Source organism: Microcoleus sp. MON2_D5 (genome assembly GCF_036701905.1).
In the GTDB taxonomy this organism is placed as follows: domain Bacteria; phylum Cyanobacteriota; class Cyanobacteriia; order Cyanobacteriales; family Microcoleaceae; genus Microcoleus.
This window is the reverse complement of sequence record NZ_JAUBRM010000008.1, coordinates 57,672-115,342: the sequence shown is the minus strand read 5'-3', so window position 1 is coordinate 115,342 and position 57,671 is coordinate 57,672. Positions and strand designations below refer to the sequence as shown.

General features: G+C 46.6%; 47 protein-coding genes and 2 pseudogenes (2 of these 49 cut by a window edge). 29 read left to right on the top strand and 20 right to left on the bottom strand.

Features of this window, described 5'->3' with window-relative positions:
• Positions 1–643, top strand: the 3' portion of a protein-coding gene (locus QUA47_RS04980) for a formylglycine-generating enzyme family protein (protein ID WP_333217568.1). Its footprint begins 296 nt before the window's first position; only the last 643 of its 939 coding nucleotides appear in the window; the start codon falls outside the window, past its left edge; it ends in the stop codon at positions 641–643.
• Between the two features lie 108 nt (positions 644–751).
• A complete protein-coding gene (gene folP, locus QUA47_RS04975; protein WP_333429917.1) occupies positions 752–1,621 on the top strand; it encodes a dihydropteroate synthase in 870 nt (289 codons plus the stop codon).
• Here folP and QUA47_RS04970 read toward each other — a convergent pair.
• The gene (locus tag QUA47_RS04970) at positions 1,612–2,454 is read right to left on the bottom strand and encodes a stomatin-like protein (RefSeq protein ID WP_333218116.1); all 843 of its coding nucleotides are present in this window, start codon (positions 2,452–2,454) and stop codon (positions 1,612–1,614) included. The two genes, folP and QUA47_RS04970, sit on opposite strands and share 10 nt — an antisense overlap.
• Positions 2,455–2,646: 192 nt before the next feature.
• Between QUA47_RS04970 and QUA47_RS04965 the strand changes: the two genes are divergently transcribed.
• Positions 2,647–3,417, top strand: coding sequence for a tetratricopeptide repeat protein (locus QUA47_RS04965; RefSeq protein ID WP_333429916.1), 771 nt, complete (start codon positions 2,647–2,649; stop codon positions 3,415–3,417).
• Positions 3,418–3,513: 96 nt separating this feature from the next.
• Here the strand turns inward: QUA47_RS04965 and aroB are convergent, their stop codons facing one another.
• The gene (gene aroB, locus QUA47_RS04960) at positions 3,514–4,608 is read right to left on the bottom strand and encodes a 3-dehydroquinate synthase (RefSeq protein ID WP_333429915.1); all 1,095 of its coding nucleotides are present in this window, start codon (positions 4,606–4,608) and stop codon (positions 3,514–3,516) included.
• A 77-nt stretch (positions 4,609–4,685) separates the two neighbouring features.
• On the opposite strand from aroB, the gene petL reads away from it, so the two are divergent.
• Positions 4,686–4,787, top strand: coding sequence for a cytochrome b6-f complex subunit PetL (petL, locus tag QUA47_RS04955; protein WP_006633742.1), 102 nt, complete (start codon positions 4,686–4,688; stop codon positions 4,785–4,787).
• Between the two features lie 726 nt (positions 4,788–5,513).
• Positions 5,514–10,974: pseudogene (locus tag QUA47_RS04950) on the top strand (trifunctional serine/threonine-protein kinase/ATP-binding protein/sensor histidine kinase).
• A 247-nt stretch (positions 10,975–11,221) separates the two neighbouring features.
• Here QUA47_RS04950 and QUA47_RS04945 read toward each other — a convergent pair.
• Entirely contained in the window at positions 11,222–11,335 is a 114-nt protein-coding gene (locus tag QUA47_RS04945) for a hypothetical protein (RefSeq protein WP_333429920.1), read from the bottom strand.
• Positions 11,336–11,598: 263 nt separating this feature from the next.
• On the opposite strand from QUA47_RS04945, the gene QUA47_RS04940 reads away from it, so the two are divergent.
• The 9 genes from QUA47_RS04940 (at position 11,599) to QUA47_RS04900 (ending at position 23,305) form a co-directional block, all read left to right on the top strand.
• Positions 11,599–12,189 (top strand): chromophore lyase CpcT/CpeT, encoded by a 591-nt coding sequence (locus QUA47_RS04940; RefSeq protein ID WP_190663621.1) that lies wholly within the window; start codon positions 11,599–11,601, stop codon positions 12,187–12,189.
• A 110-nt stretch (positions 12,190–12,299) separates the two neighbouring features.
• Positions 12,300–13,448 carry an NAD-dependent epimerase/dehydratase family protein gene (locus QUA47_RS04935; RefSeq protein WP_015175194.1) on the top strand — a complete coding sequence of 383 codons (1,149 nt, stop codon included), beginning with the start codon at positions 12,300–12,302 and terminating at the stop codon, positions 13,446–13,448.
• Between the two features lie 548 nt (positions 13,449–13,996).
• Positions 13,997–14,638, top strand: coding sequence for a DUF4291 domain-containing protein (locus QUA47_RS04930; protein WP_333429914.1), 642 nt, complete (start codon positions 13,997–13,999; stop codon positions 14,636–14,638).
• 10 nt (positions 14,639–14,648) lie between these two features.
• Positions 14,649–15,782, top strand: a complete 1,134-nt coding sequence (locus QUA47_RS04925) for a glycosyltransferase (RefSeq protein WP_333218123.1) — start codon at positions 14,649–14,651, stop codon at positions 15,780–15,782.
• A gap of 582 nt (positions 15,783–16,364) precedes the next feature.
• Positions 16,365–19,013 (top strand): GAF domain-containing protein, encoded by a 2,649-nt coding sequence (locus QUA47_RS04920; RefSeq protein WP_333429913.1) that lies wholly within the window; start codon positions 16,365–16,367, stop codon positions 19,011–19,013.
• Positions 19,014–19,164: 151 nt separating this feature from the next.
• Positions 19,165–20,307 carry a hybrid sensor histidine kinase/response regulator gene (locus QUA47_RS04915; protein WP_333429912.1) on the top strand — a complete coding sequence of 381 codons (1,143 nt, stop codon included), beginning with the start codon at positions 19,165–19,167 and terminating at the stop codon, positions 20,305–20,307.
• A gap of 154 nt (positions 20,308–20,461) precedes the next feature.
• Positions 20,462–21,292, top strand: coding sequence for a GUN4 domain-containing protein (locus QUA47_RS04910; RefSeq protein ID WP_333429911.1), 831 nt, complete (start codon positions 20,462–20,464; stop codon positions 21,290–21,292).
• 711 nt (positions 21,293–22,003) lie between these two features.
• A complete protein-coding gene (locus QUA47_RS04905; protein ID WP_333401871.1) occupies positions 22,004–22,594 on the top strand; it encodes a YdcF family protein in 591 nt (196 codons plus the stop codon).
• 165 nt (positions 22,595–22,759) lie between these two features.
• Positions 22,760–23,305, top strand: coding sequence for a GAF domain-containing protein (locus tag QUA47_RS04900; RefSeq protein WP_333429910.1), 546 nt, complete (start codon positions 22,760–22,762; stop codon positions 23,303–23,305).
• A 272-nt stretch (positions 23,306–23,577) separates the two neighbouring features.
• Here QUA47_RS04900 and QUA47_RS04895 read toward each other — a convergent pair whose 3' ends face one another.
• The 7 genes from QUA47_RS04895 to plsX form a co-directional block, all read right to left on the bottom strand.
• On the bottom strand, positions 23,578–24,111 hold the full coding sequence (locus tag QUA47_RS04895; protein WP_333401874.1) for a hypothetical protein: 534 nt from the start codon (positions 24,109–24,111) through the stop codon (positions 23,578–23,580).
• A 154-nt stretch (positions 24,112–24,265) separates the two neighbouring features.
• The gene (locus QUA47_RS04890) at positions 24,266–24,904 is read right to left on the bottom strand and encodes a 1-acylglycerol-3-phosphate O-acyltransferase (RefSeq protein ID WP_190663631.1); all 639 of its coding nucleotides are present in this window, start codon (positions 24,902–24,904) and stop codon (positions 24,266–24,268) included.
• Between the two features lie 242 nt (positions 24,905–25,146).
• Entirely contained in the window at positions 25,147–26,091 is a 945-nt protein-coding gene (locus QUA47_RS04885) for a phosphate ABC transporter substrate-binding protein (RefSeq protein ID WP_333429909.1), read from the bottom strand.
• A gap of 10 nt (positions 26,092–26,101) precedes the next feature.
• Positions 26,102–26,815: a PspA/IM30 family protein gene (locus tag QUA47_RS04880; protein WP_333429908.1), complete on the bottom strand. Its 714-nt coding sequence runs from the start codon at positions 26,813–26,815 to the stop codon at positions 26,102–26,104.
• 243 nt (positions 26,816–27,058) lie between these two features.
• The gene (gene fabD / locus QUA47_RS04875) at positions 27,059–27,940 is read right to left on the bottom strand and encodes an ACP S-malonyltransferase (RefSeq protein ID WP_333429907.1); all 882 of its coding nucleotides are present in this window, start codon (positions 27,938–27,940) and stop codon (positions 27,059–27,061) included.
• Between the two features lie 405 nt (positions 27,941–28,345).
• Positions 28,346–29,347, bottom strand: a complete 1,002-nt coding sequence (locus tag QUA47_RS04870) for a beta-ketoacyl-ACP synthase III (protein ID WP_190663635.1) — start codon at positions 29,345–29,347, stop codon at positions 28,346–28,348.
• A gap of 162 nt (positions 29,348–29,509) precedes the next feature.
• The gene (gene plsX, locus QUA47_RS04865) at positions 29,510–30,559 is read right to left on the bottom strand and encodes a phosphate acyltransferase PlsX (protein WP_190663641.1); all 1,050 of its coding nucleotides are present in this window, start codon (positions 30,557–30,559) and stop codon (positions 29,510–29,512) included.
• Between the two features lie 214 nt (positions 30,560–30,773).
• On the opposite strand from plsX, the gene QUA47_RS04860 reads away from it, so the two are divergent.
• From QUA47_RS04860 to QUA47_RS04835, 6 genes are all read left to right on the top strand, one after another.
• The gene (locus QUA47_RS04860; protein ID WP_333429906.1) at positions 30,774–32,108 is read left to right on the top strand and encodes a D-alanyl-D-alanine carboxypeptidase; all 1,335 of its coding nucleotides are present in this window, start codon (positions 30,774–30,776) and stop codon (positions 32,106–32,108) included.
• Positions 32,109–32,189: 81 nt separating this feature from the next.
• Complete coding sequence (rpsP, locus tag QUA47_RS04855; RefSeq protein ID WP_006633724.1) at positions 32,190–32,474, top strand: 30S ribosomal protein S16; 285 nt, start codon at positions 32,190–32,192, stop codon at positions 32,472–32,474.
• The gene (locus QUA47_RS04850; RefSeq protein ID WP_190663637.1) at positions 32,413–32,964 is read left to right on the top strand and encodes a KH domain-containing protein; all 552 of its coding nucleotides are present in this window, start codon (positions 32,413–32,415) and stop codon (positions 32,962–32,964) included. The genes rpsP and QUA47_RS04850 overlap by 62 nt, the downstream gene beginning before the upstream one ends.
• Positions 32,965–33,338: 374 nt before the next feature.
• Entirely contained in the window at positions 33,339–34,292 is a 954-nt protein-coding gene (locus tag QUA47_RS04845; RefSeq protein WP_006633722.1) for a PhoH family protein, read from the top strand.
• 180 nt (positions 34,293–34,472) lie between these two features.
• A complete protein-coding gene (locus tag QUA47_RS04840) occupies positions 34,473–34,880 on the top strand; it encodes a ChuX/HutX family heme-like substrate-binding protein (protein ID WP_333429905.1) in 408 nt (135 codons plus the stop codon).
• Positions 34,881–35,135: 255 nt separating this feature from the next.
• On the top strand, positions 35,136–35,915 hold the full coding sequence (locus QUA47_RS04835; RefSeq protein ID WP_333429904.1) for a DUF6816 family protein: 780 nt from the start codon (positions 35,136–35,138) through the stop codon (positions 35,913–35,915).
• A 1-nt stretch (position 35,916) separates the two neighbouring features.
• Here QUA47_RS04835 and QUA47_RS04830 read toward each other — a convergent pair whose 3' ends face one another.
• From QUA47_RS04830 to acpP, 3 genes are all read right to left on the bottom strand, one after another.
• Positions 35,917–36,288 carry a hypothetical protein gene (locus tag QUA47_RS04830; protein WP_333429903.1) on the bottom strand — a complete coding sequence of 124 codons (372 nt, stop codon included), beginning with the start codon at positions 36,286–36,288 and terminating at the stop codon, positions 35,917–35,919.
• A gap of 210 nt (positions 36,289–36,498) precedes the next feature.
• Entirely contained in the window at positions 36,499–37,752 is a 1,254-nt protein-coding gene (gene fabF / locus QUA47_RS04825; protein WP_333429902.1) for a beta-ketoacyl-ACP synthase II, read from the bottom strand.
• Positions 37,753–37,849: 97 nt separating this feature from the next.
• On the bottom strand, positions 37,850–38,104 hold the full coding sequence (acpP, locus tag QUA47_RS04820) for an acyl carrier protein (protein ID WP_006633716.1): 255 nt from the start codon (positions 38,102–38,104) through the stop codon (positions 37,850–37,852).
• A 386-nt stretch (positions 38,105–38,490) separates the two neighbouring features.
• Here acpP and QUA47_RS04815 point away from each other — a divergent pair, with 386 nt between their 5' ends.
• The 4 genes from QUA47_RS04815 (at position 38,491) to glmS (ending at position 44,457) form a co-directional block, all read left to right on the top strand.
• A complete protein-coding gene (locus tag QUA47_RS04815; protein WP_333429901.1) occupies positions 38,491–39,396 on the top strand; it encodes a CoB--CoM heterodisulfide reductase iron-sulfur subunit B family protein in 906 nt (301 codons plus the stop codon).
• Between the two features lie 619 nt (positions 39,397–40,015).
• Complete coding sequence (locus QUA47_RS04810; protein WP_333286929.1) at positions 40,016–41,227, top strand: chloride channel protein; 1,212 nt, start codon at positions 40,016–40,018, stop codon at positions 41,225–41,227.
• A 901-nt stretch (positions 41,228–42,128) separates the two neighbouring features.
• On the top strand, positions 42,129–42,374 hold the full coding sequence (gene psaC / locus QUA47_RS04805) for a photosystem I iron-sulfur center protein PsaC (protein ID WP_015175986.1): 246 nt from the start codon (positions 42,129–42,131) through the stop codon (positions 42,372–42,374).
• Positions 42,375–42,534: 160 nt separating this feature from the next.
• A complete protein-coding gene (gene glmS, locus QUA47_RS04800; RefSeq protein ID WP_333429900.1) occupies positions 42,535–44,457 on the top strand; it encodes a glutamine--fructose-6-phosphate transaminase (isomerizing) in 1,923 nt (640 codons plus the stop codon).
• A gap of 272 nt (positions 44,458–44,729) precedes the next feature.
• Here the strand turns inward: glmS and QUA47_RS04795 are convergent, their stop codons facing one another.
• Both QUA47_RS04795 and QUA47_RS04790 read right to left on the bottom strand, forming a co-directional pair.
• Positions 44,730–46,229: an O-antigen ligase family protein gene (locus QUA47_RS04795; RefSeq protein WP_333429899.1), complete on the bottom strand. Its 1,500-nt coding sequence runs from the start codon at positions 46,227–46,229 to the stop codon at positions 44,730–44,732.
• 43 nt (positions 46,230–46,272) lie between these two features.
• Positions 46,273–47,118: a YaaW family protein gene (locus QUA47_RS04790; RefSeq protein ID WP_190659331.1), complete on the bottom strand. Its 846-nt coding sequence runs from the start codon at positions 47,116–47,118 to the stop codon at positions 46,273–46,275.
• Between the two features lie 272 nt (positions 47,119–47,390).
• Between QUA47_RS04790 and QUA47_RS04785 the strand changes: the two genes are divergently transcribed.
• The 3 genes and pseudogenes from QUA47_RS04785 to QUA47_RS04775 all read left to right on the top strand — a co-directional run bounded on the left by QUA47_RS04785 (position 47,391) and on the right by QUA47_RS04775 (position 49,264).
• On the top strand, positions 47,391–48,458 hold the full coding sequence (locus tag QUA47_RS04785) for an FAD-dependent oxidoreductase (protein ID WP_333429898.1): 1,068 nt from the start codon (positions 47,391–47,393) through the stop codon (positions 48,456–48,458).
• Positions 48,459–48,497: 39 nt separating this feature from the next.
• Positions 48,498–49,064: pseudogene (locus QUA47_RS04780) on the top strand (Uma2 family endonuclease).
• A 50-nt stretch (positions 49,065–49,114) separates the two neighbouring features.
• Positions 49,115–49,264: a hypothetical protein gene (locus QUA47_RS04775; RefSeq protein WP_333429897.1), complete on the top strand. Its 150-nt coding sequence runs from the start codon at positions 49,115–49,117 to the stop codon at positions 49,262–49,264.
• Positions 49,265–49,392: 128 nt separating this feature from the next.
• Here the strand turns inward: QUA47_RS04775 and QUA47_RS04770 are convergent, their stop codons facing one another.
• From QUA47_RS04770 to QUA47_RS04760, 3 genes are all read right to left on the bottom strand, one after another.
• Positions 49,393–50,328 (bottom strand): polysaccharide deacetylase family protein, encoded by a 936-nt coding sequence (locus QUA47_RS04770; RefSeq protein WP_333429896.1) that lies wholly within the window; start codon positions 50,326–50,328, stop codon positions 49,393–49,395.
• A 498-nt stretch (positions 50,329–50,826) separates the two neighbouring features.
• Complete coding sequence (locus QUA47_RS04765; protein WP_333429895.1) at positions 50,827–52,416, bottom strand: bifunctional pantoate--beta-alanine ligase/(d)CMP kinase; 1,590 nt, start codon at positions 52,414–52,416, stop codon at positions 50,827–50,829.
• Between the two features lie 194 nt (positions 52,417–52,610).
• Positions 52,611–53,687, bottom strand: coding sequence for a septal ring lytic transglycosylase RlpA family protein (locus QUA47_RS04760; protein WP_333429894.1), 1,077 nt, complete (start codon positions 53,685–53,687; stop codon positions 52,611–52,613).
• A gap of 492 nt (positions 53,688–54,179) precedes the next feature.
• Between QUA47_RS04760 and purM the strand changes: the two genes are divergently transcribed.
• Positions 54,180–55,208: a phosphoribosylformylglycinamidine cyclo-ligase gene (purM, locus tag QUA47_RS04755; RefSeq protein WP_333429893.1), complete on the top strand. Its 1,029-nt coding sequence runs from the start codon at positions 54,180–54,182 to the stop codon at positions 55,206–55,208.
• Positions 55,209–56,491: 1,283 nt separating this feature from the next.
• Here the strand turns inward: purM and QUA47_RS04750 are convergent.
• A complete protein-coding gene (locus QUA47_RS04750) occupies positions 56,492–57,115 on the bottom strand; it encodes a DedA family protein (protein ID WP_333218170.1) in 624 nt (207 codons plus the stop codon).
• Between the two features lie 145 nt (positions 57,116–57,260).
• On the bottom strand, positions 57,261–57,431 hold the full coding sequence (locus QUA47_RS04745) for a hypothetical protein (RefSeq protein WP_190659319.1): 171 nt from the start codon (positions 57,429–57,431) through the stop codon (positions 57,261–57,263).
• Positions 57,432–57,464: 33 nt separating this feature from the next.
• Between QUA47_RS04745 and QUA47_RS04740 the strand changes: the two genes are divergently transcribed.
• Positions 57,465–57,671 carry the 5' portion of an STAS domain-containing protein gene (locus QUA47_RS04740; RefSeq protein WP_190659317.1) on the top strand. The gene runs 138 nt beyond the window's last position, so the window shows 207 of its 345 coding nt (coding positions 1–207); its start codon is at positions 57,465–57,467; its stop codon lies beyond the right edge, outside the window.

Genomic DNA, 57,671 nt, shown 5'->3' with positions numbered 1-57,671 from the left:
TGATGACAGCTTCATCAACAGTAACTTTTGGCATCCTGTTCATCCGGTACACCTTGCTCCCTTTCTCTTGGCGCGTTTTCCCTTGCGCTGGAGCGAAGCCAATGAGTTGATTTCCGTTGACGAGAGCAACTTCTTATACAGAGATTATTTGAACGGGCCGCCCATGCCTAATGCAGAGGTAGCATATCTATCTATCGAGGAAGTAGAAGCCTTGTTACAAGCCTCTGGACACGTTCTTCCCTCAGAATCGCAGTGGGAATATGCTTGCCGTGCAGGAAGTACAACACTGTTTTTCTGGGGGAACGATTTGTCAAACCTTTACTTAGTAGAAAATTTCAACAATAAAGCTGCCAACGATGCCGCCAGCAACCGCTTTGGCTTGGTGAACATGGGATTTCACGGCGACATCTGTGCAGACATTTGGCACGACAACTATGAAGGCGCTCCCTCAGATGGCTCACCTTGGCTTAGTGGGAAGAGTAGTAATGGCGAGCGCGTTGTGCGGGGTGGTGCAGCAGTTGTCTATCCTTGGCAGGGATGCTACGAATGGCTGAGTATGCTTTCTGCCGTTCGCTCTGGCTCCGGTGCTTGCGAAGAACTTGGTGTCAATGTGCGTCTGGCACATCTGCTGCCCATGCTCTAACTGATCGGAATAATAATTTGGATGATGTCAGTGCAAGCTTAAGAGCTCGCTACCCAAATCGCGAGGGGGACGCTCACACTACATAATTCCAATGCCAACGGATTTGATATGACAAATAACCTCAAAAAAATTACAATTAGAAATAAATCTTTCGAGTGGGGAAAACGTACTTATTTAATGGGCGTTTTGAATGTAACCCCTGACAGTTTCAGCGACGGCGGTGATTTCAACACCCTAGAATCGGCTTTAGCACAAGCGGAAAACATGGTAAAATCGGGGGTAGATATTATTGATATTGGCGGTCAATCTACTCGGCCTGGTGCAGTGGAAATATCCTCTTCAGAGGAGATCGATCGCGTTATACCTCTGCTACAAATACTGCGACAAAAAGCCGAGATTTTTGGCTCAGTTCCTATTTCTGTCGATACTACCAGAGCGCAGGTTGCCAAAGCTGCGGTTGAGGCGGGAGCTGATATAATTAACGATATTTCGGGAGCTACTTTTGACTCAGAAATGCTGTCAACCGTTGCTAAGTTAAAAGTGCCAATAATTTTGATGCACATTCGGGGAACTCCCCAGACGATGCAAAAACTCACAGATTATCGGGATTTAATTGGGGAAATTGGGGAATTTTTAGAGAGTCGAATTGCGGCGGCAGTTGCTGCGGGGATTGACAAATCTCAAATAATTCTCGACCCTGGTATTGGCTTTGCCAAGACTTACAGTCAAAACTTAGAAATCCTGCGATATCTGCGAAAATTCCGTGTTTTAAACTGTCCGATTTTAGTCGGAGTATCGCGAAAAAGCTTCATCGGTCACATTTTGAATCAGCCAGAAGCGAAACAAAGAATGTGGGGGACAGCGGCGGCTTGTACAGGTGCGATCGCAAATTCGGCAGATATCTTGCGCGTTCACGATGTCAGAGAAATGCGCGATGTCTCTCAGGTAGCCGACGCCATCTTCCGATATCAGTCTTGAGAAGTTGGAGTATCCATAAGTTTCATTTCCCCGCCGCCGCCAGCTTCCGAAGGGACATCAGGGATAGACTCCATCAAATTGTTGAGGGCCTCTGACATATTTCTCGGGTCCATAAACAGAATTTTGGCATTGTCGCTTTCGCCCAATTTTTGTTGAGCCTCTAAGTATTTTTCGGTTACTAAGTAATTCAAAACTTGCGTGCTATTCGGATGGGAGTCTAAAGCTTCAACTAAGAGCCTCATGTACTCCTTAGTACCGATCGCCTTATTGACCATTGCTTGCCACTCGCTCTTGGTAGCGCGCTCCAATTCCATAGCTTCTTGCACCCTTTTAGGAGGTGTAATGCTTTGAATTTCTACCCGAATTACTTTGACGCCCCACGTTTCAGTAGCTTCGTCCAACTTCTTGAGTAACTTTTTATTCATGTCATCTCGGGAAGCCAAGATGTCTTGCATTGGCAATCGACCAATTTCAGCGCGAAACGTCGTTAAAACTAAGTTGGCGATCGCATTTTCAATTTGATCGATTCCATAATAAGCTTTCTGTAAATTCACCACCCGCCAATACACAACGGCATCGACTTCGAGAGCCACATTATCTCCCGTGATTGCTGACTGAGGTTTAATGTCTAAAACTCTTTCACGGCTTGTGTCCACGCAGACGACTTTTTCGACCAGGGGACTGATAAAGTGGAATCCTGGCTTGAGGGTGCGCTTGTATTGACCCAAACGTTCCACTAAAGCTTCGTCGCCACCACTGACTATTTTGACGCTTGAGTTAACAGCGTAGCCGAGGACGAGCGCAAAGAGCATGGTAAGAATAGACTGCCCCATTTCTATTTTCCTGCTAAGGTTGACTGAGAATCGATCGGAATTCTACTCTAATTTAACTCAAACTCGGTCACACAGTGCTAAAATATCTCGACTGTTAATAACTAACTATTTCATCGGGTGGGCCCTGATCTGCTCCGACTCTTACGGCGCTAGTGAAACCCAGGATATCAACAACACGTTTCCACAAAAGACATGAAAAACGATCGAGAGTTTCGCTTGTTCAAACCTTTGAGGTGGATTGCCCCAAGCATTTTGGTGGGTGCAGGAATCTGGAATGCCACAGCGGCCCAACCGGCACAAGCCGATCCAATCGCCCTGCAACTTTCGCAAAACTTGCAGTCGCAGAACTTGCAGCCACCGCGCCGAGGCCCTGCTGTTCGGGAAGTAATGTCCTACGAAATGAAGGGAGACGAACTCAGGATTTGCAAGCAGGAAGGCAACTCCGAGAAAAAGTGCCAAGTTGTAGGTAAAGGCTACACGGTGGGCTTGAGAACTGCCAACGACCTTTACGGTCAAGGGAATCTTGTCAATGCCGAAGCTTTGTACCGGCAACTAATCGCTCGCTATCCCAAACAAGCGGATGCTTATTACAAGTTGGGAACTATGCTGTCGGGGCAAGGTAAAATGAGCGATGCGATCGTTCAATTCCAAAAAGCAATTGAAGTCAACCCACAGCACGCCAAAGCTCACAACGATTTAGGCGTGGCAATGGCAAGTCAGGGGCAGTTGCCAGAGGCAATTGTTCAGTGGAGACAAGCCGTTAAAATTAACGATCGATATCCCGATGCTTTAAACAATTTAGGAGTCGGTTTGTACCAGCAAGGAGGTCAGGAAAACCAAGCCGAGGCCGTAGCCAGCCTCACAAAAGCTAAGGAGTTATTTATCAAGCAAGGCAGAACTCAAGCCGCTAACAGAGTAGATAAAATTTTGGACGAAATTAATTCGCGGTCGAGCGGTTCCTAAACTCAACCGCCGATCGCACATTGAAAGAAAAAACATCTTTGGCGATCGGCGTTAATCAGCGTTCAGCGGCGGTTAAACAACCCCAAAAACGGGAATCTAAAGCATTTCCTTCAAAACTTGTAAAATCAAATCCCCATCCACCCGATCGCTCACAGCGGCCTCACCCAAGCGCACCGGCAGCACAAACCGCACCTTGCCATCCTGCACCTTTTTATCTAGTTGCAAAGTATGCAAAATTTCCTCAACATCGACATTCGCCGGCAATTTGGCAGGTAAACCCGCTTTTTCAATCAAAGCAGACTGGCGGCGATCGCACTCAGCGTCCCACATTCCCAACTCCACAGCCAATCGGCTTGATGCAGCCATGCCGATTGCCACTCCTTCCCCGTGATTGATCACCTTGTAATTGGTCAAACTTTCCACAGCATGACCGATAGTGTGTCCGTAATTTAAAATCGCCCGCAAACCCGATTCCTTCTCGTCTTTGCTTACCACCTCAGCCTTAGCTTGGCAAGACCTGCTCAAAATTTCAGCCAACCAATCCGCCTTCACATAGCGCATTTGATCCAAACGCTTGCAATTCTCCAACTTTTCAAACAATTCAACATCCCAAATCACCCCGTACTTAATCACTTCCGCCATCGCCGAACGAAACTCCCTCGCCGGCAGAGTTTTGAGTACATCCGGGTCAATTAACACCAAGCGCGGCTGGTGAAAAGCCCCGATTAAATTCTTCCCTAAAGGATGATTTACTCCCGTTTTGCCCCCAATAGAAGCATCAACCATCGCCAGCAGCGAAGTCGGAACCTGCACGACATTAATTCCCCGCAGCCAAGTCGCCGCAGCAAAACCCGTCATATCGCCCACAACCCCGCCGCCCAAAGCCACCATTGTCGAGGAACGTTCTAAACGGTTTGCCAAAGCCGCACCGTAAATTTTCTGCACCGAATTTAAAGTTTTGTACTGTTCTCCCGGTGGTAAAATGCAGCTACTGACTTCCAGACCGGACGATTCGAGGGCTGCTGTTGCTCTTTCGCCGTACTGCCGAAAAATCGACTGATTCGACACCAGCAGAACTTTTTTGCCCAAACTTAGATCGCCCATCATACTGCCGAGTTCGTCTAAACCGCCCGATCGCACGCAAATATTGTAAGATTGTGGCCCCAAGTCAACTTTAATTATGGATTGCATATTTATGTAATTTAGATATTAGATTTTAGATTATAGTTCTTATAGGTCTTTTTATTGATTGTTTTGGAGAAATTGCAATGACTCTTAGCGGAGCAATAACTTATTTTGGGATTTTTGGCGGCATGATCGGCTTGGCAACAGTGCTGATGTTTGGTCTGCGGGCTGTCAAACTCATCTAATTCGCCTGCTTTTTGACTTGGAACTCAGAGATTGAAACCTCTGGTAAAAGTATTGATCGTGCGAAGTCTTTGCGCCCCAAAAATCTCTGATTAAACTTAGAGATTTTGCGCGCAAATGCTTCGGTCGATAGAACGTGAGAGTAAAATTAGCTTAATTAGACTCTTGGCTGACTGACAATTTCTTGACGAACACTAATTAATCTAACCCGAAAGATACTTCTTGGCACACAGCAACAGACCCGAAAAATCTTGGAAAATGAAACGAAAGTAAGGCTGGTAGTTGTTGCGAATCAAAAGAGTAAGACTCCGATAGTCAAATATGTTACTAAATATACCGAAACCTATTCGTTGCAACAAGTTATAGGTTAAAACTCTCACCCTGGCATCTGAATTAATTGGAAGATGCAACTATGTTTGCTATAATACAGCGATCGCTCAAATTAAATAACAACAAAGCTACCCTACCAGGAAGTCAAACCAGAGTAGGTACGGGGAGTAGTCGCCAGTTTATCCATCCTCAGCCACCGTCGCGTAAGTTCTGTTTAAATATCTGCACCTACTTACACCAGGTCACAACTATTGCAAAACGGGCATTTTAACAAGCGCTCTGATAATATTTGGCAAGTAATTAGCTACGATCGAGCTTTTTTAGAAATTTATCCCAAACCAGTAAATCCTGATACTTGGGCAGCAATACAAAATAACTTAAGATTAGCTTAAAAAATTATGAATGCGATCGCCAACTTACCAGATTATCAAATCACAGAGCAATTATACACAGGTACGCGCACCCTTGTCTATCGAGGCATCCGTACCAGTGACCAACAACCCGTCGTCATCAAATTACTGCGAAATGAATACCCAAACTTTAACGAACTCGTTCAATTTCGCAACCAATATACCATTGCCAAAAATCTAGACTTTCCTAGTATTATCAAACCATTAACCCTAGAAGTATATGGCAATGGCTATGCCTTAGTCATGGAAGACTTTGGTGGATTTTCCCTATCTGATTATCTCCAAACAGCCACGGCTAAAAATTCCCAATATCAATATTTACCTTTAGGTGAATTTCTCAGGATATCTATTAAAATAACAGAAATTCTGCACTATTTATACCAAAATAGAGTCATACACAAAGACATAAAACCCGCTAATATCCTGATTGATTCCGCAACGGGAAAAATTAAATTAATTGATTTTAGTATTGCTTCTCTCCTACCAAGAGAAACCCAAGACATTCAGAATACTAATGATTTAGAAGGCACCTTAGCCTATCTTTCTCCTGAACAAACGGGTCGAATGAATCGAGGCATAGATTATCGTAGTGACTTTTATTCTCTGGGAAGGACATTGTATGAATTATTGACAGGAATATTACCATTTAGATCGGAGGATGTAATGGAATTGGTACATTGCCACCTGGCGAAACAGCCGATACCCATCCATCAAATTTATTCAGAAATTCCCATAGTTTTGTCAGAAATTGTCAGTAAGCTGATCGCAAAAAATGCCGAAAATCGTTATCAGAGTGCCTTGGGAATTAAGCACGATTTAGAAATCTGTCTAGCTCAACTACAAACTACAGGCACAATAGAACCTTTTGAAATAGGAAAGCGAGATATTAGCGATCGCTTCCTAATTCCTGAAAAACTCTACGGCAGAGAAGCGGAAGTTAATCAACTATTAAATGCCTTCGATCGGGTCGCAAACGGCACAACAGAAATGATGCTAGTTGCGGGTTTTTCTGGTATTGGAAAAACCGCCGTTGTTAATGAAGTACATAAACCAATTGTTCGTCAACGCGGCTATTTTGTTAAAGGCAAATACGACCAATTTCAACGAAATATTCCCTTTTCAGCATTTGTGCAAGCTTTTCGCAATTTAATAGGGCAACTCTTATCAGAATCAGATGAACAATTACAAACATGGAAAACCAATATTCTCGAAGCAGTGGGAGACAACGGACAAGTATTAATTGACGTAATTCCTGAGTTAGAAAACATCATCGGTAAACAGCCACCAGCCATAGAATTATCAGGAACTGCCGCTCAAAATCGCTTTAATTTACTCTTTAAAAAATTTGTGCAAGTCTTCACCAGCAAAGAACATCCCTTAGTGATATTTTTAGATGACTTGCAATGGGCTGATTCTGCAGCACTGAATTTGCTCTCATTATTGATGCAACAAGATACAGGACATCTATTAATATTAGGCGCTTATCGAGATAATGAAGTGTCACCAGTACATCCATTTATCTTAACCGTAGATGAACTGCTCAAAACTGGGGCAACGGTAAATACGATTACATTACCACCGTTAAGAGAATCGGATATTAATCGATTGGTAGCAGATACGCTAAATTGCGAACTATCTCTTGCCCAGCCTTTGACAAAATTAGTCTATCAAAAAACCAAGGGAAATCCTTTCTTTGCAACTCAGTTCCTCAAAGCTTTACACGATGACAAGTTAATTACCTTTAATTGGGAGAGCCAGCATTGGCAGTGCGATATTTCCCAAATCAAAGCCTTGGCAATTACTGATGATGTTGTTGAATTCATGGCGTTGCAATTGCAGAAATTACCAATTCCAACTCAGGATGTCTTAAAGTGGGCTGCTTGTATTGGGGGCGCAGTTTGATTTGCATACTTTGGCAATAGTTTCACAAGAATCGGAAATAGAGACGGCAACTGTCTTGTGGAGAGCATTGCAGGAGGGTTTTATTTTACCGATTAGTAATGTTTATAAGTTTTATCAGATTGAAGGCACTGATAACTTAAGCTCAGAAGATGAAAATGCTAATAAACAAAATGCTAGATACAGATTTTTGCACGATCGCGTTCAACAAGCCGGCTATTCCCTCATTCCAAAAGACCAAAAACAGGCAACTCATCTCAAAATAGGTCAACTGCTCCAACAGAACTTATCAGAGATAGAAAAGGAGGAAAAGCTATTTGATATTGTCGGGCATTTGAATTTAGGAATTGGGTTAATTACTCAAGCGGGAGAACGGGAAGCCTTAGCCCGACGGAACTTAGCAGCCGCACAGAAAGCTAGAAATTCTACAGCCTATTCAGCCGCCAGAGGTTTCGTGAAAACAGCGCTCTCGTTGCTCGCGGAAAACTGTTGGCAAACTCAGTACGAATTAACCCTGAATCTTTATGTAGCTGCGGCGGAAACTGCCTACTTGAATGCCGATTTTGATGGCATGGAAGAAATGGCCGATATAGTTTTGCGATCGGCTCAAACTATACTAGACAAAGTAAAGATATTTGAGATTCAAATTAACGCACTGACAACTCAGAGTAAGGTATTAGAAGCGATCGCTGTCGGCAAAAATGTTCTGACACAATTAGGGGTTGAGTTCTCATCTGAACCTGACGAAGCCTTGACTGACAAAGCACTACAAACCCTTGCTAAGCAACTCGAAGGTAAAGAGATTTCAGAATTAGTTAGCCTTCCTCTGATGAGCAATCCTCATACAATTGCGGTTATGCAACTGTTAGCCATGTTGTTTACGCCCATTTTTCAAGGAAACCCTGCCTTGCTGCCTCTGCTTTCCTCCACAATGGTCAGTCTATCACTCCAATTTGGAAATACACCCGCATCAACTATCGGGTATGCAGGTTATGGCATGGTGCTGTCTGCTTTTTTGGGACAGGTAGAAAAAGGTTATTCCTTTGCGCGAGTGGCACTGAGTTTACTCGATCGGTTAAATGTGAGGCAATCCAAATCTTTAACTTTAGCTTTATTTGGCCTTTTTCTCCAGCATCGTAAAAAAGCAGTGAGGGCAACAATCCCTACTTTCAAAGAGGGCTATCTTGCTGGAATGGAAACTGGTGATTTTTTAAATGCTGGCTACAACATAGTTAATTATTTTAACAATAATTTATTTGCTGGAGTTGACCTGGAAGATTGGGAACCAGATATACAAAATTACTGTGCTGTCTTAGCGGCTATAAAGCAAGATTCTCCTCTAACTTACGTGAAGATGGTACGGCAGACGGTACAGAAATTGAGGGAAATTGTCGAGCAACCGGATTTATTAAGCGGCACTGCCTACGATGAAAAGCTGATGCTTTATAAGCACCAGCAGGATAACGAGCTTACTGTACTCGCTTTTGCCTATATCTATAAACTGATGCTTGCTTATTTCTTTGGAAACTACGCCCTCGCCCTAGACTACCTTACCCAAGCTAACTCCTATTTGATGGGAGTAGTAGGAATGATTAATACTCTAGTTTTCCATTTCTATGCTGGGTTAACCTACTTGGGTCTATTATCTATGCAATCGGAAATTGAGCAAGCTAACACTCTCGCTCTGGTGGAAACCCATCAAAATATTCTAGCTCAATGGGCGCACCATGCTCCCATGAATTGCCAACATAAAGTTGACTTGGTAGAGGCAGAAAAAGGCCGGGTTTTAGGCAAGAATTATGAAGCAGGAGATTTGTACGATCGCGCAATTGCCGGAGCCAAGAAAAACGAATATATCCAAGAAGAAGCCTTAGCTAATGAACTAGCAGCTAAATTTTATCTGGACTGGGGCAAAGAAAAAGTTGCTTCTGGGTATATGCAGGAAGCATACTACTGTTACTCTCGATGGGGCGCAAAGGCGAAAGTCGCCTATTTAGAACAACACTATCCTCAACTACTAGGGGCTATTCTACAACCGACTAAACCAGCTATGGCATCTGGAGGAACGATATCTCCTACCTTAATGAGAAGCGTAACTAGCAGCAGTAGCAGCAGCTTGGATTTATGGTTGGATTTTCCAGCAGTAATGAAAGCCGCACAGGCTATTTCACAGGAAATTGAATTAGAGAAACTGTTAGCCACTTTGATGCAAATTGCGATCGCCCATGCGGGAGCGCAAACTGGAATTTTAATTATTCCTCAACAGGAAAACTGGTTAGTAGTTGCTAAAGCCAATCAAAACCATATAGACAACTGGCAAATTGCTTTGGCTGAATGTCAAGAATTACCCCAAAGTTTGATTTATTCTGTAGCCCGAAGTCACAAAACAGCGGTTTTTGATAACTTGAGTGTTTCCACCCAATTTGCAGGCGATCGCTACATCATCACCCAGCAGCCTAAATCAGTTTTATGTATTCCAATTAGCAAGCAGGGAAAATCGATCGCGATTTTGTATTTGGAAAATAATCTAACAGTGGGAGCATTTACTAGCGATCGCGTCGAAACTCTCCAAATTCTTACTGCCCAAGCTGCTATCTCCATTGAAAATGCACGTTTGTATCAACAAGTAGAGAAATATTCTCAGACTTTGGAAGCGGAAGTAGAGCGAAAAACTCAACAGTTAAGCCAAAAAGCTTCCGTTCTAGAGCAAACATTGAAAAATTTACAACAAACCCAAGCACAATTAATTCAAAGTGAAAAAATGTCAGCCCTCGGTCAATTGGTAGCGGGAATAGCGCACGAAATTAACAATCCAGTTACTTTTATTCATAGTAATCTTGAGCCTACAGAAAATTATGTTAAAGATTTGCTGAGCTTGCTAGAGCTTTATCAGCAAGAATATCCTGAAAACAATTCAGTAATTAAAGCAAAAATTGAAGAAATTGATCTTGAATTCATCGGAGAAGATTTAAATAACATTCTGCAATCAATGAAAGCAGGCAGCGAACGGATCAAGCAAATTATCTTGAGTTTGCGGAATTTTTCGCGCTTAGATGAATCCGACATGAAAGCGGTAGATTTACACACCGGAATTGAAAGCACTTTACTAATTTTACAAAACCGCTTCCAAGAAAGTGATAATCAACCCAAAATAGAAGTTATTAAAGAGTATGGTAACCTTCCTGATGTCACCTGTTATGCGAGTGAGATGAATCAAGTATTTATGAGTATTATCATTAATGCTATTGATGCTCTCAAGCAAGTTAGTAAAATTAACAAAAATCCTTTCATTCGGATTCGGACTGAAGTTATAGAGAATGAGCAAGTAAGAATTGCGATCGCTGATAATGGTAGTGGGATTCCCGCCCATATTCAAGAACGCATATTCGAGCCATTTTTTACAACTAAACCTGTGGGAAGTGGCACAGGTTTAGGTTTATCTGTAAGCTATGCTATTATCAAAAAACATGGGGGTACATTAACCTGTGATTCGACCGTGAGCAGCGGAACAATTTTTGTAATTGAGATTCCGATAAACTATCTGGTATAACTTGAGGTAGAGAGGGACTCAAATATTGATGTCAAGAGGAAACTAGAATTGGCTTAAAAATGCACGGGGGGATTGTCGTAATTGGGAAACGGACGCTCGCATTGGGGACACCGAGTGGTAAAAAAAGGGTAAGTATCCAGCAATTCCAATTGTTCCTCTCACCTCCACAATCAAAAAATTTGGGTTAGAGTTCGTCGAGCGCAAAAATCAAGATTAGATATTCAAGGCGGCTAGATTAATGGCGTACTTATCGTCGCCGTTGCTTCATCTGTTTGTAAGGATAGCAGTCAATTACGCCATATATCATGTAACTCCCTTTGGAATCAGAGTCCAGCAGTTCTAGATAGACATGATTCGGCACTTCAAAATATATATAGGTTTTGCCACTATTGAAAACACCTCCCAATTAGAAGTTGTTTCGTCCTGACCCAGAGCTTTGATTGTACTAGATTCTACTGCTTGTAGTTTGATTAATTTGCTGATAATTGAGCGCACCTGAAAAAAACAGCATACCCAAATCCCGGACTTTTTAAAGAAGTCGGGACTCTAAAGCCCGATCGCACCTGAATTTCCCCTAAAATAATTTCTACTCCCTCAATCCAAAATCTAAAATCTAAAATCGAAATGACTCATTCCACCGATATCGTCACCCTCGCCCGCTGGATGGCCGCCGACTTCAGCAACCAAGCCCAAGCCTTTGAAAACCCGCCATTCTTCGCCCACATCCGCGTCTGCATGAGGCCTTTGCCCGTCGAACTTCTGGATGGGATCAGCTTGTACCTAGAACAAGCTTACGATATTGAACTGAATGTACCGTACCGAGTCCGAGTTTTGAAATTAGTCCCGGTGGACGATCGCATCGAGATCGAAAATTATGCCATAGAAAACGAAGAACAATTCTACGGCGCTTCCCGCGACCCGCAACGGCTGCAAGAAATCAAAAAAGCACAACTGACACTGCTTCCCGGCTGCACCTTTATTACGCAGTGGACGGGGCACAGCTTCAAAGGGTCTGTCGAACCCGGAAAAGGCTGCATGGTGGTCAGAAAGGGCAAAAAAACCTATCTAGACAGCGAATTCGAGATAGACCAAGACAAATTTATTAGCCACGATCGCGGACGTGACCCAGAAACCGACGCCCACGTCTGGGGAGCCCAGGCCGGCCCCTTTGAATTCACCCGCCGGGCCAGTTTCGCCGACGAAATTCCGGTTTAATCCAAAAAAACAGAGTACTTCCTGGGCGAACACGCTTGATTAAAGGTTCAGAATGCACCAATACCTGGTACATTAACCCAGTATTGGCAAGCAAGATTCACCGTTGATTTATGAAAGTCCTGGTTATTGGTGGCGATGGCTATTGCGGTTGGGCAACCGCACTCTACCTTTCTAACAAAGGTTACGAAGTTGGCATCCTCGACAGCTTCGTGCGGCGGCACTGGGATCTGGAACTGTGCAGCGACACCCTCACTCCCATCGCACCGATTCAGCAACGACTCCAGCGATGGCAAGATTTAACGGGCAAGTCGATCGACTTGTTCGTCGGTGACATCACCAACTACGATTTTCTCAGCAAAAGCATGAGAAAATTTGCACCAGAGGCGATCGTCCATTTCGGCGAACAGCGTTCCGCCCCCTTCTCGATGATCGATCGCGAACACGCAGTCCTCACTCAAGTCAATAACGTCGTCGGGACACTCAACCTGCTGTACGCCATCCGCGAAGACTTCCCCGACTGTCACCTAGTGAAATTGGGGACAATGGGCGAATACGGCACCCCGAATATTGACATTGAAGAAGGCTACATCACGATCGAACACAACGGCCGCAAGGATACACTACCCTATCCCAAACAACCAGGCAGTTTCTACCACCTGTCAAAAGTCCACGACTCCCACAACATCCATTTTGCTTGCAAAATCTGGGGTTTAAGAGCCACCGACTTAAATCAGGGCGTAGTCTACGGCGTGCTCACAGATGAAACTGGCATGGACGAACTGTTGATCAACCGTTTGGACTACGACGGAGTATTCGGGACAGCGTTGAACAGATTTTGCATCCAAGCTGCGATCGGTCATCCTCTGACAGTTTACGGAACTGGCGGACAAACCCGCAGCTTCTTAGACATTCGGGATACCGTGCGGTGCGTGGAATTGGCGATCGCCAACCCCGCCGAAGCCGGACAATTCCGCGTCTTCAACCAATTCACCGAACAATTCAGCGTCGGCGACTTAGCCTCCTTGGTGCAAAAAGCAGGCATGGCAATGGGATTAAAAGTAGAAATCAACAACATCGAAAATCCCAGAGTCGAGAAAGAAGAACATTATTTCAATGCCAAAAACACCAATTTGCTAGACCTCGGTTTGCAACCGCACTATCTCTCAGATTCCCTGCTCGATTCTCTGCTGAATTTTGCTACAAAATATCAGCACCGTGTCGATAAAAACCAGATTTTGCCGAAAGTTTCTTGGAAGTAAGTTCTGGTATCTACCTGCGGGGTAAGAGAGTTTTTAACGAACCGCGAAGGCGCGAAGGGCGCGAAGTAAGAGAAAAGAAGGGAAGAGAGGAGAAGGGTTCGCAAGTTCTGAATCGATTTCGCTGTATATTAAGATGAGCTATCTTTTTTATCTTTTGCTCTGTGTCCTCTGTGTCCTCTGCGGTTAATTAAAAAATTCCATAAGGTTTTTAATGCTGGCTTTTTGGCAATAAATGCCGTGGAAAGTCGAACGATCATTCTGTTGCTTTTGGTTATTATGCCCGGATTTTGGGTTCATGCAGTTTGTGCTTATTATTTAATACCGGAAATGGGCTGCACTAACGGCGAGTCATCAAAATTACCGCGCCCGTTAGCGAACCCCCATCTGCCACTGGAACAGAAATATCAATTGCCATAACAGCACAGGAAATTCACAGAATTAATTGCTTTGCCGAAGGTGTGGGATTGCTTTTAGGTGGGATAGTTGTATCGATCGGAATTCACGGAGTTTGTATGTTGCCCCCAGAAACATCACGAGAGTAATTAGTTGTGGTGAAGCTGCTAACAGAACCCTACTTAAACCAGGCAAGTAAATGGCCGAAAACAGGTCGTCACATTCTGGCACAATTTGATGAACATACGGTCGTAGTGTACCAAGCCTACCGTCCGGCGATCGGTCATTTTGCAGCGGAAAATGGTTATTTCGGCGGGGAATTCAGCCTGAATCGTATGAGTTGGATTAAGCCAAATTTTCTATGGATGATGTATCGATCGGCATGGGGTACTTCATCGGGTCAAGAAGTAATTCTTGCTATTTGGCTAAAGCGCTCGGCGTGGGACGAAATTTTAGCATCTGCTGTCCATTCTAATTTCGTTCCAGCAGTGTATGGAAGCGAAAAAGAATGGCAACAAGCTGTTAAAAATTCGGCTGTACGGCTGCAATGGGACCCGGATCATCACCCAAATGGATCGAAAATGGATCGGCGGGCAATTCAACTCGGTTTGCGCGGCAGTGTTTTAGCTAGTTACGCGCGAGAATGGATTGTGAAAATTGAGGATATTTCCCAATTCGTGCAGCAACAGCGTCAATATAACGGAGGCGATAGCACGCAATTACTGACTCCTTGTGAGACAGTGTATCCTGTCATCGACCCCGACATCTTCCAGAGGCTAGGATTATCGGCTCCCTAAGTAACTTACTATGAAAATTGCTCTGTTCACTGAAACATTTCTGCCGAAAATAGACGGCATTGTGACGCGCCTGATTCACACTGTAGATCACTTGCAGCGCGCGGGCGAACAAGTTCTGATATTTTCTCCAGATTACGGGATTAAAGAATACAAAGGCGCCCGAGTTTACGGTGTGGAGGGTTTGCCTTTGCCGATGTACCCGGAATTGAAAATGGCACTTCCTTCTCCGGCTGTCGGTCGCCAATTAGAGCAGTTTAAACCGGATATTATTCACGTTGTCAATCCCGCAATTTTGGGATTGGGGGGTATATATTACGGCAAAAAATTCAACATTCCGATTTTGGCTTCTTATCACACGCATTTGCCCAAATACCTGCACCACTACGGTTTCGGAGTCCTCGAACCTTTATTGTGGGAATTGCTCAAAGGAGCGCACAACCAAGCAGAATTGAATCTCTGCACTTCCACAGCAATGGTGGAGGAATTGAGAACCCACGGCATTGAGCGAGTAGATTTGTGGCAGCGGGGCGTAGATACTGAAATGTTTGTCCCGGAATTGGCAAGTCGAGAAATGCGATCGCGCCTTTCTCAAAATAACCCAGACAGTCCCCTGCTGCTGTACGTCGGCCGCCTCGGTGCAGAAAAAGAAATCGAACGCATCAAACCAGTCCTCGCAGCGATTCCCGATGCCCGCCTCGCCTTAGTGGGAGACGGCCCGCACCGGCAAACCCTGGAACAATATTTTGCCGGTACCCCCACCAATTTTGTCGGCTACCTCAAGGGGCAAGAACTCGCAACAGCTTACGCATCGGCCGACGCCTTCATTTTTCCCTCCCGCACCGAAACCCTGGGCTTAGTGCTCCTAGAAGCAATGGCTGCGGGGACGCCCGTAGTGGCGGCGCGCAGCGGCGGAATTCCCGATATCGTCACCGACGGCGTTAACGGATATTTATTTGACCCCGCCGACGAAGAAGGAGCACTCGCCGCCACCAAGCGTCTGTTTGCCAATCCCGAAGAACGGGAAACCCTGCGCCATAACGCTCGCCGAGAAGCCGAACGCTGGGGTTGGGCCGCCGCCGCCGCACAACTCCAGCGCTACTATCAATCAGTGGTATTTGCCGAGTCCATGCCCAGAGCGGCCTAAATGTCAGGATCTGTAGCACCTTTAAACATCACTGCCAGCTTAGCTTCGGTGTTCGATCGTCAGTTGGTAGTGAGGAAGGATGTTTTCAAAGACCGATCGAACTTTTTTGCTGCATAAATTACCGTCGTTATCCTGCTGTTGCGTTTACCATTAAACTATGAGTAAGCTCTGTAGGAATGCCTTGCGCGCTGCTTTCATAGCGCCCTTTACCTGACCGGATACGGTCGCCGAGTGCGCTAAAACAGTCACACCGCGCGCTGGGGCAGAGCACAGAGCCTCAAATCCACACTGCACTCTCGATCGAACTAAAGCCTGTCACCTAATTTTCAGGCTAGCAGTTTTGCGAACTCAAGTTCAGCTTGAATTGACGAACCCTCATCAGTATCGAGGTTGTAAAAAAGATCGATCGAGCATACATAACAAGCAAACTGAAGTTGCGTGCGACACTTTTGAACTCACGATTCATTAAAGCGACAAGCGAGTGGCGATGCGCTTGCAAACAAATTCAAGAGTTTGCACTGCCGCCGAATCTAGCGCCGCTCAACCTGCAGTCAGTTTACCCCTCTGAGCAAGCAGTTAATCATGACATTCTCCAATACTGGTAGCGTTCTGGCTACACTGACTCAAGTCAATTTTATGGGGGCATTGACCTCCCGCGTTAAGAGCCTGCCAGTTCCTGAATTAGTGTGCCTGCTCGACTTTATCACGGCTGAATTTCAGCAATTTATCCGGGCAATGGACCTGATTAACAATGAAGCACTCGAAAGTCTCTTAGAGCAACTTTTAGATGCCTTCACTGTCAAAATTGGTCAAATTCTGCAAGCAGACCGGACAACAATTTTTTTGGTTGACTGCAACAAAAAACAACTGTGGCACAAAACAGTCGATCTGCTTGGCGAAGATTTAGAAGTTCGTTTGCCTATGGATGCAGGCATTTTAGGCTACGTAGCAACAACCGGAAAATCGATCAATGTCGCCGAAGCTCGATCGCACGAGCATTTTAATTCCGAAGTAGACGAACCACCGGGCTACCAGATCGAGACCATGCTCTGTATGCCGATTTTTAGCAGCAAGAGCCAACACGAACCCGTAGCGGTGGTCAGACTCTTAAATAAAGCTGGCAATATCCCTTTTAGCGAAGAAGACGAACAGCAGTTCCAGGCTTTTGCAGATTCGATCGGGATTATTCTCGAAAGCTGTCAGTCTTTCTACGTCGTGGCCCGCAACCAGCGAGGGGTTGCTGCACTTTTGAGAGCCACCACGACTTTGGGTCAAAGTCTTGACTTGGAAACAACTTTGCGCTCTGTCATGGATCAAGCTCGCGACTTGATGCAAGCCGATCGCAGCACGCTATTTTTGTTAAATCGGGAAACCAACGAACTCTGGACAAAAGTCGCCAAGGCCGACGGCAAAACGATGGTAGATCTCCGCATTGCTGCTAATAAGGGAATTGCTGGCTACGTGGCTTCGACTGGTCAACCTCTAAATATTACAGATGCTTACGACGATCCCCGCTTTGACCCCTCTACAGACCAGCAAACGGGATACCGCACTCGCACTGTCTTGTGTATGCCGGTGCACAACGCTAAAGGTGAGCTCATCGGGGTGACTCAGCTAATTAATAAGAACCAAGGTACTTTCACCCCTTCCGACGAAGAGTTTTTGCGAGCGTTTAATTCCCAAGCGGGAATGGCCTTGCAAAATTCTCAACTGTTTCAGAACGTGATGGTGGAAAAACAGTATCAAAAAGATATGCTGCAAAGTCTTTCTGATGCAGTGATTTCCACGGATTTGAAGGGGCGAGTTGTGACGATCAACGAAGCAGCCTTAGAATTGTTGGGCTGTCCGGTCAATCAAGCTAAAAGCAAACACAATCCCCAGATTTGGGAAGATAAACTGGTGAATCGCTATGTTTGGGAAGTTGTGCCGATCGAAAATTTGCAATTTCGACTCGAAGACAGTCTCAACAATGCTGCCCGACATTACGTTCCCGAACAAAGTTTAACTGTAGGACTGTTGGTAGAAAAAACGTTAAATTCCCAACAAAAAGAAGAAGAAGAAAGTTATATTTTGGCCGTGCCCGATCGCGCCGATCCGAATTTATATTACGCTTGGGGCGAAAACAGCGCGTGGACTGAGGAAGTAGCGCTGGCAGAATTAGCTAATGCCCAATCTCTATTTTCGCTGCGAAATTCTGCCCTGTATCACCCTTATTGTCCGCTGCCCGTCCCCGCCTCTAGAATTAAAGTAATTGAACGCAGTTTGAATTTGACTGTCAACCCGCTGATCAATCCAGAGGGTGGCGTGCGCGGCGGTTTAGTGGTACTCGAAGACATCAGCCGCGAAAAGCGGATGAAAAATACGATGTACCGCTACCTGACTCCAGGAGTCGTAGATAAAGTGATGGCCTTGGGTGAAGGCGCCATGATGGTGGGCGAACGCAAAGAAGTGACTATTTTATTTTCCGACATTCGCGGCTACACCACGCTGACGGAAAATCTGGGAGCGTCCGAGGTGGTATCCCTGCTAAACGAATATTTTGAGACGATGGTGGAGGCGGTTTTCCACTACGAAGGCACTTTAGACAAGTTTATCGGCGATGCTTTAATGGCGGTGTTCGGCGCGCCCCTGCCGCTAAATCCCCCGGAAAGTCACGGTTGGATGGCGGTTCAGTCGGCTTTAGATATGCGCCGGCGTTTGAAAGAGTTTAATGATTCTCGCCCCGGCGAAGTTCCGTTTCGCTTCGGAATTGGGATTAGTTCCGGAGAGGTGGTTTCGGGAAATATTGGTTCCCAAAAGCGGATGGATTACACGGTAATCGGGGATGCGGTGAATTTGAGTTCGCGATTGGAACAGCTTACGAAGGAGTACGGTTGCGATATAATTTTGAGCGAATTTACATACAGTTTGTGCCGCGAAGGGATTTGGGTGCGAGAGTTAGACAAGGTGCGGGTTAAGGGCCAAAATCAGCCAGTGGGTATTTACGAGTTGCTGCAAAATAGTTCTGAACCCATCGATGGGGAAACCCTTCGGTTTTTGGAACTTTACAGTAACGGTAGGGATGCTTATATTGCTAGAAATTTTCAGAAAGCTATTAGTTATTTTGAAGCAGCTTTAGCAATGCGACCCAGCGATCGACCTGTGGAAGTTCACCTCGACCGATCCCTGAGCTATTTGGAAGTACCCCCCCCCGATGATTGGGACGGCGTGCATAGGATGACAACCAAGTAGTAGATTATATTACATCCGAGCGATCAAAAGTAAAAAGATTTGGTAAAGGGGTGAAATCTTCCTTATGACAGAGTTAACAAGTGTAAAAATGTGAAAACATAAATCGGATGCCATATTAAACTTTAGTATTTATTTCCAGGCTAGCAATTAAATGAGTTATTTATCTGTTCCGAATGCCACAAAAGCCGATCGGATTCTGGTGGTAGACGACGCACCAGATAATGTTTTGTTGGTTCAAACAATCCTAGAAGAAGAAGGTTACGAAATTAGCACGGCAGAAAACGGCTTTTCTGCCTTGAGTCAAATTGACAAGTCAGCCCCGGATTTGGTACTGCTAGACGTGATGATGCCGGGAATGGACGGTTACGAAGTCACTAAACGAATCCGACAAAATAAGGAATTGCCCTTTATCCCGATTTTGCTGATCACGGCTCACGACAGTGCGAGCGTAGTGCAGGGATTGGACATGGGAGCAGACGATTTTATCCGCAAACCAGTCGAAATGGATGAACTCCTGGCGAGGGTACGATCGCTCCTGCGGCTAAAACACAGCGTAGACGAGCGCAATTCGATCGCCCTCCAGCGCGAAGATTTTGTCTCCCGACTCGCTCACGACTTGCGGACGCCCCTCGTAGCAGCCGATCGAATGCTAACTTTAATGCAGCAGGGAGCTTTGGGAGAAATTTCCCTTCCCATGCGCGACGCTTTCGGGACGATGGTTCGCAGCAACAAAAACCTGATCGCGCTCGTAAATATGCTGCTGGAAGTCTACCGCTACGAAGCAGGCGGCAAATCCCTAAGTTTTGCTCCCGTGGACTTGCGCCAGCTTATTACTGAGGTAGCTGAAGAACTAGCTCCCCTAGCGGATGCTAAAGGTTTGTCAATAAATTTAGACGTGACAGAAAGTGCAGAAAGTGCACCGATTGCGAAGTATCCGGGCGATCGTCTGGAGCTGCACCGCTTGCTGACAAATTTAATCGGAAATGCGATTAAATTCACCGACAACGGCTCAATAGATGTCAGCTTAAAAGCTGCCAATTCACCTGCTTATACGAGCTTCAAAAACCAACCGCTGGCATGGGTAATCCTAGAAATCAAAGACACCGGCGCCGGCATTTCTCCCACCGAAAAAGCAAAGTTATTTGAAAGGTTTGGCGCGGGAACTCATAGGAGATCCAGTACAGGTTTGGGACTACACCTCTGTCGGCAAATTGTCGAAGCTCACCGCGGCACGATCGAGGTAAAATCAGATTTGGGCAAAGGCAGTTTGTTTACTATTCGCTTGCCTTGTTAGAGCGGTATAATTAACTCTAACTTGGGGGTGCGAAAAGCGCACATTACTACAGCCGATAAACTGTAATTGTAGGCTGCAAAGTGCGTACCTAATGGAATTAGGGTTAATTTATCCCGATGTCATATAATTACTTGGCAACCGAATTTATGGCAATATGTCTAACTGTCCAGTGTGCGGTGCTGAATACATAGAAAAAAAAGCAGAGTTTTGCTCGATTTGCGGTTGGGATTTGACTCCCTACCCGCAACGTGCTAAGCCTTCCAAAACTTATTTAAAAAAAGAACAAGTTAGATTGCAGTGGGCCAAACAAATGTGGGAATTGGCTCGCAATCAACAAAATTGGTCAGCTAAATTTGAGCAGTTGCAGAGTGAATTTCAGGAAGGGGCGATCGCCCGCACATACATTCAATCTCAGTTAGAATGGGTTCTGTACCGCCTCGAACAACTAAACCCCGAATTGATTGTCAGCACTCTACTGCGACTGGAAGACAAAATCGGCGCCATACCTGACTCACCTCCGGCTATCTCCGAAGTAGGGATGGACTACCGTCAACTGACAAAGCTATTAGAAACCGGAAAATGGCGTAAAGCTGATGAACACACTTGGGAAATCTTGCTGAAAATCGCTGTCAGGGAAGACGAAGGCTGGCTGAGTGCAGCCGATATTGACAGTTTTCCTCCTACAGACCTTCGCACGATCGACCAACTTTGGCAACAATACAGCAGCGGGCGGTTCGGGTTGAGCGTGCAGCAGCAGATTTGGGAAAGTACCGAGGCAAATTATACTGAATTTTGCGATCGAGTCGGCTGGCGAGTCAAGGAAAATTGGAAATATTACAGCGAGCTCTCCTTCAACGAAGATGCTCCCCCCGGACATCTCCCCGTCACCGCATGGAGACAGCGCGCCTGTTACGGTGCTGGTAAACTCACCGCAGCAGAAAACTTTGCCCGCATCGCTGCGAAACTGGTAACTGGCGATCGGTAATCCTCCAGAATAAAAAAATCAAAATCGACATTAACTGCTATAATCAAAACGGTTCCGCAACTGGGGCTGTGGCTCAGATGGATAGAGCAAGCGCCTCCTGAAGAATCGGGCACCCTGGGAGGAAACTCTAGGAGTGAATGTGGTCAAATTTGGTGAAACCTAAAGAGTTCGTGGGTTCCTATGACTCTAAGGCAATACCAAGCCAAGCCTGAGTTCAGCGCGATTAAACAATCGCCTATATTGAAATCAGGAAGGTTTAGAGACTAGACGGTCACCACCTAAAAGCTGCAAGCATATGGTGAAGGTATAGTCCAGAGAGTGGGGAAACTCACACAAATCTGAAGCGCTAGGTCGCCGGTTCGAACCCGGCCAGTCCCGTTAAAAATCAAGAAAAATTAAAAGCAGGAGGGATAAGGCTAAGTTTTACCCCTCTTTTTTGCATATCCGCTAAGGAATTGGCTGCCAGACAACTATAGCAACCGCCAAGCGGTTGCTATAAAATCTGAAATCTCAAATCTCAAATCACCTGTTTAAGCCCCACCACCAGCGTAGAGTCAATCTAAAATCTAAAACCTAAAATCTCAAATCTAAAATCTATGATCCCCCGACCCTTTTTGAATTTTTAATTTTTAATTCCTGTTAGTGGGCTATACGTGCGGTATTTTTTGTTATGGTTTTTTTGTGAGTTACATAAAATTTTTATAGGTTTAGATGTGGTTAAGAATCAATTCAAACACGCAGCGTTACAAGCGTTTGAACACTTCACGCAGTTTTTGGTTCCTAGTAGGGCTTTTGATGGCGTGTTGGTTTGGCTATCAGCAGGTTAAGAGCGAATTTCAGAGACCCCAAGCTGTGTTAGTTCTAGGTGGGGCTACGGAGCGAGAGGTGTTTGCCGCCAAATTTGCTCGGGATCATCCTGAATTGCCGATTTGGGTGTCGTCTGGGAGCAATCCGGAGTTCGCGGAATGGGTGTTTTCAGAAGCGGGAATTGAGTCCGATCGCCTGCACTTAGACTACAGAGCGGTGGATACGGTAACAAATTTTACCACCCTGGTAGATGAATTGAAAGCTCAAGGGATTGAGAGCGTGTATCTGATCACTTCTGACGATCATATGCGGCGAGCTCAGATTATCGGCGAAATCGTGCTCGGCAGTCGAGGCATTAGCTTTAAGCCGGTGGCAGTTCCGTCTGGGCGAACCCCCGAACCGGTGGAAAAAGCTGTTCGCGACGGCGCTAGGGCTATTCTTTGGCTGACAACCGGTTATACAGGTGCTGACTTCAGCCAAGCCCGAATTGAATAAACACAGGGAAGCATTGAGCAATTGTTAATTTTTTGCCATTCGCTCAGGCTTTAAAACTTGTCTTCTATAGCTATTTAAGGAACGGGGAAGATGCTGATGATAAATGCGTAACAGAAGAGAACGAGTAGTTTAAAATCAGTATATGAACTTCAAGAGCCAAAGTTAATGACCGACCAAATTCTGCCGCAAGTTCTGGATAAAATTTTGAGTGACACCAAAACACCGGATGCTGTTTTTTCGGCTTTGGTGCCGGCTTTAGGCGAGGTATTAAATTGCGATCGCGTCTTCCTCTACCTCCGCCATCCTGAAACGCAAATGGGCAGAGTACCTTACTGCTGGCGTCGCAACTCAAACTATCCCGAGGTTTGGGACGCGGAATGGAAAAAAGAACCTGAATCTTTAGGGGAAGAAGACCCTTTGTTTGCAGCAGCTTTGCGAACTGAACCGTCGATTTTTGTGGAGGATGTTGAAACAGCAAATCCTGAAGTTGTCAACAAAAATTTTGAGGCAAAAGAGTTCGGACATCGAGCTTTGATTCACGCTCACCTTTGTGCTGACGGCTTATTGTGGGGGGTTTTGCAGCCTTGTATGTTCGATCGCCCCAGAATTTGGACTGACTTCGATCGCCAAGTTATCGTAGCAGTTACAGAAAAAATTTCGCCTTTAGCTGTCGCTTATGTCACCGCCTCAGCATCAAAAGATGAGCGATAAAAATCAATATCAATAATTGACTTGTAGGGAGGGGGTGGGCAATGAACGAATGTAAATTTAAGACTAAAACCACCTCTAGAGCGTGGTTTTAGCCGAATCTCAATGCCCTTCCCGGGGGACAAAAGAGCATTTCCGGTTCCCCCCTTTTTAAGTTAGGGGCGATCTATGCGCTAATTTTCACACAAAAGTCGGGTACTAAATGTGAGCTGGTTGTTATCACCAAGGGTGGGGTGTACATCGCCCTACAGATAGAGCTGGTACACAATTCCTGTTTAAAAAACGCCCCAATTTTGAATGCCCCGACTGCTGAAAACCCCTTGAGCCCGACTAATATCATCCTCAGCGCCATCTACTACCACCAAATAATCTCCCGCCCGCAGGCGATCGGTGTAAGTTCTAGCTGTTTCTTCGGGAATTCCCAAGTCAGTCAAGGCCTTCACCACCCCACCGAAAGCCGCCGCCGAGAGGCCAGTGCTTGCTACGCTAGCCACCAGTGAGGCGCCCAAAGTACCCGCTGCAATTATCGGCCCGATTCCGGGAATAGCTAAACTTCCGAGACCCACTAGCACGGTGGCTAAAGCACTATTTGTCAGAGTGTCTGCTACCACTCCTGCTCCTGTGTCTAGATTTTTATCGCCCACCTGAGCGATCGTTTCAGTCTCGCCTACAGACTCGCCTGCCTCCCTAGCAACAACCGAAACTTTATCCATTGGAAACCCGGAAGATTTCAATTCTGTCAGAGCTTGCTCGGCATCTTCGCGGTTAGAAAACAATCCCAACGCGCGGGTTTGATTGCTTGTTACCATATCTTTCTTCTTATCCCCTGTAAAATTAAACTCAAATTCAAGCCTAATTATTGCGCTTGTTTTCACTCACTTATATTGATATTTTTCGATGTTTATCTTCAGCATTCATCTATCTGTAGATATAACCTGAGAAACAGCAACAAAAGTTATAAAATTAGCGCCCCAAATCGTGCATCGCATTAATCTCGATCGCACATCTTTGAGTCAGCGCTTGCAACTCCTCGCGATCCGATGAACCGGGCGCTTCAATTAGCTTGCCAATTCGCACCGTCAGCGGCACCGGACGCGGCACTGCCGAACCTTTGGACGAAATGGCGTGAGTTCCCCACAAACTAACAGGTAACAGCGGCGCTTTAGCCTTAGCAGCTATCAGCGCCGCACCTAATTTCGGTTCAGTAATTCTGCCGTCTGGGGTGCGAGTTCCCTGCAAAAATACACCCGTCGCCCAGCCATTTTCCAAAGAGTGGATAGCCGATCGAATGGCACTGCGATCGGCACTTTCCCGCTTCACTGGATAAGCACCGTAAAGCGTAATTGCCTGCTTCAAAATAGGAACTTTAAATAACTCTTCCTTTGCCATAAATGCGACAGGTCGCCTCATGCAATTCGACAAAATCGGCGGGTCAAAATCGCTGGCGTGATTGCTGACAACTACCACCGGCCCTTCTGCTGGAACATTTTCTGCACCGTAGATGCGGCCTCGAAAGTACAGGTGCAGCATCGGGCTGACAATTGACCATTTGAATAAATAGTAGAGAAGTAAACTTTCGACTGGTTCGCGACTTTTGCTCACAGAAAAACCTTAGATTTTAAATTACATCGCATATTAGCCTATCAGATCGAGTCCGTTTGAGATTATTCGGCGGTTTAAACCGCTGCTTGTCAAACGAAGTCTGCCTGCGCGGACTGAAGAATGTAGTCCGCGCAGGCGGACTTTGCTTGTGTAGCGCCAGAATTTATTCGGGCGGACTATTTGCTTGTGTAGGGCCAGAATTTATTCTGGCGAATTCCTAAATGTCAAAACTCTGCAAAGGCTCAATTTCCAGCCAGCATGGCTTTCTGTCCTTCCGAAGAAGTCGCGTAGCCCAAGAAATCCTTAACTGCTTGGCTAGGAGGGTTTTTGTAGGCGTAGTACAACTGTCGCTTGTAAGGATAGTTACCAGCATCCGGCGTCGCACCGTTGACCGGAACCACGCGCACAGTTTTCTGATTGGCTACTTGAGCGAAAGTCGCATAGCCAATGCCGTTGTTGCCTAAAGCTTGCAGCAGGGGAGTTGTCGCATCTCGATCGAGCGTGGTAATATTTGACGCCGTGCCAAAATTAGCGCCAGAGAGCACTTGCTCTTTAAACGTTTGGTGAGTGCCGCTAACTGCCGGTCTGTTAATTACTTTAATCGGGCCCGCCGGGCCGCCGACTTTCGACCAGTCTTGAGCATTTCCCTTGAAGATATCTTGAACTTGAGGCGAGGTTAAACCTCCTTTAAACGGGTTGTTAATGCCGACTACAAGGGCGATCGTATCTAGGGCAACGGGCACAGCAGCCAAACCCTGACCTTGTTCTTGAGCCGTCAAAGGTCGCGATACCGCTGCGATATCGGCTGTTCCCCCCGCCAAATCCTGAATTCCTTTTTCCGAACCGTTCGCTTTGGTATCGACTGTCGTGCCGGAAAACTTGCCTTGAAAGCCGTTCTTGAGGTTCTGATTGATTGTCACCATGCTGGTAGAACCGTCAATTCTCACGGTCGTACCCGCAGCTACGGAAGCAGGAAGCGCAAAGGAACTAGCTGCAACAGGCGAAGCACCGCCGACTACTGGCGCGAGGGGAGGCAGATTGGCTCCACTACCGCCGGAGGGTGTGGGAGTGGGTGTATTATTAGCATCCTGTGCTGCTGGTTTGTTCAGAAAAAAGAACCAGCCACCACCGGCTAGCAAGAGAAATAACAGGATAAAAACTATGGGGGGAGGCCCGCTCTTAGCCATAAAATTCTCCTTAGCTGGGAAGTTCTTTGTTGTTGGGGTCGTCTAACATTTTTAGCCTGCGATTAACTTCATCGTCTAAGGTCATATTTTCTAATTCTGCCTGAAGTCTTTCTTGCGGGTTTTCAGATAGTTCTGCTAAAGCTTGCTGTTGGAGGTTCCGGCCGTGGACGGCGTTTTTGGCTTGCTCAAATTGCGATCGAGCTGAATCGATACTGAGGTCGTTGTTGACTTTGGATATGGATCGGAGGGCTTCGTTAATCTCAGCCATATCTTTCATATTTTGCATATCAGTTTTGTAGGCTTCCAGCTTCATCCGCTCTCGATTTAGCTTGTCTTTGGAAGCGTTGACGTACTGTTCGGCTTGTTTTACTTGAGCTTCTAACTGCGGCAGAATTTGTTCTGTCTGAATTACTTTCGACATTGCCAAGCGGGCTGCTTCTTCGTTGCCGTTGCGCTGGGCTGTGATGGCTTGGCGCTCTACGGTTTGCATTTCTCTAACTTTTTCTTCATATTTCGTTTTGGCGCGCTGGTAGGCTGCAACTTGGGTGGAGACTGCTGCTGCTAGCTTTTGCACGGATTCTTGCATCGATCGCAGCGACTCTTCGGCTACCGCCACCGACACCTGGCCGCCGGATTCTACGGGCAGTCCCCACATCCAATTCCAGACACCTACTATGGTTCTGCCTGCCTTGTCGCCCATCAACCAGTAAAGGACTTTTTTCATATAAATACCAGATAAGCTTGGTTTTTACGCCTAGTTTACATCAGGATTTGTCGATCGCCCCCTCAGGTCGATCGATTTCTAGATTTTTGATTAATATTTTCTAACTGTCTGGATCGTCTATCCCCAAATAGCACAACAGGCAATATTCGGATTTGCCTGTTGTGCTATTTGTTTTTCGGCAATCTTCAGGCCTGTTAACTCTCAATTTTACGGCCTGGCATTTCATCACGGGTTAAAAATAGATTAAGCGGGCAAATCTGCAAAACTGCTAACATTTACCAGCGCTAAATCCGGACAAGTCCGTTTGATCAAACCTGTCAGAACTTTGCCGGGACCAATTTCCACTACGCGATCGATTCCTTGCTGCGGCAGTTGCAGCGAAATTTCTCGCCACCGCACGCCTTTGGTCATCTGCTGAGTCAACCGCTGCTTTAAAGTGGCTGCGCTGGTAGTGGCTGACGGTTCTGCGTTCGAGAGCACCAGCATTTTAGCATCGGAAAACCTTGCAGACTTTAACGCTAGTTGAAACTCTGCCGCCACCCCGGCCATCAGGGGAGAGTGAAACGCACCAGAAACATTCAATTTAACGGCGCGTTTGACTTTGATTTTGGCCAGCAAATCTTCTACTGCTGCAGGCGTTCCAGAAATCACGACTTGTGCTTCGCTGTTGTCGTTTGCCAGCACTACGTCTCGGCTGTATTGAATTTGCAATTCTAGTTCCTGCCTGTCGAACCCGATCAAAGCCACCATTTGACCGCCGGAGGCAGTGTCCATGAGTTCGGCGCGGCGTTTGACTAAGCGCAATCCCGTTTCAAAGTCAAAGACGCCTGCTGCGTAGAGGGCAACATATTCTCCTAAACTGTGACCGGCAACTACCGCTGGCCGATCGCTTTTTTCTCGCATTAAGTCGGTCAAAATACTTTCTACTACGAACAAGCAAGGCTGAGTGTAGAGAGTCCGAGATAGTTTTGCTTCTTCTTTTTGGCAAACTTCCGCGACAGACCAACCTAAAATTTCTTTAGCGAGCTCAAATTTGGCTTTGGCTGTTGGCAAGTTTAATAAGTCTGCACCCATCCCGCTCGCCTGGGAACCTTGCCCGGGAAATACCCATGCTGTTTTAGTCATTTTTCCGGTAATCTGCTAATTGGTGGTTGCTAATTGGTGATTGCAAAAATTCTTTGTTTCCCGCTTCTAAGTTCGCTCGCTGGTATCCGCTATCTTTCGGTTAACGAACTATCTACTCGCGACTCACAATTCTAACATAATAATTGCAGTTTTTACGAACTTTATATTTTTTTTGCTACTTTAATTAAATTAATAGCAGTAACAAAATTTTCCACCTTCTAGGTGGGGAAAGTCGATCGAAGAATAGAGGATTTTCTATTTCAGGGCGCGCTTGTCAATAACACCTGCCCCGGGGGTGTGCGGCTGTGAACCTTGCCCTATGTATGGCGTGTCCAAGGATTTGTATTTTGCAAGTGTCACAGCCCCGACAATAAGCAGGGCAAGTTTACAGCCGACCGCCAAATATTACCTTCCCCATTTAAAAATCGCCGCCCCCCAAGTCAAACCTGCACCGAAACCAGCCGCAGCAATAGTATCGCCCGGTTTAACTTTACCCAGACGCACGGCTTCGTCTAAGGCAATGGGAATTGAAGCCGCTGAGGTATTGCCGTACTTTGCCAAATTGCTGATTACTTTTTCGGGGGGAATCTTTAGCCTTTGGGCAACTGCATCGAGAATCCGCTGATTGGCTTGGTGCAACAGCAGCCAGTCAATTTCTGCAGCGTTAATATTAGCCCGAAACATAGCTTTTTCTATGACTTCCGGCACTTTTTTTACGGCAAAGCGATAGATTTCTTGACCGTTCATTGTGATGGGATGAAATCCGCCAACTGCGACGCTGACGCCCTCAATTAATTCTTTTGACTCGGCTTTGTAAGCCAAATTGAGAGACGAATTTTGCGTGCCGTCGCTGCGAATTTCAAATCCCAAAAAGGAATCGACTTCTGAAGCTTGTAATACCACAGCACCTGCACCGTCTCCAAAGAGAATGCAAGTACCCCGATCCGACCAATTCACCCACCGAGATAAAATATCGGCTCCGATCAGCAAAACATTTTGATAAACCCCTGTCCGAATGAACTGCGAGGCTGTAACTAAACCAAAAACAAAGCCCGAACAAGCTGCTGTCAAATCAAAAGCCACTGCTTTTGTCGCGCCCAACTGATATTGAATTTTACTGGCAGTGCCAAACAAATCGTCAGGAGTTGAGGTGGCCAAAATAATCAAATCGATATCTGTCGGCGAAATTCCTGCCATTGCGATCGCCTGAAGCGATGCCTCCGAGGCTAAATCGCACAAAGAAGTGCGATCGTCTGCCAGCCTGCGGGAGCGAATGCCCGTCCGCGCCCCAATCCACTCGTCAGAAGTTTCTACTATCTGACTCAAACCGTTATTATCCAGCGAAACCTGCGGTGTACAAGAACCGCTACCCGTGACGGCAATGCCGAACCCTGATTGCTGCAACATTCCTCTCCATTTATGAGCTATCGATCGAGGAATTAAAAATTAAAAACTACCAATTAAAATTATTTTTTAAACTGCTGGAATTACTTTTTTTAAGCAAAACAGTGGGTTTAAGCTGACATTTTTAATTTTACATTTTTAATTTTTAATTCCTACTTACTGCCTCTAATTCACAGCTTCTTGTTCCATAGCGCTTTGGTGATTGGACGATCGAATTCGCTCCAGCACTTGGTTGTCAATAGCCTCCTTCGCCAAACGAATGGCATTAAAAATCGAGCCAGCTTGAGACGAACCGTGGCTGATAATGCAAACTCCAGCAACGCCCAATAGCAAACCGCCGCCGTGTTCAACGTGGTCTACCCGCTGCTTAAATCCTTGCAAGCTTTTTTGCAGCAGAGGATCGTTAATTTGATGTTGGAGTCCTTTGACTAATTCTTCCTTCAGCACTTGCACGACGACTTCGCCCACCGCTTCGGCAAACTTCAACAACACGTTGCCGACAAACCCGTCGCAGACAATCACGTCGAATTTCCCCGACAGCACGTCGCGGCCTTCGGCATTGCCCACAAAAGGAATGTTCGGATTGTCCACCAATAACTGGTGAGTCCGCACTGCCGCGTCGTTGCCTTTTGAAGGTTCTTCGCCAATGTTGAGCAGGCCGATTTTAGGTTCGGCGACGCCCAGCACGCACTGGCTGTAAATAGTTCCCATAAGAGCGAACTGCTCCAAAAATTTGGGGCGGCAGTCCACATTAGCGCCGACATCGAGAATGAGTACAGAGGTGCCCGCTACCATTGTCGGTAAAACCGCACCGATCGCAGGGCGATCGATTCCGGGGAGCCGCCCCAACCTCAGCAGGGCAGCAGCCATTGCCGCGCCGGAGTGACCGGCGGACACCACAGCATCAGCTTGCTGCTGCTTTACCAAGTTCATCGCTACGTTAATCGAAGCGTTGGGCTTGCGTTTGAGGGCACTCAAAGGTTCTTCGTGCATTTCCACCGCTCCTTCAGAAGGAACGATTTCTAGCTGACCTGTAGAGACGCGGCCGATCGCGTCTTGTTGCCGGAGCGAGTCTTCTATTTGCTGCGGGTCGCCCACGAGCAAAATCTCTACGCCTAATTCTTCTTGTGCCTTAAGCGCTCCAGCTACAACTTCGGCGGGGGCATGATCCCCGCCCATAGCGTCTATTGCAATTCTTGCGCGTGTCGATCCCATTGACCAATGTTTGAGAAACACTAAAAATTCTACCAGGAAGTCAGGAGCGTGAATCCAGAAGTCTGAATAAAGAACTAAAATCCGCTCGCAACGGCGATCGGACAATTCTCATTTCCGACTACTCTGATAGAACTTGTTTTGTCACTACTTTACTATTTTTGACTGCAAATTGAAAAAATCAATGCAATAGTTTACATGACTTTAGGAGTAAAAAATGCTGGATTTATTTAGCTCAGGGATGATGTCTCTGTGGCTGGACATGGCTGGGGTACGCAGTGTCGGGCCTAATGCTGCGTCAGTGCTGGCTTGGAGGGGAGGGATACCCGGGTTAGTGGTGGCCGAAGATTTGGCTTTTGGGGGAATAGATGCGGCAAATCCAGACTTGCCAGCAGAAGCGACGGTGCGGGAATATTTAAAAGATTTGAAAGACAAGAACCTGATTGATGGAAATCAGGGAATTTGGGTGCAAGCGGGAATGGTGCCGCTGGTAAGTCAGCAGGGCAAGACGCTGATGCCTGGGGCTTCCCTGACTAAGATTGCTACTTCTCTGGCGTCCCTGGAGACTTGGGGCCCGGATTATCAGTTTGAAACGCGGTTCCGAGCAACGGGGCCGATTAGCAATGGTGTATTGCAGGGAGATTTGGTGGTCAGCGGCGGGGGCGATCCGCTGTTTGTGTGGGAGGAGGCGATCGCCGTTGGCAATGCTCTCAATCAAATGGGGATCGAGCGCGTGGCGGGGAATTTGGTGGTGACAGGCAATTTCCGCATGAATTACCAGTCCGATCCTTTGGTGGCGGGGGACATATTGCGGCAAGCCCTCGACGGGAGCAGTTGGCCACAGGATGTGGTGGCAATGTATTCTAAGATGGCTCCGGGAACTAGAAAGCCGCAAGTAACGGTTGCCGGCAGCGTCATTGCTGAGAAATTTGTGAGTTCGGGGCATTTGCTGCTGAAACGCCGATCGCTTCCTTTAGCCGAAATTCTCAAGCAGATGAACGTCCACAGCGATAATGAAATAGCTCAGATGCTGGCCGACGATTTGGGCGGGGCAAAAATAGTGCAGCAGCAAGCGACTTGGGCTGCGGGGGTGCCGGAGGAGGAACTTCAATTAGTTAACGGTTCGGGATTGGGAGTGGAAAATCAGATGTCTCCGAGGGCGGCTTGTGGGATGATGCAGGCGATCGGGCGCAACCTTCAGACTACTGGGCTGACGATTGCTGACTTGTTTCCGGTGTCCGGGCGCGATAAAGGAACTTTGGAATACCGACACATTCCGCCGTCGGCTGTGGTGAAAACTGGTACTTTGGACACGGTGATTGCTTTGGCTGGAGCCATACCCACGCGCGATCGGGGTTTAGTTTGGTTTGCAATTATTAATCGCGGCACCGATTGGGACTCTTTGAGAGCGCAGCAGGATATATTTTTGCAAAAATTGGTGCAGCAGTGGGGAACAGCATCGATTTTGCCACTAGCAATTACACCGCACATTGACGGCGCCAGACCTGCCTTGGGGGCAGCAAATCGTAGCGATATTTTGGTCGGAGGTTAAGAAATACGGGTTGAGTTGGGGTTCGGGGAAGGAGCATTGACAAAATAGCTTAGAATTGGAACAAGACTATTGTGCAAGAAGATGATCAAACTGCGATTGAAGAGATACGGGAAAAAACGCGAGACAAGCTACCGGATTGTAGCGATGAACAGTTCTACTCGCCGCGACGGCCGTCCCCTAGAAGAGCTCGGCTATTACAACCCCAGAAATAACGAAACCAGGCTGGATGTTCCAGCGATTGTCAAGCGCCTGCAAGAAGGCGCTCAGCCAACTGACACCGTGCGTGACATCCTGAGAAAAGCCCATGTATTTGAACAAGTCGGAGCCGGAGCCAACGTTGAATCCAGCACAGCAACAGTCAGCTAGTCCCAACTATGCTGGACTGGTTAAGTTTTTAATTGGGCCTTTTTTAGAGACCCCAGGCTCTTTGCGGGTTGATTGCGAACTGCACCCGCGCCAATCGCGGGTCTGGGTTAGGCTTGCTTTTGAAGATCCCGACAAAGGCCGGGTTTACGGTAGGGGCGGACGCAATATTCAGGCCATTAGAACTACCCTCGAAGCGGTGGCGCAGACGGCGGGTCAGTCCCTCTACTTAGATATATACGATGGTGAAGCGGGCGATCGCGGATCTGGCCCGCCCAGGGGCGATCGCGATCGCCCGGATCGCGACCGCCCGGATCGCGACCGCCCGGATCGCGACCGCCCAGATCGTGGCTCGCGGGAGCCGCGAGGCGACTTCCGACCCCGGACGCCTCCTCCGTCGCCGAGTCCCTTAGCTAGCAGAACTCCGAGAGAACAACCTCGCCGTACTAACACACCTACGTTTAGAACGAGCAGAAATACTCCCGGTTATTAACTAACTGCATAGCCCAGAAAGAATTTTAGATTTTAGATGGCCTGTTGTAGACTTTGTATTACAAGCCCTGTTTGGTTTGAAATTGCCGGTTTTGCGATCGGAAACAAATGTAAAATTTAAAATTTCAAATGTCAGCGGCATCAGGTTAATCTAAAATCTAAAATTTCAAATCTAAAATCTAAAATTGCCTGACTTAATAGAAGGGAGATTTGATTTGTGCCTCAAGCACCAAACTCATTTGGGAGCTAAATCTAAAAGACGCCTTAGATACTAGGTTTTACCTAGTAACGGGCGTCTTTTTGTTCGCAAATAGTGACTGGTTTAACGTTGATTTGTTAAGTTTTAATTGCTTATTTGGAGGAGCTTATGTTGGCATGAATGAAAAACTAACCATAGAGTTACCGAGCGCTCAAAGCGCAATGTCGCTGGCCGGTAATCAAGAAGAAAACCTGAAAATGATCTCTAAGCAAACCGGTGCTACCCTGGTAATGCGAGGGCAAGAACTGCTGATTTCCGGCACAAAAAGTCAAGTAGAATTGTGTCATAAATTAGTGCGATCGCTCTCCGACTATTGGAAATCCGGCAAAAATATTACCGGAGTTGAAATCCAGACGGCGCGCCAAGCTTTGGATACCAACCGCCAAGGCGATTTACAAGACTTGCAGCGAGACGTTCTCGCCAGAACCCGCCGCGGCGAAGAAATTAGAGCCAAAACCTTCAAGCAGCGGCAATACGTCCAAGCAGTACGCACGCACGACCTGACATTTTGCATTGGCCCCGCTGGTACCGGCAAAACATTTCTAGCAGCTATTTTCGCCGTGCAAGCGCTGTTGAGCAAGCAGTACGAACGGCTGATTTTAACCAGACCAGCCGTCGAAGCTGGCGAAAAATTAGGGTTTTTGCCGGGAGATTTGCAGCAAAAAGTCGATCCATATTTGCGCCCGCTTTACGACGCCCTGCAAGAAATGATCGACCCTGAAAAAATGGCCGATTTAATGGAAAGAGGCTTGATCGAAGTAGCTCCCTTAGCTTATATGCGGGGGCGCACTCTCAGCAATGCTTTCGTAATTTTGGACGAAGCTCAAAATACGACGCCAGCTCAGATGAAAATGGTGTTGACTCGTCTGGGCTTTCGATCGAGAATGGTCGTAACGGGTGATATCACTCAAACAGATTTGCCGCCCAACCAACAGTCGGGATTGTCAGTTGCCCAAAATATTCTGCGTAACGTTGAGGGCATTGCTTTCTGTGAATTTTCTCAGGCGGATGTGGTACGACATCCGCTAGTGCAGCGGATTGTCGCTGCTTACGAACTGCACGAAACATGAAGGAAGAAGGAATAAGGAAGGCTTTAGTTATCTACGAGAGAAGGAAAGCTTTAGTTATCTACGAGAGAAGGGAGAAGGAAGAATTATCCTTTTTTCTCTAATTCTTTTTCCTAATTCCCAACTACCATTTTCTTCTTATCGATTTAATCCCAAATCCACAATCCACAATCCAAAATTGATATGACTGCGACTCTGAAAGAATTCTTGGAAGCTTGCGAACAATTGGGAACGCTGCGTTTAATCGTGACTAGCAGCGCGGCTGTGCTGGAAGTGCGCGGTTCAATTCACAAGCTGTTTTATGCGGAGTTGCCGAAGGGTAAGTATGCCAATATGCACGCCGAAATATTTGAGTTTCACCTGAATATGGACAAAATCAAACAGGTGAAGTTTGAAACTGGCGAGGCGAAAAGAGGCAATTTTACTACTTATGCAATCCGTTTTCTGGACGAACAAAATGATGCTGCTTTGAGCGCGTTTTTGCAGTGGGGAAAGCCCGGGGAATACGAACGGGGACAGGTGGAAAACTGGCACCAATTGAAGGAGAAATACGGAGAGGTGTGGGAACCCGCACCTGTTGAGACGCTTTAAAACATAGGCTTTTCCACCTTTAAATTGCATAGTGGGGGCGGGAGAGCGTGCCCAACCCCTACTCCCCACAAGCAGAACATTTATTTTTGTGCAACAGGCATCTTGCCTGTTTATGAAAAGGGTATAAAATATGATGTTTAACTGATTTGTTGGCCAATTTTTGAATTAATGAACCGCAGAGGGCGCAGAGAACGCAGAGAAGAGATAAAGAAGAGAAAGAGAGACAGAAGGTTAGTTGTTTGAATGTAATGTGGTATGAAGGTAATTTGGAGTTTTTGTCTGGTTTTGGCGGTACTGCTGTGGGGTGGCGGTGCGAGGGCGGGGGTTTTGGGCGATCGCATATCAAGTTTTCCGAATTGGGAAAGCAAGCCTCCTATCGCTGTAGCTAAGGGAGATTTGGTATATCCCGACTGGATGGCGGGGAATTGGAATGTTGCTAGCACTTTGGTGGATTTAGCGGCTCCTTTAGCGCCAAATATTGTCACGCCAGGATTTGAAAGCAACCGCCAATATTTGCAGCAGCCCGTATTATTTAAAGTGCGATTTCAACCGGAAAAAAATATTGGTTTTATTTATAAAAATACATCTAAAAAAGCTACAAAGATTGTAGCCGATCGCACTTTTAACGGTTTGAACATTGCCAAGGCTTATTTAGGCGATGGTGGCGTACTTTCGGTGAAAGTCGATCCGACCAATCCCAACCGCCAAATTACTGTTTTGAAAGGGGAACGCCAATTAATTTCGATTGTTACCAGTCGGGGAACTAAGACGCCGAATCCTTGCGAGTTTGTGTCTACAGAGATTTCTCAGCAGATTTTTCGGGGAGAGTCTGATATTTATTTAAACGAGGTGGAAACAACAACGGCTTATCAAGTTGTTGGAGGCGGGAAAAATGGCCATTCTGCGAGTAAAAGAATTGAGGCGGATCAGGTGACAGCGATTTATTTGTCGCCGCAAGACCCGGATTATTTTGCTGCTGGAGGGCATCCTGTGGCTTTGTATCGATATCGCTTGGAATTATTGCCGGGAGAATAAGCTAAGAAGAACGACAAAAATTATTGATATAGTTATAAAGTTCGCGAAATAACGGACATTTTTTTTGAACTTCATTCGGATCGATTGCCATCAAGAGCGAAGGTGTATGGTATCCTTTAGAAAAGCGTGCTTTATCGCGATCGACTTCATCTTGAACACTTGACTCAATTAAAGCTTCTGATAGTTTTTCTCGACAGCAATCTCTTTTTGAATCATATTCACTAAATGATTCTGGAGGATCAAAAGAAAGTTTTCTTTGTGTACTTAGCCACCAACGCACCCGTTCATGTCTGCCTCTAAAATCTGAATGTTTAGCTATTGAATTATTCCAATCAGCAATAATAATCCAAGCTTCGATTTCCGGCGCTGCCAACCCAACAAATTTTTCGAGGTCAGCACATTCTGGTATTTTTGATATGACTGTAGATTTTTATAATTATTTGGTTGTCAAAAATCGAATAATTGGTTGATTCATACGAGCGCTCGGGTTATACTTCAGAAAGTTAGGGCAGGCAAGATGCCTACCCTACAAAGGTAAAAAAATATTTTTTTACCTTTTAACTCTCGAATTTCGGATTAGCCGTTACTGAACAAACTTCTTGAATGCCAGTGTCACGTTGTGACCGCCAAATCCAAAGGAATTCGACAGCGCCACATCAACTTTTAGATCGCGGCTTGTATGAGGAACATAATCCAAATCGCACTCAGGATCGGGATTTTCCAGATTAATTGTCGGCGGGATTTTGTCATTGGCGATCGACATTACCGTCGCCACCGCCTCAATTCCCCCAGAACCGCCCAAAAGATGGCCGGTCATCGACTTGGTAGAACTAATTGCTATTTTGTAAGCATGGTCTCCCAAAGTCTTTTTAATCGCTTTCGTTTCCGTAGAATCGTTGGGAAGCGTACTCGTGCCGTGAGCGTTGATATAGCTCACTTGATCCGGCGTCAAACCCGCATCCTTGAGCGCTAAAGCTATCGCCCGCGACGCACCTTCCCCCCCCGGTACCGGAGAAGTCATGTGATACGCATCGCAAGTTGAACCGTAGCCGACGATTTCTGCGTAAATCTTCGCGCCACGCGCCAGAGCGTATTCCATTTCTTCTAGAATCAGAACGCCAGCACCTTCGCCGACGACAAAACCATCACGATCGCGATCGAACGGACGAGAAGCATGGGTCGGGTCATCGTTGCGAGTCGAAAGCGCCCTCGCCGCAGCAAAACCAGCCACGCACAAAGGTGTCACCGCAGCTTCCGTACCGCCACAAATCATTGCTTGGGCGTAACCACCCTGAACTAAGCGAAACGCATCGCCCACGGCATTTGACCCGGCAGCGCAGGCCGTCACCGTGCAAGAGTTTGGCCCCTTAGCCCCCGTGTGAATCGCCGTCAGCCCCGCGGCCATATTCGCAATCATCATGGGAATCATAAACGGGCTGCATCGATCGGGGCCGCGAGTTAGATAGATCTCTTGCTGCTCTTCCAAAACCTTCAGGCCACCAATGCCAGTGCCAAGAATGACACCCACCTGTTCTGCGTTCAGGTCGTTAATCTCAAACTTTGCATCAGCAATAGCTTGTTTGCTCGCTGACACCCCAAATTGAGCAAAGCGATCCATGCGCTTTGCTTCCTTGCGCTCTAAATAGTCGTGTGGGTCGAAACCCTTCACCTCTGCGGCAAAGCGGCAGTCGTGCCGCGACGGGTCGAATAAGGTGATCGGGCCTATACCATTCTTCCCGGCAAGCAACCCGTCCCAATATTCGGACAAGGTATTGCCGATCGGTGTAATCGCGCCGAGACCCGTGATAACAACGCGCTTACGCTCTAAATTTGTCATGATTTCAGTTTCAAAAAATTAAACACCCAGAACGCAGAACAAAAGAGGAGTTGCCAGTTTTCTAACTTCTCTCCTCTTAGGGGAAAAGACAGGTATTTTATGCTTTTGGAGCTGCAAGTTTGCTGCTGATGAAATCTACAGAAGCTTGAACCGTAGTAATTCCTTCGGCTGCTTCGTCGGGAATTTCAATATCAAACTCTTCTTCCAAAGCCATGACCAGCTCTACAGTATCTAAGGAATCTGCTCCTAAATCGTTAGCAAAGTTGGCTTCGGGCTTGACTTCGCTCTTATCGACTTCCAGTTGCTCTGCCACAATTTTCTGGACTCTAGCAAAAATGTCGTCTTGGCTCATAACATCGTGTCCTCATTGGTTGCTGCGTATCTAATCTTATCCGAAAGGGGGATCTGCAGGAGAAAGGCTGGCCGCTTTTCTAAGTGACACGGGCCAGCGACAATTGGGACACTGACGATCGCAGCAACTCTAGGACTAAGGCAAAAAAAAACCCAATAGCCCAAAATCAATCATCTCCTTTAGCCACCTGATAACGTTGAGGAACCGGATTTTTGGTCGATGGTGCGTCAGTCATCAACTCAAAATGCTTCAGAAAAGCTGACAATTAGCTCCTAGCTAGGCGGTGATTACGTTAATTATAAAGAGGGAAAACTAAGCAGGAAGCCTCCCGACTTCGATGGCTCAAGTTTCTTTTCCCGAACCTTGTGTCCCCAGCAGAAACGACTATGCCATCCCAAACTCTCAGATATGCTTACTTTCCCGGTTGCGTTGCCCAAGGGGCTGCCCGCGAACTTTACCTGTCTACCCAAGCCCTCACTCAAGCGTTGGGGATTGAACTGGTGGAACTCAAAAAAGCTTCTTGCTGCGGTTCTGGCACTTTCAAGGAAGATTCGCAGTTACTCGAAGATACTGTCAACGCTCGCAATATTGCTTTGGCTGAGGAACTGAATCTGCCTTTGCTGACGCATTGCAGCACTTGTCAAGGCGTAATTGGTCATGTGGACGATCGCCTCAAGGATTGCCAAAAAACCGATCCCAACTACATAGAAAAAGTCAACGGTTTACTCAAAAAACAAGGCTGTTCGCCTTATCAAGGCAGTACCGAGGTGAAACATCTGTTGTGGGCGATCGTTGCCGATTACGGAGTCGACGAGGTGCAGAAGCGAGTCACCCGCAAGCTTTCGGGCTTGAAGTGCGCGTCTTTTTACGGATGCTACCTGCTGCGAGCTCAGGATAAGCTGCTTTACGATGACCCGCACCAACCCGAATCGATGGAAAATGTGTTTCGGGCGATCGGGGCAACTCCGGTTTACTATCGAGGGCGGACGCAGTGCTGCGGCTGGCCGTTGGCGAGTTATGCCACTAACCAATCTTTTCAGATGGCAGGCAAACATATTCAAGATGCTCTTGACAATGGCGCTGATTGTATGGTAACGCCTTGTCCCCTTTGTCACTTGAATTTGGATTCGCGACAGCCGGAGGTGGAAAAAGTAATCGGGCGCAAATTGAGTTTGCCGGTGTTGCATTTGTCGCAATTGGTGGCTTTGGCTTTGGGTGTGGAGCCAAAAAAACTAGGGCTCGATCGACATATTGTTTCAACTAAGCCCGTGTTAGAAAAATTAGGCTTTTAGTCGATCGATTTGCGCCGCTTTGTAGTAAGGACTTTAGTCCTTTCTAATATCCAATCCAGGTTTGTAGTAAGGATTTTGGTTCTTTCTAAGATGCAATCCCGTTAGATCGGAATTATACCCGAATGCTAGCGGGAAGCTCGATCGCGCTCATACATTCTTGAGCTGATAGAAGATGCCAGCCAAAATTTGTCCTTTTGTGCGGATAGGTAGTCTAGTCTTCTTCTTGTGGGGCAACAATAGCGCTGCGGAGTTCTGACTCTTTGTCGGTTAAGCTGCTGGACTATCCCATTTATTCCCGATCTTAGCTCCTTATCAGACATCCCAAATTGGTTTTTTAAGCTATTGACACCACCAAAAGATGAAGCTGTCTAACGGCGGGGGCTTCAACCGAGGGCGTTACAAGGGGGCTACACAACTGATAACCTGTGCCTCAGTTCCTTTGTCAGCCCTTGTTTGACTGCGATTGTTAGAGCGCATTCGATAGCCGGATTTACACTCAATAGCAAGTGTGGTGGTTGGTAGGTTAATATGCAGATAACAGAAACAGAAGTTGTATACCATTACACAAAATAGTTTTTTAACACTTCCTAACTGGCTAGCTCTTGACAAGGAATAAGGAATGAAACGAAACCCAGTAAATCTCACACGTTCGGTATTGCTATGGGCAATGCTAGGAATAATTTGTGGTTTGTTTGCTGCAACTTATTGGATGTTTTTGTCTTACATAATGCAGGGATTTGAATATTTTAGTGGAGTTTCTCTACTAATTATTATGCCCCTTGCTGGTTTGCTCATCGGTTTGCTCATTCATTGGCTGGGAAATCCTGGCGAAATAGGGTTGATTATTGACAATATTCATCTCAATGGTGGGCGGTTACCAATGAACGAGAATCCTTCGATGATTCTGTCGTCGCTAATCAGTATTGCAAGTGGAGGCAGTGCTGGTCCAGAAGCACCAATGGTGCAAGTAACAGGTTCAATTGGTACTTGGTTGGCCGATCGCTTTAAATTGACTGGAGAGGCACTACGAACTTTGAGTATTGCTGGCATGGCATCTGGTTTTACAGTTTTGTTCGGTGCTCCTTTGGGTGGTACTTTTTTTGCTTTAGAAATCCTGCACCATCAGAATGTTGTGGAGTATTTTGAAGCCATATTGCCTGCGGTCGTGGCAAGTTGTGCAAGTTACACCATCTTTGTAGGAATTACCCAGCTTGGAATTGGCCCTACCTGGCATTTTCCTCAATACAATGTGGACAGCCTTTATGACTTTGCCGCAGCGATGGCTTATGGAATCGTAGGGGCAATTATGGGGTGGTTTTTTATCGCTGTATTTCGCAGTGTTGGTCGCTTGTTTGATTCAATACGCAGTCCCATCTATGTGCGAACTACTTTAGCTGGGCTAGCACTGGGTGTTTTATCAGCTTTATTTCCGCTCACTCGTTTCTTTGGCGAACATCAAATTGAAAAAATTGTTGAGGGAAACTTTTCTTTGGGATTTGTCTTAACTTTAGTTATTGCTAAAGTGTTTGCCATTAGTACGACCGTAAATGGAGGCTGGCGGGGGGGGATTATCATCCCACTCTTTTTTATAGGAGCCTGTTTAGGAAAGGCAATCGCTATCATTAATCCCGCATCCAACGAGACTTTGGCAATGATTTGTGTAATGGCTGCTCTGAATTCAACAGTTACTCGGACTCCAATTAGTACAACTCTGCTACTCGCCAAATTAACAGGATTTAGCACTTTTACACCGATTCTCTTCGCTAGTCTCGTGGGTTTCTTCTTGGCTCCCCGATCTCCCTTCATTACCTCACAGCGTAAAATTGATTGACAAACGCCTAGAAATCCTCTAATAGCTTCGTGTAGCCGTAAAAAATACGTGCAATTTGCGAGTGTCGAGTCTCAAGGCTTCTGCCATTACAAATGCACCAATGGCATCAAACAACATCTAGCCGTTGATACCAGTCAGCTTGCTGTTTTTTATCCATTGCACATTTTGCACCATTCTTAAGAACAGGCAAGATGCCTGTTCCACAACAAGTGCATTTTATTGTGGGGTGGGCAGGAGAGCCCGCCCATAGAAGGGTTATTGATAATGGTGCAATATCTCAGATCCCTTGCACAAAAACCAGTGTGTTCGAGGACTGTGGCTTGATGAAATGTTGATTCACCACTGCGATTACTTTCACACTCGGGCTCGTTAATATTCCGAAGACGATCGTTCTGCAAGGGCAAGGGCAAGGGGTATCACCCGGCTCGGCTCATCCCAGAGAAAGTAAAAACTCTATCCCCAGATTATGACCCAGATCCGGTTTAAACTCGCACGGAAACTAACGAAAGCCGAAAAAATGGCGCTGGAGGGGAAAACTGGATTTGTCGTGGTGGCAATTCGCGCTCGTGATTGAACGGTCAAATCCTTGGATGTAAAGCTGTAAGAGTTTAGTCAAGCACTTTGAGCAGACTCTCACCAATGTCACTGCGAAACTCAATTTGTATTTCATAAGGCTGATGCTGAAACGGTTGGCGAATGATTGAGATCCCAAATGGGTTCTATCAGAGTCCCAGCGTGAATAACTGTGAAGTTTTGTCGCTTTTTCGCGAAGTGCTTCCAGGCACTGCGGTAGACTAACCTTTAATTCTCTGTGCAGGCTATAGCGGTGGCATCTCGCCGTCAAATCTGTTAATTCGCAGAGCAAGCAAATTTTTAGTGACTCGTTGGGAGCCTTTATTCAATGTCTCATTCAGTCAAAATTTACGATACTTGCATCGGCTGCACTCAATGCGTCCGCGCTTGTCCGACTGACGTTTTGGAGATGGTGCCCTGGGATGGCTGCAAAGCAGCTCAGATTGCCTCTTCTCCCCGCACCGAAGACTGTGTAGGCTGCAAGCGTTGCGAAACTGCTTGCCCTACCGATTTTCTCAGCATCCGGGTTTACCTGGGAGCCGAAACCACTCGCAGTATGGGTCTAGCTTACTAAAAATCGATCGACACGCCGATCGAATTAGGGGCACAAAAGAGGGGGCAATTAAATTGCCCCCTCTTTTTTTGTCGCGGAATCTGCATTCTGGGGCCGGAAGAAGGTAAAAATGATAAAACTTGAGTTTTATTGCGATCGCTAAGCAGGAGTAGTACGTTAAATGTGCGGAATCGTTGGCTATATCGGCACGCAAGCAGCAAGCGAGATTTTGCTAGCAGGATTGGAGAAACTAGAATACCGGGGCTACGATTCAGCGGGCCTCGCTACCATCTCCGAAGGAGAAATTACCTGCATCCGAGCAAAGGGCAAATTGCACAACCTCCGGGAAAAGTTAGCAGAGATAGACTCTCCCGCTCCCATCGGCATCGGACACACCCGCTGGGCAACTCACGGCAAACCAGAAGAATATAACGCTCACCCTCACATGGATAATAGCGGGCGAATTGCGGTAGTTCAAAATGGAATTGTCGAAAATTATCGCGAGTTGCGGAAAGAATTGAAAGCAAAGGGACATAAATTTGTCTCGGATACGGATACAGAAGTTATTCCTCATTTAATAGCTGAACTTTTGAAAGAAGCAAGAAGGGAGAACGAAGAAGGAAAAGATAAAAAAACTGAAAAAATTGCTGATTTATCGTTTTTGGAAACTGTTTTAAAGGCGGTAAATAAATTAGAAGGAGCTTTTGCGATCGCCGTTATCTGTGCAGATTTTCCCGAGGAAATAATTGTCGCCAGACAGCAAGCTCCTTTGGTGATTGGCTTTGGTGCAGGCGAATTTTTCTGCGCTTCCGACACGCCGGCATTAGTATCTCAAACCCGCACTGTTTTGTCCTTGGAAAATGGCGAATTAGCAAGGCTAACTCCGATGGGAGTCGAAGTTTACAGCTTTGCAGGAGAAAGGCTGAAAAAAAGCCCGCGCATCCTTGGTTGGAGTCCGGTTTTAGTCGAAAAACAAGGCTTCAAACACTTCATGCACAAGGAGATTTATGAACAGCCAGCCGTAGTCCGAGCTTGTTTGGAGGCTTATTTAGACAGCGATTGGCAGCCAGGAAATCCGCGCTCTCCCATCAATCTTAACTTGCCCAAGGAACTTTGCACCGATGTCGAACAAATTTCAATTCTCGCCTGCGGAACGAGCTGGCACGCTTCGCTAATTGGCAAATATTTGTTGGAACAATTAGCTAATATTCCCACTGCCGTGCAGTACGCTTCTGAATACCGCTACGCGCCCGCACCGCTGACAGCAAATACTTTAACTATTGGGGTAACACAGTCGGGAGAAACGGCGGACACACTGGCTGCTTTGGGGATGGAACAGCAGCGCCGCGCCGGTTTTACCGATAAATTTCGGGCGAGAATGTTAGGCATTACTAACAGAACAGAAAGTTCGATCGCCCACATGATGCCGCAGGTAATCAACACCCATGCTGGTATAGAAGTCGGCGTTGCTGCGACTAAAACTTTTGTGACTCAGTTGATGGCATTCTATTTCTTAGCTTTGGATTTGGCGCACCAGCGGCAAACAATCAGCACGGAGAGATTGGCAGAAATTATTGCTGGTTTGCGCCAGTTGCCGGCCGAAATTGAGAAGTTTTTGGAGATTCAAGAACAGTATGTGGAGGAATTGTCCCACCAGTTTACAGACACCCAAGATTTTATTTTTTTGGGGCGGGGAATTAACTTTCCGATTGCTTTGGAAGGGGCGCTGAAACTGAAGGAAATTAGCTACATTCACGCCGAAGGATATCCGGCGGGAGAGATGAAACACGGTCCGATCGCCCTTTTGGATGCGAAAGTGCCTGTAGTGGCGATCGCCATGCCAGGAAGCGTCTACGAAAAAGTGCTTTCCAACGCTCAAGAAGCGAAGGCGCGCGACGCCCGTTTAATTGGTGTTACGCCGAAGCAAGGTGTGGCGGAAGCCGATATTTTTGACCACATTTTGCCGGTGCCTTTGGTGGATGAATTGTTGTCACCGATTGTGACAGTGATTCCCTTGCAATTATTGGCTTATCACATTGCGGCGCGTCGGGGTTTGGATGTGGATCAGCCACGAAATTTGGCGAAGTCGGTGACGGTAGAATAAAGGAAGTCATTAGTCAGTAGTCATTGTATTCTGAAAATAAAGTTGTACACTACCTCAGACTCCTTACTGATCAAGGGTTTTGGTATCTGGTGTACAACTTTAGGCGTAAAGTTTTGTACGAGATATCAACGCTTTCGAGCGTTTTCGGTGTACAACTTTATTTTGCATACACAGTCATTAGTCATTAGTGGGTTGTTGGTTGTTGGTTGTTCGTTCTAATAACCAATAACCAATAACCGATGCCCGATGCGCGATGCCCGATGCCCGATCGTCTATTCCCTCTGGCTGACTCCGCAAATTGCGGCTAACAGCAACCAGCTTGTAGTATTGAGTCGAAAATCAAACAGCGTCACATCTACAGTGTTAAAAAGCGTACAGGCGGCGAAGGCTAATAAATAACTGAAAAAAATTAGGCGGTCGGCCGCTCTTACATCTTCATAAGCAACCTGGTTTGTGATAGGAACTCTAGATTTTTTATGAAGAAATAAAGCATTTTTTGCTACTTCCTGTGTTGCTATTTTCTCGTGTTTAATATCCCCACGAAAAAGAGGCCAATTCGCCAGCAGCAAAACACCCCTAGCCAAAACCCAACCAACTAAACTAAACAAAAAAAGCGTTGCGGGTATTCCCGTTTCCGCAGTCAACATCAGTATCAAACTGTGAGGATGACCGAGCCATTCTTGCATCTGAGCTTGATAGAGAGGCGTAAAATTTCGCAGTCCCCAACCAGTCCAAGGACGCTGCTGAGTCATAGACCAAGCAAATTCCCACTGAGTTTTTCTTAAAGTAGCAGTCGGCCGATTTGGGAACATCTCGTCGGTGAGTCTAGCCCAAAAGAAAGCCGGAACAATTCTTCGTAAAGATTGCCGCAGTGGTTCCGGGCCAAAGGCAGACAAAAAAATTGTGCTAGCCACACTCAAAACCGCAGCTAATAATTTTTTATAACCCGCATAAAATGCAAAAGCCAAAACTGCCAAAACAGCCATTACCCAAGCATTGCGAGAATTAGTAAAAATCAAAGCAACAGCATTTCCGATCGCTGCACAACTTAAAAATAGGAATTGGGCATTGGGAATTGGGAATTGGGCATTGGGAATTGGGGATTGGTGACGGCTGACAACTCCCAACTGACAACTCCCAACTGACAACTGACAACTGACTTCTTCCATCCACAGTCCCAGTGCTAAAATAAAAGCAATTGTCAGATAGCAAGCTAAAATATTAGCGTACATAAATACAGAAGCCATACGGCCGGGGGGATTGCCTTGGGGTGCGAGTACCCAGCCAAAAACAGGCTGCAATGGCTCGATGCCGCTCCAGCCTAAAAATTGCTGTCCCAGACCTAAAATTATCACCGGAATTGAACTAATTACAATTATCCAAGATAATTTTCGCAATTGAGCAGAAGTTTGAATTAAACTGCTGAAAGCGGCAAACAATATAAAGAACGGCAAGAAATTGTACAACCCTACAAAAGCCTCGATGCGGTTGTGGGCAAAAACCGCTGTGATGACTAGCAGCGCGCTCAGAATTGCGAATCCTCGATTCAACGGGCGGCGACTAATTTGACGGAACTTTTGCTTGCAGGTGCCGGCCAATCCCAGGAATAAACCTAAAGCTCCCAAAATCGGAATTAAGGGAAAAATCAGCATCCCCACTTGGGCGAAATTCCAAGGGATTTGCAGGCGGGGATCTGGATGTTTTTGGAGGCGAGACTTGAGATTTTCGACTGTCTGTTTGGCAGCTAATTTCAACCGATTTTTGATATTCACCCACACTCCCAATCTCAAATCTAAAATCTACAATTTACCATCGTTAAGCTAGTTCCCAAACGCATTCCGATCGCGTCAGGCGTATTTGAGCTAAGGCAAAAATGGTCGGGATAATGCGGCCGTAGTTCGTGGAAATCGATCGCCAACCCAAATCCGCTAAAAACCAAGTCCACATCACCGGGCCGACCAACGAAAATACGCTCCGCGTCGCACCGTAACGAGCCGCACTCACCGCCATACCGCGCCGCGCCGTCTGAATTGCGACATAATTTTGAAACTGGGTTGCTGCAGTTGCAGTGCCTGCAAGCACTCCTTGTTTTGCCATTTGATAGGTGGCAAAATGCAGCGCAAATTGATTGGCCATTAGTTTGAGCAGCATTGGTTTTAAGATGGAACTAACAGCTAAAGCGCTGCCACCTTTGAACAGCAAACCGAGCGGGTCTTTTTCTGCAGAAATTGGCAGGGGTTCTGAGAGTTTAGAATCAACGATCGCTCGCTGTACACGCACTGTCAGCGCTTGCTGTTCGTCTGCGGGTAAACGCTTCCACGCCCGACCCATTAAGTGCAGAAATACTTCTGCCTCTAAGTCGGTGGTTGACAACTGTCTGGGATAAGGGATTTTGAGATAGCGACAAACTTGAATTAGTGCTTGTCTGTAAGTTACTTGTTGGGTTCGCCCTCTGAGTACCGTCAACCCGTCGGCTGCAAGATAGCGAAACCGCTGTTCTACGGCGTCGAGCCATGCTTGGCGATCGCGACTTTGTACATCTATCGGTGCGGGGGTTTGCACGTAATCTAAAGGGTTAAACTTGCGGCTGAACAGAAGTTCTGTTAGTTGCTGCAATTCTTCTTCTGTTGTCAATTCGAGTGCTGCTCTGAGTTCGTCCAAAATTTTGCCCTCCCCTATTCGATTTTAGATTTTAGATTTTAGATTTTAGATTGCTGCTGATTGACAACCATGAGGATTTAGGATTTACCTACAGTGGCATTTTTTGATCGGGTCTTAATCAGGGATTCGTGCTGTCCTTTATTCTACTACTTGGTGCAGGGCGATGGCGTCGGGCCCGGCAACCTACGGCTCTTTTGAGTCATCGGTAAGGTACAAATTCAGCTCGCAGCCTTTAAGCTGATGTTTAGATTCACAAGGCTGACTGATTGATTATGTTCGACGTTGCGGTGATTGGTGCGGGTATGGCGGGGCTGAGTTGCGCTCAACGGTTGCGTCAAGCTGGTTATTCTGTGGCGGTTGTTGAGAAATCTCGCGGCGCGGGGGGACGTGTTGCTACCCGCCGCGTACAGGGTACTAGGGTCGATCACGGGGCGCGGTATCTGGAACCGCAAGGGGAGGCGGTGCAGGGGTTAATTGAGGCTTTGGTCGATCGGGATATCCTCAAACTCTGGACTGATACTGTCTGGGAATTCAGACAGGGAGAACTTTCTGCTATTCCTAATTCTTGTTATGTCGCACCTGCGGGTATGAATGCTGTGGGTAAGTATCTAGCGGAGGGTTTAGAAATTTGGTTTGGTCGCCGCGTACAAGCTATTTCGACTACAGATAACCAAATGTGGCATCTTTCCCTAGAAGTTACCGACGACAATTTAGAGATACCTAAAGAATTGATTGCTAAGGCTGTGATTGTGGCAATTCCTGCTCCTCAAGCTTTAATGTTTTTGAATTCGGAAATTGGTTTTAAACCTGATTTTCTTGACAAATTACGTTCGGTGGAGTACGACCCTTGCATTACCGTTATGGCTGGCTATCCTGCGACAAAACAGCAAGATTTAAGCAATCTAAATCCGCAGTGGGAATCTGTTTCTTTTCCCGATAATTCTGATTTAGCTTGGGTTGGTTTGGACAGCAGCAAACGGCTCGATCCGCAGCAGCCGGTGTTTGTGGTTCACAGCAGCGCAATTTTTGCAGAACGCTATTTAGAAGCTGCTGATTTGGAAACTGTCGGTCAGGAATTGCTTTCGAGAGCTGCTGAATATTTAATCCCTTGGATCAAAGAGCCGGAATGGTTGCAGGTTCACCGCTGGCGCTATGCTTTTTGTCGAAATCCTTTGCCTGTTTCTTGTTTGCCTGCTGGGAGGAATTTGCCGCTGGTTTGTGCGGGGGATTTGTGCGGGGAAGGTCAAATAGAGGGTGCTTTGCGATCGGGTTTGGCGGCGGCTAATTGGGTGAATTCTCAGTTGCAGGATTTGCCCTTAGATTCAACCCTAAATTGGTAATATGGCTAAAATGAATGTATCGATTTGGCCTCTAACGCTATGATTGCCATCCCGTCTGGGTTTAGCCCCGAAGATTACCTTGCCCTCGAACGCGATAATACCGTCCGGCATGAATATCGGCGCGGTTTGGTGTACGCGATGGCGGGAGGTAGCGATGACCACAGCCGTCTCTGTATTAATTTTATAACTGCGATTAACCTTCACCTGCGCGATGGTGACTGTCAGTTTTTTTCGGCTGATGTCAAGGTGAATTATGCGGATGCGTTCTTCTACTATCCAGATGCGTTTGTCACCTGCGATCCGCGCGATCGCTAAGATCGTTATGTGAAGCGTTATCCCAAGTTGATTGCTGAGGTGCTATCCCCTTCGACGGAAAACTTTGATCGCGGTGAGAAGTTTGAGGATTATCAACAGCTTGAATCGTTGGAAGAGTATGTTTTAATCGCGCAGAACCAGATGCGGGTGGAGTGTCGTCGTCGGGTGCAGGATGCGAGTTCCCTGCGGTGGGAAACGGTGGTTTATGAAGCAGGCGATCCGGTGATGCTGCCGAGTATTGGGCTGGAGATGCCGATCGAGGAGTTATATCGGGGTGTGAGCATACTCTGAACTCCTCAGCTTCGATCGATTGAATTGCACTAACGCTTTATTTTGGAGTAGTGGCCCTTTATCCCAATCGCTGCACCTCTTCCAGCGACATGAGAAAGCGCGTGGGCAACTTGTTCCACGTTAAACCCATTGCTAGTAGTTGGGGGATGGCATCTCGTTGTGTTTGCTCCACGCGATCGATCGACTTGCGATCGAACTGATGCTCTGTTATAGCCTAGCGATTGTCGATCGATTTGTGTATCTGAATATAGCCATCGTTCTGAAAAAATCGATCGCACGACCTACAAAAAAATGGAAAAATGGTGTTAAGTCCCACTTTTCCAAATTTTTATTTTTGTGCTGTTTCCTGCTGTTCTAAGTCTTGTTCTTGCATCTGCAATAACTCGGGTACTGTTACGAAAATGTACCCTTCATTTCTTAATCGAGCAATAATATCCGGCAAAGCTTTTACAGTTCTTGCTCGATTGCCGCCGCCGTCGTGCAGCAGCACAATGCCCCCGGAATTTGCCTGTCTCATCACGTTGTCTATCAAAGATTCCGTAAGAGTTCGCCAATCAAAAGAATCAGCAGACCACATCACAACTGCATAATCTTTCTTTTGAGCATAAGTAGCCAATCCATTGTTTAAAATGCCTCCAGGCGGGCGGAACATGGATGTTTGGACGCCGGTCAACTCCTCAATTAAGGATGAAGTGCGATCGATCTCGCGAGCGGCACCGTATTCGTTATACTGAAGGTATTCATGGTTCCAAGTGTGGTTGCCGATCGCGTGACCGGCTGCTGCAACCTGTTTGCCAATTTCAGGAGAATTTTGCAGGTATTTTCCTACCCAGAAGAATGTAGCCTTAATATTATTTTCCTTGAGAATATCTAGGATTTGTGTAGTTGTTTTGGGCCAGGGGCCGTCGTCAAATGTCAGGGCGATCGCCTTGTGCTGGGAATCGAGTTTCGCGTGACGAATGGTTGTACCTTGAAACTGATCCGGTACGGCTGATTGAAATCGGATTGCCTGCACTTGGGCTAGAGCCTGTTGGGAAAATTCTACTCGATTGGCGATCGCCTCGGAGAACTTATTAATAGTGGACATCGGCTGTTGTTCTTGGGACTGGGATACGGCCAAGACTTGCGCCTGAATCGGTTGCAAGGGCTGATTTGCCCGCAAGTTAATCGGCCATGTCACACCCAACAAAAAACTTCCTGTGGCTGCCATAAAACCAACGATGAAAGTTTTTCGCCGCCTCCACAGCAGTTTCAATTTTCTCACGTCATTCTCTCCTTCACACCTTGCACAGTTAATTTGAGATTTTATGTTGATATCAAGTTAATCCACTTAAGAGAATAATCTTAAATTGGACTGTTCTTAAAAATGCTACTGGAAATAACCGATCGCGGGGAAGTCCATCCGGATAAAAAAATTTAAGATTTGTGTGCCCGAAATCCCCTAACCCATAAAAACGTGGGATGGTTGAACTTTTTCCCCAGCCAGGGGGACGGCGCTCAAGTCGGATTCATGGCACGATATTCTTCGGGACTCAGCCTGCATCAGCCCGCGTCCCTACCTGACACTGCAAGATGTGAGTTTAACCTGAGAGGTTGCACTATTGTTAATAAGCCTTTCAAGGGCGGGTTAGAAGATTCCACCCCACAAGAAAATTTAGTCTTTGTGGGATAGACGGGAAAGCCTATTAAGCGAGAATGGTGCAAGATGTGAGTTTAACCCGATTTGATATGAGGGCGATCGCGCGCCCCCAGGCTCGTAAAATTAACTTTTAGGGCCGATTCTCTTTTTGTACAAGCCGACAATCCGATCGATAACTTCAGCAACAGTCAGATTGTCTGTTTGAATTTCCACAGCATCCGCCGCTTTACGCAAAGGTGCAACCTCGCGGGTGCTGTCCTTTTCGTCCCGTAGGGCGATGTCTTGTTCCAATTGGGCCAAGCTAATATTAGCCCGATCGGTATCTTTAAGTTCTAACAGCCGCCTGCGCGATCGCTCTTGTACCGAGGCCGTCAAAAAAATCTTTAGTTCCGCATCGGGAAACACGTTAGTGCCGATATCGCGCCCTTCTGCTATAATTCCGCCTTTTGTGCCGCAGCGCCGCTGTTCCTCCACCAGAAACTGCCGCACGGCGGGAATTGCCGCCATTTCCGAGACGCGGGATGTCACTTCCAAACTGCGAATTGCCTCGCTTACGTCTTCGCCGTTAATCTTCAACATCTTTGATGCGGGATCGAGGTTGTATTCCAAATAACTGGAACTGATTAATTCGGCGATCGCGCATTCGTCGGAAATCGGCGTGTCTGTTTTCAATGCCAGCCAAGTCAGCGCCCGATACATCGCACCGGTATCCAGATAAAACAAGTTCAAAGCAGTTGCGGCAAGGCGAGTTACGGTAGATTTGCCTGCTCCCGCCGGGCCGTCGATCGCCACAATGGGCCGGCGATTCCTGAGAATTATATTGTCAATCAAACGAGTAGAGCCCACTCTGGCGGCCACGGCTAAAAGTCCCGCTGTTTCCACAACCTGCAACGGCGTCAGAGTGTCGGAATCGACAATTTCGGCGTATTCGAGCTTTACTGCGGGTTCTTCTGCGACTGCTGCGCGGGCTGCTGCGAGTGCGGCTGCTGCGGTGCGGTCCCCTGAATAAAAAGTTTCCGAGGCTTGTTGCAGCGCGCGGTAGAGTACGGAGGCTTGCTGTTTTTGCTCTGCTGTTAAATACAGATTGCGAGAACTCATTGCCAGTCCCGACTCTTCGCGGACGATCGGACAAGCGACAATCTCTACAGGTAAGTTAAAATCAAAGACCAACTTCCGAATAATTGCTAGCTGCTGGGCGTCTTTTTGACCGAAATAAGCTTTTGTCGGCTGCACCAAACTCAAAAGTTTAGTAACAATTGCCGCGACGCCCTGAAAATGACCGGGCCTTGCTTTGCCGCACAAAACCGATGTCATCGCCGGTGGCGGCACTACTTGAGTTAAGGATGAAAGGTGAATCTCTATCTGTTTTTGGGCGGTTTGCTCTGTTTCTGCGCCGACTGCTTGGTTGCCGAACATTTCGGTTGCTGAGGGAGCAAATATGGCATCAACCCCAGCTTGTTCGCACAACAGCCGATCTTGCTCGAAATTCCGAGGATAATCTTGAAAATCTTCTGTCGGCCCAAATTGCAGCGGGTTGACAAAAATGCTGACCAGGGCGATCGCATTTTCTTGCCTTGCCCGCTGGATCAAGCTCAGATGCCCTGCGTGCAAAGCTCCCATCGTCGGCACCAAACCGACTGTCAAATGAGGTGCAGCAGACTTTTGTAAATTTAAGTAGCAGCGAAGTGCTGCAATGGTAGTAAACAGGCGCACCGGTAGAATCTCCTGAAGGCATTCTGCAGAATACAGAGTTTATTTGTCAGAATTTGTTCGACTTGACATCTTGCATCATTCTCAAGAACAGGTAAGATGCCTCTTCTACAAAGAATGGTGCAAGATGTCAGTTTTATTCTACTTTCTGCCTTCTACACTTCGGATAACTTTTGTATTCTGCCTTAAACTACCGTTCAGCGTTCAACTTTTGTTGGCTGCGGCGGTTCGATCACTTCGATTTCCACTCTCGCAACGCCGCTACTCATCATTCCCAGCACGCTGGCGGCGCCGGCGGACAAGTCAATGACCCGATCGCCGACATAGGGGCCGCGGTCATTAATGCGGACGACTACGGTGCGGCCGTTGTCGAGATTTCTCACCATGACTCTAGTTCCGAATGGCAAGTGGCGGTGGGCTGCGGTCAAATCATTTTGGTTGAAACGCTCGCCGCTGGCGCTGAGGTTGCCGTCAAATCCCGGGCCGTACCAGGAAGCCCAGCCGCTGAGGCGCACTTGAACTGGGCCCAGAGACAGTATGGGGGGTTCTGGTTGGGGTTTGCCTGCGACTTCTTCCAGGGGTGGGGCGTTGCCCAGAAGCCGGCGGAGGCGATTGGTTGCTTGCAGGGCGTCTCGGCTAAAGTCGCTGGTGGTGTCGGGGAGGATTGTTTCGGCGTTGATGTTTACCAAGTCCTCGCCGTTTGCTTGGATAATGTAGCGATCGCCTTTTTCCCACTTAACGGTAATGCTGTTGGGATCGATGTTGTTGCGGGCTAGCTGATTGAGTCTTGCTGCTAAGGTTGATGCCCGCCAAACTGAATCGAGTTCTTGATTGCTGGAGTTGCTGGCAATGTTTCCGACTTTGGGATTTTCTCTGGCGCCCGCTACTTTTGACGGACTGCTAGCACCGGCTTGGCTGTTGCCAGTTTCTCCCATTTTCGTGTTTGTTTCCGGATTGGCGTTCAGAAAGGTGATGACTGGAATGTTTCGCACGTAGACTGTCGCTGCTTGTCGCCCGTCTAACTCGTGGGGCTGGATTTTGGCGATCGAGTCTCGGGCAATTTCAGCTCTTGCTTGATACTGATACTGTCCGACTTTTTGCGCTTCGACCCGACTCGCGTTTAACTGCCGGGACGGTTGGGTGGCAATTACTTGCTCGGAAACCGGAGAGTTTTGGTTGTCGGCACCTGTTGCTTGTGCGTGACAAGAGGATGCCGTTCCTACCACAGGAACTAACAGGACAGCGAGTAGACCACCAACAAATTTTTCCTTCATACGTCCATTTTTGTGAATAGCCATTGCCAACCGAGATTGGAGGATTGGCCATTTGGCGGCGGGCGTCAAGGATTTCTCTCTTGCCCTTCGCCATTCCCCCGTGAGTCAAAGCAAAGTATCGGGGTGCGTTTTTGCTTTCATGCTTCCGCCCCAAAAAAAATTGGCGGAAACTTCCCTGACACTTGACAACTCGTGCTCGATCCGCAATTTGTGTTTTGTTCACGAACTGCAACAGACTACCACAAACTTTTGCGGTTGGGGATCGCTGCGATCGCGATTTTCACCAAATATTCATCAAATTTTCTCCAAACCCTCTATCATAAAATCCTTTAGTTACAGTGCTTACAGCCGTTTCAGTTATTCCCGAAAAATTTACAAAAATTTACAAAAATTTAGTGTCTGTTGTGGGCTGCCGAATAGCTAGTGTGAAAAAAGCTGTTTGTCAACTGTTATGGCCATAAACTAAAAATTAGAAATCGATTTGGCGGACTTATGGATTATCGAGAAGCAGGTGTGGATGTTGAAGCGGGCAGAGCTTTTGTCTCGCGCATCGGGAGTATGGTCAAGAGCACGCACAGATCGGGAGTTTTGGGCGGATTCGGCGGGTTTAGCGGGTTTTTCAGCGTTCCGGAGGGTTTAAAAGAGCCGATTATGGTTTCGGGTACTGACGGCGTTGGGACTAAGTTGAAATTGGCCCACAATCTCGATCGGCACGACACGGTAGGTATCGACTTGGTGGCGATGTGCGTCAACGACGTGCTGACATCCGGGGCCGAACCCCTCTTTTTTCTCGATTATTTAGCGACGGGAAAGTTAAATCCCGAACAATTAGCTGCGGTGGTGGCCGGGATAGCTGACGGTTGCAAGCAAGCGGGCTGTGCTTTGTTGGGCGGGGAAACGGCAGAAATGCCCGGTTTTTACCAACCGGGAGAGTACGATTTAGCTGGTTTTTGCGTGGGAATTGTCGAAAAGAGCAAATTGTTGGACGGTTCGCAGGTGCGGGTAGGAGATGTGGCTGTGGGGCTGGCGAGTTCGGGCGTACACAGCAACGGTTTTAGTTTGGTGAGAAAAATTGCGGGCGATCGGGGTTTTGATTGGAATTCCCAACCCGAAAAGTTAGGCGGCAAAAGTTTAGGAGAAGTGCTGTTAACTCCGACTACAATTTATGTTAAACCAGTCCTCGAAGCAATTAAGAGTGGTTTAGATATTCACGGCATGGCTCACATTACGGGCGGCGGTTTGCCGGAAAATTTGCCCCGCTGTTTGGGCGCAAATCAATCTGTGAAAATTGACAGCAATAGCTGGCAAAATTTACCAATTTTCCAGTGGATTGCTGAAGCTGGCCAAGTTGCCACAGCAGATATGTTCAATACCTTTAATATGGGGATTGGGTTTGTGCTGTTGCTCGATCGCACAGAAGTCGATCGGGCTGTTACATGGTTTGAATCTCAGGGAATTGGTGCGTTCGCGATCGGGGAAGTGATTGAGGGCAAAGGAGAATTGATAATGGATAATGGGTAATGGGCAATTAGTAAGAAGCAATCGCAGGGGCTGAAGATTGCTTCGCTTTGCTTTGTGCAATAACAGACAATCTGAATCTGCCTTTATCTGTGTATATCTGCGGTTAAATTTATAATTTTGAAAGTAAACGCAGAGGACGCAGAGGAGACAGAGGAAGAAAGAGAAAAAGGAATTCACAACTGATGACTTGTTGCTACAATTTTCAATGAAAGTGAAATAAGCTGTTGTGCCTTTAAATACGGTATAATTCAAAATTATTTCCGTCAAGGAGTGCAAAAATAGCCGCTCAAAAGTATCTGAATCCCAAATAAATAGAGCAACTGCAATAAGCATTAAAATAGGAACAAAAAGGAGATATTAGAGGAAAAATTATAATTTTATTATTGCTAAATAACCGAAATAATCAATCTAAAATTGCTGATTTTTTTGGTTGCACCGTAAATAAGGTGTTTCATTGGTGGATTCAGGGATATCCAGAGAATCTAGACACGTACTACTATTTTATGTCCGAAGAGAGCCTAGTGAAGCAATCTCAAATCCTGGATTTAACGCCCTTGATTACGTAAGTCCTCAATATATTGCTAATGGACTGTTTAAAGTAATTGAAGAGCTAGAGTATGTATTACATCGCCTTTCAGCGAACACCATGATTATTGCGATCGCACTTCTTCTCCTCCCTTGTTCGCAGCATTCTGTGAATGATAATTAGAGCGATAGAGTTTTTGAAATCCTCTTTAACTCACCCCAGGAACATCCTCATACTAAGCAGAGATTGGACACTGAAAATTCATCCTAGCCAACTCCAGAAATTCCCCCTATCCGTAGAAAGAAAAACCCCAACTTTCTGCCACATCGCGACGGTAACAATCCACATTCATAACTTGTTGACCGATTAATACCTATTCTTGTATGGTTGATAGCGATCGATAGTCCGCAAATTTATCTCCTCTGTCAAACACCTCAGTTGTTGGAGATAATAATTCCACTTTATATGATGTTATGTTAATTACCCATGGAAATGCTTGGTAGTAAGGAGTTTAGTCTTTATTGACTAATATTTTCCCTATTCATGACAGAATTCCTCACTACCAAGTTGATTATTTTACGGGCATAATTGATCGCTCCAAATGAGCTGATTTTGAGACAAAAATCCTGATTTATTAAGAGGGGATTAGCAATCATTAGACTTTTTACAAAAATAGATAATATCTGTGTTCATTTGCGTTTATCGGCAGTTAAAAACAGAAAATCCAGAACTCTTGCAAAAAGTCTAACCACCAATCTTATTTAGTCTTGTCCAAATTCCGCGACTCCAACCAAATAGGAATTGCAATCCAAGCAACTGCTAACAGCAAAGCAAATACCGCAAATTGAGCGGCCCAAGCTACCAATTTCTCCAAAGACACAACTTGTCCCAAGAAGTAGGATAAACTCACCATTACAGATGCCCAGCTTGCAGCACCCAGAACATTGAACAGCGAAAATTTCCAAAAAGGCATTTCTGCAATACCCGCTAGGGGGCTAGCAAAAATTCGCAGCAGTGCGATGAAACGGCCCAAAAATACGGCTTTAGCTGCATTTTTGCTAAACTGTTCTTTTAAGTCAAACAGTTGTTCTTCTCGAAAGCGGAAAAATTGTCCCAGCTTCAGCAGCAGTGGCCAGCCACCGTACCTGCCGATCGCATAACCGAAATTTCCGCCCACAGTCGCACCGCCGATCGCACTCGCGAGCACAAACCAGTAATTCAGTTCCCCGCTACCAGCTAAAAACCCGCCAGCAATCGTAATAGTCTCACCTGGGAGAGGAATTCCCAGATTTTCCAGTAAAATTCCCAGAAATATTGCCCAATAGCCGTAATCATGGGCAAATTTCTGAATAGTCTCTAGCGATAAAAACTCAAAAGACATTGGATGCTGCCTTCGTAAACTTTTGCAAAGCTCAATACTTTTATATATTGGCTCGATTCAGCCAATAGTGCAATCTTTCGCTGTGATGAAGAACACACTCTTGTGGCGATCGCTGGTTCCACTAAAAATTAGCCTTTCAGGCATACTAGACTAATAGATAATTGTGGCCGTTGCGTTCTGCGCGATAGCTAGCCAGTTTTCCTACTAAATTTATCACAACGGCTCTCCCCACCGATTCCCACAAGGGCGATCGCCCTTCCTCAAACCTTAGCTGAAATCCCCTGATTCTTTCAACAGAATCAGCAACTGAACTCACTTATTCATACTTTACGATGGTAGGATAACTGCTATGGAATTTCCCAACTTCAACCAACACATCATCCTTCAACCTCACAACTGCCTCGACTCCCAAGCCGGAAGCCTCCTCCAGCAACAGCTAGCCGAGATTGTCCCCGAACGCCACAAACTCTGGGTAATAGACATGGCTGCCGTAGATTTTATCGACAGTTCCGGGATCTGCGCCTTAGTCGGCGGACTCAACGCCGCCCGCCACCGG

Excerpts from the sequence above, each read along its gene's own strand:
- psaC (WP_015175986.1), top strand. The coding sequence starts at position 42,129 with ATGTCTCATTCAGTCAAAATTTACGATACTTGCATCGGCTGCACTCAA.
- QUA47_RS04840 (WP_333429905.1), top strand. The coding sequence starts at position 34,473 with ATGACTGCGACTCTGAAAGAATTCTTGGAAGCTTGCGAACAATTGGGA.
- QUA47_RS04785 (WP_333429898.1), top strand. The coding sequence starts at position 47,391 with ATGTTCGACGTTGCGGTGATTGGTGCGGGTATGGCGGGGCTGAGTTGC.
- QUA47_RS04835 (WP_333429904.1), top strand. The coding sequence starts at position 35,136 with ATGAAGGTAATTTGGAGTTTTTGTCTGGTTTTGGCGGTACTGCTGTGG.
- QUA47_RS04965 (WP_333429916.1), top strand. The coding sequence starts at position 2,647 with ATGAAAAACGATCGAGAGTTTCGCTTGTTCAAACCTTTGAGGTGGATT.
- QUA47_RS04760 (WP_333429894.1), bottom strand. The coding sequence starts at position 53,687 with ATGAAGGAAAAATTTGTTGGTGGTCTACTCGCTGTCCTGTTAGTTCCT.
- rpsP (WP_006633724.1), top strand. The coding sequence starts at position 32,190 with ATGATCAAACTGCGATTGAAGAGATACGGGAAAAAACGCGAGACAAGC.
- QUA47_RS04935 (WP_015175194.1), top strand. The coding sequence starts at position 12,300 with ATGAAAGTCCTGGTTATTGGTGGCGATGGCTATTGCGGTTGGGCAACC.
- QUA47_RS04900 (WP_333429910.1), top strand. The coding sequence starts at position 22,760 with ATGACCGACCAAATTCTGCCGCAAGTTCTGGATAAAATTTTGAGTGAC.
- QUA47_RS04850 (WP_190663637.1), top strand. The coding sequence starts at position 32,413 with ATGTATTTGAACAAGTCGGAGCCGGAGCCAACGTTGAATCCAGCACAG.
- QUA47_RS04915 (WP_333429912.1), top strand. The coding sequence starts at position 19,165 with ATGAGTTATTTATCTGTTCCGAATGCCACAAAAGCCGATCGGATTCTG.
- folP (WP_333429917.1), top strand. The coding sequence starts at position 752 with ATGACAAATAACCTCAAAAAAATTACAATTAGAAATAAATCTTTCGAG.
- QUA47_RS04860 (WP_333429906.1), top strand. The coding sequence starts at position 30,774 with ATGCTGGATTTATTTAGCTCAGGGATGATGTCTCTGTGGCTGGACATG.
- QUA47_RS04910 (WP_333429911.1), top strand. The coding sequence starts at position 20,462 with ATGTCTAACTGTCCAGTGTGCGGTGCTGAATACATAGAAAAAAAAGCA.
- QUA47_RS04870 (WP_190663635.1), bottom strand. The coding sequence starts at position 29,347 with ATGTTGCAGCAATCAGGGTTCGGCATTGCCGTCACGGGTAGCGGTTCT.
- QUA47_RS04940 (WP_190663621.1), top strand. The coding sequence starts at position 11,599 with ATGACTCATTCCACCGATATCGTCACCCTCGCCCGCTGGATGGCCGCC.
- QUA47_RS04880 (WP_333429908.1), bottom strand. The coding sequence starts at position 26,815 with ATGAAAAAAGTCCTTTACTGGTTGATGGGCGACAAGGCAGGCAGAACC.
- acpP (WP_006633716.1), bottom strand. The coding sequence starts at position 38,104 with ATGAGCCAAGACGACATTTTTGCTAGAGTCCAGAAAATTGTGGCAGAG.
- QUA47_RS04845 (WP_006633722.1), top strand. The coding sequence starts at position 33,339 with ATGAATGAAAAACTAACCATAGAGTTACCGAGCGCTCAAAGCGCAATG.
- QUA47_RS04750 (WP_333218170.1), bottom strand. The coding sequence starts at position 57,115 with ATGTCTTTTGAGTTTTTATCGCTAGAGACTATTCAGAAATTTGCCCAT.
- QUA47_RS04810 (WP_333286929.1), top strand. The coding sequence starts at position 40,016 with ATGAAACGAAACCCAGTAAATCTCACACGTTCGGTATTGCTATGGGCA.
- purM (WP_333429893.1), top strand. The coding sequence starts at position 54,180 with ATGGATTATCGAGAAGCAGGTGTGGATGTTGAAGCGGGCAGAGCTTTT.
- fabD (WP_333429907.1), bottom strand. The coding sequence starts at position 27,940 with ATGACTAAAACAGCATGGGTATTTCCCGGGCAAGGTTCCCAGGCGAGC.
- aroB (WP_333429915.1), bottom strand. The coding sequence starts at position 4,608 with ATGCAATCCATAATTAAAGTTGACTTGGGGCCACAATCTTACAATATT.
- QUA47_RS04920 (WP_333429913.1), top strand. The coding sequence starts at position 16,365 with ATGACATTCTCCAATACTGGTAGCGTTCTGGCTACACTGACTCAAGTC.
- QUA47_RS04815 (WP_333429901.1), top strand. The coding sequence starts at position 38,491 with ATGCCATCCCAAACTCTCAGATATGCTTACTTTCCCGGTTGCGTTGCC.
- glmS (WP_333429900.1), top strand. The coding sequence starts at position 42,535 with ATGTGCGGAATCGTTGGCTATATCGGCACGCAAGCAGCAAGCGAGATT.
- QUA47_RS04905 (WP_333401871.1), top strand. The coding sequence starts at position 22,004 with ATGTGGTTAAGAATCAATTCAAACACGCAGCGTTACAAGCGTTTGAAC.
- QUA47_RS04885 (WP_333429909.1), bottom strand. The coding sequence starts at position 26,091 with ATGGCTAAGAGCGGGCCTCCCCCCATAGTTTTTATCCTGTTATTTCTC.
- fabF (WP_333429902.1), bottom strand. The coding sequence starts at position 37,752 with ATGACAAATTTAGAGCGTAAGCGCGTTGTTATCACGGGTCTCGGCGCG.
- QUA47_RS04925 (WP_333218123.1), top strand. The coding sequence starts at position 14,649 with ATGAAAATTGCTCTGTTCACTGAAACATTTCTGCCGAAAATAGACGGC.
- QUA47_RS04895 (WP_333401874.1), bottom strand. The coding sequence starts at position 24,111 with ATGGTAACAAGCAATCAAACCCGCGCGTTGGGATTGTTTTCTAACCGC.
- petL (WP_006633742.1), top strand. The coding sequence starts at position 4,686 with ATGACTCTTAGCGGAGCAATAACTTATTTTGGGATTTTTGGCGGCATG.
- plsX (WP_190663641.1), bottom strand. The coding sequence starts at position 30,559 with ATGGGATCGACACGCGCAAGAATTGCAATAGACGCTATGGGCGGGGAT.
- QUA47_RS04970 (WP_333218116.1), bottom strand. The coding sequence starts at position 2,454 with ATGGGGCAGTCTATTCTTACCATGCTCTTTGCGCTCGTCCTCGGCTAC.